At 73.8% G+C, this 56,717-nt stretch carries 54 protein-coding genes (2 of these 54 cut by a window edge); 25 read left to right on the top strand and 29 right to left on the bottom strand.

What is annotated here, in order from left to right; translation table 11 throughout:
* A protein-coding gene (locus O2V61_RS20120; protein WP_269185039.1) for a VanW family protein crosses the window boundary here: on the top strand, positions 1–741 show its 3' end. 1,362 nt of this gene lie to the left of the window's left edge; only the last 741 of its 2,103 coding nucleotides appear in the window; its start codon lies beyond the left edge, outside the window; the stop codon is at positions 739–741.
* 54 nt (positions 742–795) lie between these two features.
* A complete protein-coding gene (locus O2V61_RS20125; RefSeq protein WP_269185040.1) occupies positions 796–1,869 on the top strand; it encodes a YihY/virulence factor BrkB family protein in 1,074 nt (357 codons plus the stop codon).
* A gap of 30 nt (positions 1,870–1,899) precedes the next feature.
* On the opposite strand, the gene O2V61_RS20130 is transcribed toward O2V61_RS20125, so the two are convergent.
* Positions 1,900–2,127, bottom strand: coding sequence for a DUF3039 domain-containing protein (locus O2V61_RS20130; protein ID WP_269185041.1), 228 nt, complete (start codon positions 2,125–2,127; stop codon positions 1,900–1,902).
* A gap of 71 nt (positions 2,128–2,198) precedes the next feature.
* On the opposite strand from O2V61_RS20130, the gene O2V61_RS20135 reads away from it, so the two are divergent.
* Complete coding sequence (locus O2V61_RS20135; protein ID WP_269185042.1) at positions 2,199–3,128, top strand: pseudouridine-5'-phosphate glycosidase; 930 nt, start codon at positions 2,199–2,201, stop codon at positions 3,126–3,128.
* A gap of 8 nt (positions 3,129–3,136) precedes the next feature.
* On the top strand, positions 3,137–4,021 hold the full coding sequence (locus O2V61_RS20140) for a carbohydrate kinase family protein (protein WP_269185043.1): 885 nt from the start codon (positions 3,137–3,139) through the stop codon (positions 4,019–4,021).
* Position 4,022: 1 nt separating this feature from the next.
* Here the strand turns inward: O2V61_RS20140 and O2V61_RS20145 are convergent, their stop codons facing one another.
* Together O2V61_RS20145 and O2V61_RS20150 are read right to left on the bottom strand one after the other, a co-directional pair.
* Positions 4,023–4,358, bottom strand: coding sequence for a DUF3099 domain-containing protein (locus tag O2V61_RS20145; protein ID WP_269185044.1), 336 nt, complete (start codon positions 4,356–4,358; stop codon positions 4,023–4,025).
* A 161-nt stretch (positions 4,359–4,519) separates the two neighbouring features.
* Positions 4,520–5,119 (bottom strand): HhH-GPD-type base excision DNA repair protein, encoded by a 600-nt coding sequence (locus O2V61_RS20150; RefSeq protein ID WP_269185045.1) that lies wholly within the window; start codon positions 5,117–5,119, stop codon positions 4,520–4,522.
* Positions 5,120–5,469: 350 nt separating this feature from the next.
* Here O2V61_RS20150 and O2V61_RS20155 point away from each other — a divergent pair, with 350 nt between their 5' ends.
* On the top strand, positions 5,470–6,567 hold the full coding sequence (locus O2V61_RS20155) for an alpha/beta fold hydrolase (protein WP_269185046.1): 1,098 nt from the start codon (positions 5,470–5,472) through the stop codon (positions 6,565–6,567).
* A gap of 539 nt (positions 6,568–7,106) precedes the next feature.
* Here O2V61_RS20155 and O2V61_RS20160 read toward each other — a convergent pair.
* From O2V61_RS20160 to O2V61_RS20190, 7 genes are all read right to left on the bottom strand, one after another.
* Entirely contained in the window at positions 7,107–8,321 is a 1,215-nt protein-coding gene (locus O2V61_RS20160; protein WP_269185047.1) for a flavin-containing monooxygenase, read from the bottom strand.
* A complete protein-coding gene (locus O2V61_RS20165) occupies positions 8,318–9,172 on the bottom strand; it encodes an alpha/beta fold hydrolase (protein WP_269185048.1) in 855 nt (284 codons plus the stop codon). The genes O2V61_RS20160 and O2V61_RS20165 overlap by 4 nt, the downstream gene beginning before the upstream one ends.
* Complete coding sequence (locus O2V61_RS20170) at positions 9,169–9,504, bottom strand: hypothetical protein (protein WP_269185049.1); 336 nt, start codon at positions 9,502–9,504, stop codon at positions 9,169–9,171. Before O2V61_RS20170 ends, O2V61_RS20165 begins: the two co-directional genes overlap by 4 nt.
* Positions 9,505–9,572: 68 nt before the next feature.
* Complete coding sequence (locus tag O2V61_RS20175; RefSeq protein ID WP_269185050.1) at positions 9,573–10,970, bottom strand: FAD-binding oxidoreductase; 1,398 nt, start codon at positions 10,968–10,970, stop codon at positions 9,573–9,575.
* A 36-nt stretch (positions 10,971–11,006) separates the two neighbouring features.
* Positions 11,007–11,786, bottom strand: a complete 780-nt coding sequence (locus O2V61_RS20180) for a methyltransferase domain-containing protein (protein WP_269185051.1) — start codon at positions 11,784–11,786, stop codon at positions 11,007–11,009.
* A gap of 45 nt (positions 11,787–11,831) precedes the next feature.
* The gene (locus tag O2V61_RS20185; protein WP_269185052.1) at positions 11,832–12,395 is read right to left on the bottom strand and encodes an OsmC family protein; all 564 of its coding nucleotides are present in this window, start codon (positions 12,393–12,395) and stop codon (positions 11,832–11,834) included.
* 137 nt (positions 12,396–12,532) lie between these two features.
* Complete coding sequence (locus O2V61_RS20190; RefSeq protein WP_269185053.1) at positions 12,533–15,112, bottom strand: ATP-binding protein; 2,580 nt, start codon at positions 15,110–15,112, stop codon at positions 12,533–12,535.
* Positions 15,113–15,287: 175 nt separating this feature from the next.
* Between O2V61_RS20190 and O2V61_RS20195 the strand changes: the two genes are divergently transcribed.
* The 3 genes from O2V61_RS20195 to O2V61_RS20205 all read left to right on the top strand — a co-directional run bounded on the left by O2V61_RS20195 (position 15,288) and on the right by O2V61_RS20205 (position 16,924).
* On the top strand, positions 15,288–15,545 hold the full coding sequence (locus O2V61_RS20195; protein ID WP_269185054.1) for a hypothetical protein: 258 nt from the start codon (positions 15,288–15,290) through the stop codon (positions 15,543–15,545).
* Positions 15,546–15,801: 256 nt separating this feature from the next.
* Positions 15,802–16,524, top strand: a complete 723-nt coding sequence (locus tag O2V61_RS20200; RefSeq protein ID WP_269185055.1) for a hypothetical protein — start codon at positions 15,802–15,804, stop codon at positions 16,522–16,524.
* A gap of 25 nt (positions 16,525–16,549) precedes the next feature.
* Entirely contained in the window at positions 16,550–16,924 is a 375-nt protein-coding gene (locus tag O2V61_RS20205; protein WP_269185056.1) for a hypothetical protein, read from the top strand.
* Between the two features lie 145 nt (positions 16,925–17,069).
* Here the strand turns inward: O2V61_RS20205 and O2V61_RS20210 are convergent, their stop codons facing one another.
* Positions 17,070–17,675, bottom strand: coding sequence for a class I SAM-dependent methyltransferase (locus O2V61_RS20210; protein ID WP_269185057.1), 606 nt, complete (start codon positions 17,673–17,675; stop codon positions 17,070–17,072).
* A gap of 62 nt (positions 17,676–17,737) precedes the next feature.
* On the opposite strand from O2V61_RS20210, the gene O2V61_RS20215 reads away from it, so the two are divergent.
* A complete protein-coding gene (locus O2V61_RS20215) occupies positions 17,738–18,385 on the top strand; it encodes a TetR/AcrR family transcriptional regulator (protein WP_269185058.1) in 648 nt (215 codons plus the stop codon).
* Between the two features lie 30 nt (positions 18,386–18,415).
* Here O2V61_RS20215 and O2V61_RS20220 read toward each other — a convergent pair whose 3' ends face one another.
* Positions 18,416–19,285, bottom strand: a complete 870-nt coding sequence (locus O2V61_RS20220) for a DUF368 domain-containing protein (protein WP_269185059.1) — start codon at positions 19,283–19,285, stop codon at positions 18,416–18,418.
* A 121-nt stretch (positions 19,286–19,406) separates the two neighbouring features.
* Positions 19,407–19,562, bottom strand: a complete 156-nt coding sequence (locus O2V61_RS20225) for a hypothetical protein (protein WP_036337003.1) — start codon at positions 19,560–19,562, stop codon at positions 19,407–19,409.
* Positions 19,563–19,737: 175 nt separating this feature from the next.
* Here O2V61_RS20225 and O2V61_RS20230 point away from each other — a divergent pair, with 175 nt between their 5' ends.
* Together O2V61_RS20230 and katG are read left to right on the top strand one after the other, a co-directional pair.
* The gene (locus tag O2V61_RS20230) at positions 19,738–20,214 is read left to right on the top strand and encodes a Fur family transcriptional regulator (RefSeq protein ID WP_269185060.1); all 477 of its coding nucleotides are present in this window, start codon (positions 19,738–19,740) and stop codon (positions 20,212–20,214) included.
* On the top strand, positions 20,211–22,472 hold the full coding sequence (gene katG, locus O2V61_RS20235; RefSeq protein ID WP_269185061.1) for a catalase/peroxidase HPI: 2,262 nt from the start codon (positions 20,211–20,213) through the stop codon (positions 22,470–22,472). The genes O2V61_RS20230 and katG overlap by 4 nt, the downstream gene beginning before the upstream one ends.
* A gap of 85 nt (positions 22,473–22,557) precedes the next feature.
* On the opposite strand, the gene O2V61_RS20240 is transcribed toward katG, so the two are convergent.
* The 3 genes from O2V61_RS20240 to O2V61_RS20250 form a co-directional block, all read right to left on the bottom strand.
* Positions 22,558–23,457, bottom strand: coding sequence for a F510_1955 family glycosylhydrolase (locus O2V61_RS20240; RefSeq protein ID WP_269185062.1), 900 nt, complete (start codon positions 23,455–23,457; stop codon positions 22,558–22,560).
* Between the two features lie 38 nt (positions 23,458–23,495).
* Entirely contained in the window at positions 23,496–24,137 is a 642-nt protein-coding gene (locus O2V61_RS20245; protein WP_269185063.1) for a DUF305 domain-containing protein, read from the bottom strand.
* An 87-nt stretch (positions 24,138–24,224) separates the two neighbouring features.
* Positions 24,225–24,665: a hypothetical protein gene (locus O2V61_RS20250; RefSeq protein WP_269185064.1), complete on the bottom strand. Its 441-nt coding sequence runs from the start codon at positions 24,663–24,665 to the stop codon at positions 24,225–24,227.
* Between the two features lie 195 nt (positions 24,666–24,860).
* On the opposite strand from O2V61_RS20250, the gene O2V61_RS20255 reads away from it, so the two are divergent.
* Positions 24,861–25,457 (top strand): DUF305 domain-containing protein, encoded by a 597-nt coding sequence (locus O2V61_RS20255; protein WP_269185065.1) that lies wholly within the window; start codon positions 24,861–24,863, stop codon positions 25,455–25,457.
* Positions 25,458–25,499: 42 nt separating this feature from the next.
* Here O2V61_RS20255 and O2V61_RS20260 read toward each other — a convergent pair whose 3' ends face one another.
* The 3 genes from O2V61_RS20260 to O2V61_RS20270 all read right to left on the bottom strand — a co-directional run bounded on the left by O2V61_RS20260 (position 25,500) and on the right by O2V61_RS20270 (position 28,683).
* On the bottom strand, positions 25,500–26,252 hold the full coding sequence (locus O2V61_RS20260; RefSeq protein WP_269185066.1) for a hypothetical protein: 753 nt from the start codon (positions 26,250–26,252) through the stop codon (positions 25,500–25,502).
* Between the two features lie 181 nt (positions 26,253–26,433).
* Positions 26,434–27,519 carry a polysaccharide deacetylase family protein gene (locus O2V61_RS20265; protein ID WP_269185067.1) on the bottom strand — a complete coding sequence of 362 codons (1,086 nt, stop codon included), beginning with the start codon at positions 27,517–27,519 and terminating at the stop codon, positions 26,434–26,436.
* Positions 27,520–27,729: 210 nt separating this feature from the next.
* Positions 27,730–28,683, bottom strand: a complete 954-nt coding sequence (locus tag O2V61_RS20270) for a DUF808 domain-containing protein (protein ID WP_269185068.1) — start codon at positions 28,681–28,683, stop codon at positions 27,730–27,732.
* A gap of 190 nt (positions 28,684–28,873) precedes the next feature.
* Between O2V61_RS20270 and dtd the strand changes: the two genes are divergently transcribed.
* Entirely contained in the window at positions 28,874–29,305 is a 432-nt protein-coding gene (dtd, locus tag O2V61_RS20275) for a D-aminoacyl-tRNA deacylase (RefSeq protein WP_269185069.1), read from the top strand.
* Positions 29,306–29,553: 248 nt separating this feature from the next.
* Positions 29,554–30,537, top strand: a complete 984-nt coding sequence (gene sigB, locus O2V61_RS20280; protein ID WP_269185070.1) for an RNA polymerase sigma factor SigB — start codon at positions 29,554–29,556, stop codon at positions 30,535–30,537.
* Between the two features lie 57 nt (positions 30,538–30,594).
* On the opposite strand, the gene O2V61_RS20285 is transcribed toward sigB, so the two are convergent.
* Together O2V61_RS20285 and O2V61_RS20290 are read right to left on the bottom strand one after the other, a co-directional pair.
* Complete coding sequence (locus O2V61_RS20285; protein ID WP_269185071.1) at positions 30,595–33,282, bottom strand: bifunctional acetate--CoA ligase family protein/GNAT family N-acetyltransferase; 2,688 nt, start codon at positions 33,280–33,282, stop codon at positions 30,595–30,597.
* Positions 33,275–34,459, bottom strand: a complete 1,185-nt coding sequence (locus O2V61_RS20290) for an acetoin utilization protein AcuC (protein WP_269185072.1) — start codon at positions 34,457–34,459, stop codon at positions 33,275–33,277. Before O2V61_RS20290 ends, O2V61_RS20285 begins: the two co-directional genes overlap by 8 nt.
* Positions 34,460–34,652: 193 nt before the next feature.
* Between O2V61_RS20290 and O2V61_RS20295 the strand changes: the two genes are divergently transcribed.
* Both O2V61_RS20295 and O2V61_RS20300 read left to right on the top strand, forming a co-directional pair.
* Positions 34,653–35,378, top strand: a complete 726-nt coding sequence (locus O2V61_RS20295; RefSeq protein ID WP_269185073.1) for a metal-dependent transcriptional regulator — start codon at positions 34,653–34,655, stop codon at positions 35,376–35,378.
* 165 nt (positions 35,379–35,543) lie between these two features.
* Entirely contained in the window at positions 35,544–37,640 is a 2,097-nt protein-coding gene (locus O2V61_RS20300) for a S9 family peptidase (RefSeq protein WP_269185074.1), read from the top strand.
* A 23-nt stretch (positions 37,641–37,663) separates the two neighbouring features.
* Here the strand turns inward: O2V61_RS20300 and O2V61_RS20305 are convergent, their stop codons facing one another.
* Entirely contained in the window at positions 37,664–38,758 is a 1,095-nt protein-coding gene (locus tag O2V61_RS20305) for a DUF4192 domain-containing protein (RefSeq protein WP_269185075.1), read from the bottom strand.
* A 152-nt stretch (positions 38,759–38,910) separates the two neighbouring features.
* On the bottom strand, positions 38,911–39,204 hold the full coding sequence (locus tag O2V61_RS20310) for a Dabb family protein (protein WP_269185076.1): 294 nt from the start codon (positions 39,202–39,204) through the stop codon (positions 38,911–38,913).
* A 64-nt stretch (positions 39,205–39,268) separates the two neighbouring features.
* Between O2V61_RS20310 and O2V61_RS20315 the strand changes: the two genes are divergently transcribed.
* Genes O2V61_RS20315 through O2V61_RS20335 form a run of 5 tightly spaced genes read left to right on the top strand, consistent with a single transcriptional unit; the run spans position 39,269 to position 44,153 of the window.
* The gene (locus tag O2V61_RS20315) at positions 39,269–40,540 is read left to right on the top strand and encodes a glycosyltransferase family 4 protein (protein WP_269185077.1); all 1,272 of its coding nucleotides are present in this window, start codon (positions 39,269–39,271) and stop codon (positions 40,538–40,540) included.
* The gene (locus O2V61_RS20320; RefSeq protein ID WP_269185078.1) at positions 40,534–41,292 is read left to right on the top strand and encodes a class I SAM-dependent methyltransferase; all 759 of its coding nucleotides are present in this window, start codon (positions 40,534–40,536) and stop codon (positions 41,290–41,292) included. Before O2V61_RS20315 ends, O2V61_RS20320 begins: the two co-directional genes overlap by 7 nt.
* Positions 41,285–42,343 (top strand): prenyltransferase, encoded by a 1,059-nt coding sequence (locus tag O2V61_RS20325; RefSeq protein WP_269185079.1) that lies wholly within the window; start codon positions 41,285–41,287, stop codon positions 42,341–42,343. The genes O2V61_RS20320 and O2V61_RS20325 overlap by 8 nt, the downstream gene beginning before the upstream one ends.
* Positions 42,344–42,372: 29 nt before the next feature.
* Entirely contained in the window at positions 42,373–43,230 is an 858-nt protein-coding gene (locus O2V61_RS20330; RefSeq protein ID WP_269185080.1) for a glycosyltransferase family 2 protein, read from the top strand.
* Positions 43,227–44,153: a glycosyltransferase family 2 protein gene (locus O2V61_RS20335; protein ID WP_269185081.1), complete on the top strand. Its 927-nt coding sequence runs from the start codon at positions 43,227–43,229 to the stop codon at positions 44,151–44,153. The genes O2V61_RS20330 and O2V61_RS20335 overlap by 4 nt, the downstream gene beginning before the upstream one ends.
* A 16-nt stretch (positions 44,154–44,169) precedes the next feature.
* On the opposite strand, the gene O2V61_RS20340 is transcribed toward O2V61_RS20335, so the two are convergent.
* Together O2V61_RS20340 and O2V61_RS20345 are read right to left on the bottom strand one after the other, a co-directional pair.
* Complete coding sequence (locus tag O2V61_RS20340) at positions 44,170–44,760, bottom strand: TPM domain-containing protein (RefSeq protein WP_269185082.1); 591 nt, start codon at positions 44,758–44,760, stop codon at positions 44,170–44,172.
* A gap of 270 nt (positions 44,761–45,030) precedes the next feature.
* Positions 45,031–45,750, bottom strand: a complete 720-nt coding sequence (locus O2V61_RS20345; RefSeq protein WP_269185083.1) for a 4'-phosphopantetheinyl transferase family protein — start codon at positions 45,748–45,750, stop codon at positions 45,031–45,033.
* A 245-nt stretch (positions 45,751–45,995) separates the two neighbouring features.
* On the opposite strand from O2V61_RS20345, the gene O2V61_RS20350 reads away from it, so the two are divergent.
* Genes O2V61_RS20350 through O2V61_RS20360 form a run of 3 tightly spaced genes read left to right on the top strand, consistent with a single transcriptional unit; the run spans position 45,996 to position 52,215 of the window.
* A complete protein-coding gene (locus O2V61_RS20350) occupies positions 45,996–50,165 on the top strand; it encodes a Pls/PosA family non-ribosomal peptide synthetase (RefSeq protein WP_269185084.1) in 4,170 nt (1,389 codons plus the stop codon).
* Entirely contained in the window at positions 50,162–51,508 is a 1,347-nt protein-coding gene (locus tag O2V61_RS20355) for a heparan-alpha-glucosaminide N-acetyltransferase domain-containing protein (protein WP_269185085.1), read from the top strand. Before O2V61_RS20350 ends, O2V61_RS20355 begins: the two co-directional genes overlap by 4 nt.
* Positions 51,509–51,510: 2 nt before the next feature.
* Positions 51,511–52,215: a BPL-N domain-containing protein gene (locus tag O2V61_RS20360; protein ID WP_269185086.1), complete on the top strand. Its 705-nt coding sequence runs from the start codon at positions 51,511–51,513 to the stop codon at positions 52,213–52,215.
* 73 nt (positions 52,216–52,288) lie between these two features.
* Here O2V61_RS20360 and O2V61_RS20365 read toward each other — a convergent pair whose 3' ends face one another.
* Positions 52,289–53,470 (bottom strand): hypothetical protein, encoded by a 1,182-nt coding sequence (locus tag O2V61_RS20365; RefSeq protein WP_269185087.1) that lies wholly within the window; start codon positions 53,468–53,470, stop codon positions 52,289–52,291.
* 263 nt (positions 53,471–53,733) lie between these two features.
* Here O2V61_RS20365 and O2V61_RS20370 point away from each other — a divergent pair, with 263 nt between their 5' ends.
* The gene (locus tag O2V61_RS20370) at positions 53,734–55,173 is read left to right on the top strand and encodes a M1 family aminopeptidase (protein ID WP_269185088.1); all 1,440 of its coding nucleotides are present in this window, start codon (positions 53,734–53,736) and stop codon (positions 55,171–55,173) included.
* 7 nt (positions 55,174–55,180) lie between these two features.
* Here the strand turns inward: O2V61_RS20370 and O2V61_RS20375 are convergent, their stop codons facing one another.
* The 3 genes in view from O2V61_RS20375 to O2V61_RS20385 are tightly spaced (at most 34 nt apart) and all read right to left on the bottom strand, a layout consistent with a single transcriptional unit that may run on beyond the window.
* Positions 55,181–55,513, bottom strand: a complete 333-nt coding sequence (locus O2V61_RS20375) for a TraR/DksA family transcriptional regulator (protein WP_269185089.1) — start codon at positions 55,511–55,513, stop codon at positions 55,181–55,183.
* A gap of 29 nt (positions 55,514–55,542) precedes the next feature.
* Positions 55,543–56,166 carry a class I SAM-dependent methyltransferase gene (locus O2V61_RS20380; protein WP_269185090.1) on the bottom strand — a complete coding sequence of 208 codons (624 nt, stop codon included), beginning with the start codon at positions 56,164–56,166 and terminating at the stop codon, positions 55,543–55,545.
* A 34-nt stretch (positions 56,167–56,200) separates the two neighbouring features.
* On the bottom strand, positions 56,201–56,717 hold the 3' end of the coding sequence (locus tag O2V61_RS20385) for a YibE/F family protein (protein ID WP_269185091.1). The gene runs 758 nt beyond the window's last position; 517 of the gene's 1,275 nt are visible here — the last part of the coding sequence; its start codon lies off the right edge, out of view — the gene reads right to left on this strand; it ends in the stop codon at positions 56,201–56,203.

Here is a 56,717-nt window from a genome sequence, read left to right on the forward strand (position 1 = left end):
GTCAGCTCCTTCACCACCGAGTTCACCAACCAGGCCAGTGGCACGAACATCCGGGTCGTGGCAGCAGAGGTCGACGGCGCCCTCGTCCGACCGGGCGAGACCTTCAGCCTCAACGGCTACACCGGTCCCCGCGGCACGGCGCAGGGCTACGTCCCGGCGGCGGTGATCAGCGGCGGAGAGCTGTCGCAGGCGGTGGGCGGTGGGATCAGCCAGTTCGCGACCACGATGTTCAACTCGGTGTTCTTCGCCGGGTTGGAGGACGTCTACCACAAACCGCACAGCTTCTACATCAGCCGCTACCCGGCCGGGCGCGAGGCCACGGTCTACGAGGGCCAGATCGACCTCAAGTGGCGCAACGACACCGACACCGGCATCTACGTCCAGACCGAGTGGACCCCCAGCTCGCTGACGGTCACCTTCTGGGGCACGAAGTACTACGACATCGAGTCGATCAGCAGCGCGCGCCGCAACATCCGGGAACCCGCCGTCCAGGAGAAGGTGGACGACGGCAACTGCATCCCCCAGTCGGGGGCGCGCGGCTTCGACATCACCGTGACCCGGGTCTTCCGGGACCTCACCAGCAACGCCGAGCTGCGCCGCGAGGAGTTCGACACCCGCTACGCGGCCGAGGCGATCATCACCTGCGTGGCCCCGCCCGAGCCGCCCGCAGACCCGGCCGCCGACGCCGCAGCTGTGCCGACCACCCCGCCGAGCACCCCGCCGCCCGCCCCGGCCGGCTGACGGCGGGACGGACGCCGACGGATCCGGGTCATCTCGGCCGTGCACACTGGACCCGTGGCCTCCGTCGTCCGTCGCAGCTCACCCGAGCGCGCCGGTGACCTGGCGGACGATGCCGCCGACCCGGCACCGGCCCCCGAGCAGGAGACCGGGACGGCTGCGCAACCACCTCGCCGCGGGCCGGTCGGCCGGCTGCCGACGCCCCTGCGGATCCCGCTGCAGGTGCTCGGCCGCACACTGACCAAGGCCTGGAACGACCGCATCCTGGGGCTGTCGGCGGAGGCGGCCTTCTGGCAGATCCTCTCGGTCCCCCCGCTGCTCATCGGGCTGCTGGGCTCCCTGGGCTACCTCAGCTCCTGGATCGGCACCGCCCCGGTGGCCCAGATCGAGGCCGAGCTGCTCAGCGCCTCCACCGAGGCGCTGACCCCGCGGGTGGTGGCCGAGCTGGTCGAGCCGACGCTCAACGACATCCTCGGGTCAGGCCGGCTGGAGGTGGTCAGCCTGGGCTTCGTGATCTCGTTGTGGGCCGGTTCCTCGGCCACCGCGACGTTCCTGAACACCGTCGTCATCGCCTACGACCAGCGCGACGTGCGGGGCCCGATCAGGACCCGGCTGATGGCGCTGTGGCTCTTCGTCATCGGCCTGGTGCTCGCCGTGCTGACCCTGCCGCTGCTGGTGCTGGGGCGCGGCACCCTGGTGCAGCTCATGCCCACCGAGTGGCAGGACACCGCCACGCTGCTGGTCAACGCCGTCTACTGGCCGTTGGTGATCATCGCCCTGGTCCTGGGGCTCACCAGCTTCTACCACGTGATCCTGCCGCGGCGGCTGCCCTGGACCCGACACCTGCTCGGCGGGTGCTTCGCGGTCGCCTTCTTCATGGGTGCAGCGGTGCTGCTGCGCAGCTACGTGGCCGACATCCTCACCGTGGCCCTGCCCTACGGTGCGCTGGCCGCGCCGATCGCCGCGCTGCTGTTCTGCTTCCTGCTCGGGATGTCCCTGCTCCTGGGCGCCGAGCTGAACGCCACCATCGAGGCGTGGTGGCCGGCTCCGCGCCCCCGGCACGACCAGCGTCGGCAGCGCCGGCGGGCGGCGAAGATCGAGCTCGAGGCGCAGAAGCTCGGCCTGCGGTAGCAGGTCGGTCCGCGCAGCACGGCCCTCCTGCTACTTCTTGAGCTGGTTGTAGACCTCCTTGCAGGCCGGGCACACCGGGCTGCCGGGCTTGGGGGTCTTGGTCACCGGGAAGACCTCGCCGCACAGCGCCTCGACCATCGACCCCATGACCGCACTCTCGGCGATCTTGTTCTTCTTGACGTAGTGGAAGACCTCGTTGGCGTTGCCGGTGTCGGACTCGCGGACGTCCGGACGCTCGAGGATGTCGGCGCTGCTCATGGGCTGCTCCCTCAGTTCTCGGTTTCGGGCCGGGATCCGGTCCGTGACGGGCTGCCCACCATGATGGCAGGGTGCCCATCGCCTCCCCCATCAGTCCGTCCGCCCTCTCCCCCGAGGTGGCCGACGCGCTCGCCACCGGCCGGCCGGTGGTGGCGCTGGAGAGCACCCTGCTGGCGCACGGCCTGCCCCGCCCGGAGAACCGAGCTGCGGCCGACCGGATCGAGGACGCCGTCCGCACCGGTGGCGCCGTCCCGGCCACCATCGCCGTGCTGGACGGCGTGCCCCACGTCGGGCTGACCGCGGCGGAGGCCGACCGCGTGTGCGCCGACCCGGAGCTCGCCAAGCTCGGGGTCCGTGACCTGCCGGTCGCCATGGCGCTGGGGCGCAGCGGCGCCACCACGGTCTCGAGCACCGCCCTGCTCGCCGCCCGGGCCGGGATCGGCGTCTTCGCCACCGGCGGGCTCGGCGGGGTGCACCGGCACGCCGCGGACACCTTCGACGAGTCCGCGGACCTGGTGGCGCTGGCCCGCACCTCGCTCGTCGTGGTCTGCGCCGGGGTCAAGTCGATCCTCGACGTCCCGGCGACGCTGGAGCGACTGGAGTCCCTGTCGGTCACCGTCGTCGGCTGGCGCACCGACCGGTTCCCCGGGTTCTACGTCGCCGACTCGGGCTCCCCGGTCGACTGGTCGGTGGCCTCCGCCGCCGAGGCGGCCCGGGTGTTCGCCGCCCGGCGCGAGCTGGTGCCCGGCGCGGTGGTGGTGGCCAACCCGCTCCCGGTCGACGAACAGCTGGACGCCGAGCTGCACGACCGGGTGATCGCCGACGCGCTGGCCGCGGCGGACGCCGCCGGGGCTCGTGGCAAGGACGTGACGCCGTTCGTCCTGGCGCACCTGCACGAGGCGAGCGGCGGCGCGAGCCTGGAGGTCAACGTGCGGCTGGTGCTGCGCAACGCCGAGCTGGCCGGGCAGATCGCGGCCGAGCTCGCCGCGCTCGCCGGCTGAACCCGGCCGTGACCGCTCGTCCGGTGGTCGTCGTGGGCGATGTCTGCACCGACGTCGTCGTCCTGCTGGCCGGTGCACCGGCACCCGGATCGGACCGGCCGGCGTCGATCAGCACGCGGGGCGGCGGTGCCGGGGCCAACGTGGCCGCGCACCTGGCGGCGCTCGACACCCCGGTGCTGCTCGCCGGCTGCGTGGGTGCGGACGTCGTCGGGGAGTCACTGTGCCGTGAGCTGGCGGCCGCGGGGGTGGACCTCGCGGTGCGCGCGGTGGACGCGGCATCGACCGGGACGGTCATCAGCCTGGTGGAGCCGGGCGGCGAGCGGAGCATGCTGGCCGATCGCGGCGCCAACCTGGCGCTGCGGCCCGCCGACGTGCCGGCCCCTGCACCGGGCGGGCACCTGCACCTGTCGGGGTACACGCTGCTGGACCCCGCGCCGCGAGCCGCCGGGCTGGCGGCACTCGCGGCGGCGCAGCAGGCGGGCTGCACCACCTCGGTCGACCCGGCCTCGACCGGCCCGCTGACCGGCTACGGGGTCGACCGGTGGCTCGCCGACACCGCCGCGGTGACGCTGCTGCTGCCCAACGCCGCGGAGGCCCAGCTGCTGACCGGGTGCACCGACCCGGGATCGGCCGCCCGAGAGCTGGCGGGCCGGTACCCGGTGGTGGTGGTCAGCCTGGGCGCCGACGGCGCGCTGTGGGCGGCCGGCGAGCTGCTGCTGCACCGGCCGGCGCACGCGGTGAGGGTCGTGGACACCACGGGCGCCGGCGACGCGCTCACCGCGGGGGTGCTCGCGGCGTGGGCGGCCGCAGGCGGGGCGCCCGACCCGGCAGCTGCCCTGGAGGCCGGTCTGGCCCGGGCTGCCACCGTGGTGGGACGTCCCGGCGCCCGCTGACTCACATGTCGATGACGCGGGCCTTGCTGCTGCCGGACTCCAGGATTCGATCGGGTGCCGGCGGCCGGTAGCGGTTCATGTCGATCTTCTTCTTCGGCGGCCGGTCGTTGGCCATGACCACGGCGACCCACGGCAGCACCGTGCCGAGGACGGCGAAGACCGCCATCAACCAGATGGAGTAGGTGTAGGTCATCGCCGCGAGGACGAGGCTGATGCCACGGATCGCCATGGTGATCGCGTAGCGCTTCTTGCGTGCGGCGTGCTGGTCGACCTGGCTGGGCTCGGCCTCGGTGATGAGGACCGGCTCGTTGCGGCTGCTGGACTGGCTGGAGGCCACGGACGCCCTTCCCTGGACCGGCCGGGGGAAGGGCGGCGGTGGTCGGCTGGATCGCGCGTCTGGGTGGTTCGACCGGCCCCCGGAGCCCCCGGCTCCTGGGACCCATGGTGCCACTCGATCGTGCACCATGCAGCGGTCCGGCGAGCCGTCCGCGCGGTGCCTCAGTCGCTGCTCGGCTTCGCGCCGCGCGCCTCCTTGGCGGCCTGCTTGGCGGCCTGCTTGACGCTGCGCACCTCGGCCAGCGACTCCGGGTCGGTGATGTCGGCGACCGACCGGCGCGACCCCTGCTGGCCGTAGTCGCCGGCGGCCTCCCGCCAGCCCGGCGGGGTGACGCCGCACTGCTTGCCCAGCAGCGCCAGGAAGATCGCCGCCTTCTGGGCGCCGAAGCCGGGCAGCTCCCGCAACCGGCGGAGCAGGGTGGCGCCGTCCGGGACGTCGGCCCAGACGGCGTCGGCGCGGCCGTCGTACCGCTCGACCAGCGCGCGGGCGAGCTCCTGGGTGCGGCCGGCCATCGACCCGGGGTACCGGTGCACGGCCGGCGGGCCGGCGAAGTGCTGCCGCAGCACCTCGGGGTCGCACTCGGCGATCTCCACTGCGGACAGCGTCCGCACACCCATCCGGTCGGCCAGCAGCCGCGGCCCGGCGAAGGCCCGTTCCATCGGGAACTGCTGGTCCAGCAGCATGCCGACCAGCAGCGCGAGCGGGTCGCGGCTGAGCAGCTCGTCGGCGGCGTCGTCCTGGGCGATGCGGAGTGTCGGCACGCCGGAGATGGTGCCGTACAGAACCCGCGGCGCAATCGTCGCCGGCAGGGCCATCGACCCGCAGCGCCTCGACGCCGCCGACGACGAGGTCGTCCAGCTGTGGCGCTGGAGATCATCCGGACAGGGAGCCTGACGACACCCCGTGATCCGCCGCCGGCGCCTTCCCGGGCACTCCAGCGGTCAGGCGGTGCGGCCCCCGTGGATCCACTCGTCCACAGGTCGGGTGCAGGCCGCCGCCCCACGGCAGCGAAGAAGACCAGAGCGAGCCAGCCCGGGGCGTCGAGGCCCCGGTGCCCTCGACGAGGGTGGCCCCGGTCCGCAGGTGGTCGCCATCGCGAGAGGATCGGCAGATGCGGCGTTCTCCAGCTCTCCGGGCCGTGCTGGCCGCGGGGCTGGTGATCACCGTGCTCGCCATCGCGGGGCTCGTGTGCCATCCGGCCGTGCGCGCGAGCGCGAAGTCCGTGTTCGTGCTCGACGCCGCACTCGACGGGCCGCTCCCCCGGCCGTGGGCGCCGTCGGTCGCGCGCAGTGAGCAGGAGATGGGTGACGTGCTCGTCGACCGCTACTCCCCCGCTGCTGACGCGCCGCCGGTCCTCGTGGTGCCCGGTGCGGCTCCCGCCGGACGGGACGACGAGCGTGTCGTGTCGCTGGCATCGTCGCTGGCCGCCGCGGGACGGGAGGTGGTGGTCCCCGAGCTGAGCCTCTACGAGGAGGTGCTGGATGTCGATGACGTCGCCCGGGTCGTGGAGGTGGCCGCCGAGCTCTGCCGCGGTGGCGACGACCTGGTGCTCCTCGGGTTCTCCTTCGGCGGGTCTCTCGCCCTGGTCGCGGCCGCGGACGAACGCGTGGCCGGTTGCATCGACACGGTCGCCACCTTCGGCGCCTACGCCGACCTGGTCGGGATGCTCCAGGCGGCGGTGACCGGGGTGTCCGTGGTGGACGGTGAGGTGCACCCGTGGCGGGCCGCCGACGAGTCCGTCGTCCGCACGGTGCTACGGGACGCCGCCACGCAGCTGGTGCCCGAGGACCAGCGCGAGCCGCTGCGCCGCGCGCTCGAGCAGCGGGAGCCGAGCGATCTCCCCGCGGCCGCGCGCCACGTCTACCGCATGGCGACGACCGACGATCCGGCGCTGGTCGCCGACCTCGCCCGGGACCTCCCCCCGCCCGGGGACGCCCTCGTCGAGACGTTCTCCCCGGTGGACGTGGCCGACGAGGTCGAGGCCGACGTGCTGGCCGTGCACGCCCTCGACGACCCCGCCGTGCCGGTCGCGGAGCTCCTCCGCCTCCAGCGGGCCTTCCCGGAGGCGGAGGTGGGGGTCGTCCGCTCGTTCGACCACGTCGACCTGACCACGGACACCGACCTCGGCGCGCTGCTCGGCGATCTGCTGACCGCCTGGGCGTTCATGCGGGGTGCGCTCCGGCCGCAGGAGGACTGGCCGTGGCAGTAGGAGTCTGCTGAACGACCAGGGCAGCGGGCCGCCGTCGGGGGCCGCCGTACGGCGAGCTCCAGCGACTCCCCGCCGGCGTCGGGCAACGCCCACAGCCACATCTCGTCGTCCAACGAGGTGCAGGTGCGTCGTGCAGTTGCGGCGCTGGGAGCGCGCTGAACAGGGCTGCGGCAGACGGTCATCGGGCCGGACCGCCGCACCGCATGGTGCGATGGCGGAGGGGGCACGGACGTGGAGAGTCGTTCCTGCGGCTGATCAGCTGCTTCCTTGACGCACGTGCTGGTCCAGCAGCAGGCCGATCAGCAGCGCGAGCGGAGCGCGGCCGAGCAGCTCGTCGGCGGCGTCGTCCTGGGCGATGCGGATCGTCGGCACACCGGCCGGGCTGCCCCCACTCGACCAAGCCCCGAGCGCAGCTCACCCTGGCCCGTGTGCCGCACCGGTCGGTGCGGTTCCGGGACGACGAGGAGGGAGCGGCCGAGGTCCGGGCGCGGCACGAGGAGGCCCTCGGCGCGGCGCGCCCCCTGCCCCGCCCGCGGCCGTCACGCCCACCCCGGCCGGTGCACGAACCACCGTGTCGGCTCTTCCTCCTCGTCCCGTTCCCGGTACTCGCCGGCGATCGCCGCCGCCGTGCGCCGGGCGCGCTGACCGGCGGCGGCGAGCAGCCCGGGCCGCATCCCGAAGTTGACGAACCGGAGCCCTGGCAGTGCGGGCTCCTCGTCCTGGGCCACCGGCAGGCCGTCCTCGTCGAGCACGTCGAGGTCGCCCAGCAGCGACTCCAGCTCCGGGCGCAGACCCGTTGCGGCGATCACGGCGTCGACCCGCAGGCTGCTGCCGTCGGCCAGGTGCACGTGGTCCCCGTCCAGCCGGTGGACCGCTGCCACCACCCGAATCCGACCGGCCCGCAGGTCGTCCACGACCTCGCGGTCGACGATGGCCGGGCCGGCGTCGTGCGGCCGGCGCTGGCGGGTGAACGGGCCCTCGTCCGGCGTGGGCAGGTCGACGTCGGTGAGGTCGCCGATGGTGAGCCGCTGCAGCGGCCGCACGGCCGCGTCGGCCACCTGCGGAGGCAGCCGGCGCAGCAGGTTGATCGCCGGGTCGCCGGGCATCCCGGCCACCGCCCGGGGCAGGATGTTCGGTGGCGTGCGCACCGACAACCAGACGGTGCGGGCTCCGCCGGACACCAGGTCGTGCGCGATCTCGAACCCCGACGAGCCTGCCCCTGCCACGAGCACGTCGGACCCGGTGAACAGGGCCGCATCGGTGTAGTCGATGGAGTGCAGGACTCGGACCGAGGACCGGTCCGAGCCCCACTCCGACGGCACGGTGCCGCGGGCCAGCAGCCCGGTGGCGACGACGACCTCCCCGGTGCGCCAGTCCCCGTGGTCGGTGGCGACCCGCCACTGCCCTCGGTCGTCGGTCACCTGCCGCACGTGCACGCCCGTGTGGACGTCGAGCCCGGCGGCGGCGCAGTAGGACTCGAGGTAGGCGACCACGGCGTCCCGGCCCGGGAAGGTGCCGGCCTCGCGGGGCATCGGCATCTCCGGCAGCGCGGAGAAGGCCCGGCCGCTGTTCAGCCGGAGACCGCGGTAGCGACCGCGCCAGGCAGCGCCGACGCCGTCCCCCTCCTCGAGGACGACGGCCGGCACCCCGCGGCGGCCGAGGGCGGCGGCGGTGGCCAGGCCGGTCGGCCCGGCCCCGATCACCACGACCGGCAGCGTCTGCTCTGACCCGGTTCGTGCTGTGTCGTTCGTCATCGTGGACTCCTTCCGTCGGTTTCGCCGACTCCCCTGGTCGGACCAACGGCGGCCTCGCGCACCGCGTCGACCACTGCTCCCGGGCGGTCGAGGACGGCGAAGTGACCGGCCCGCTCGATCCGGACGGTGCGCATCCTCGGGATGCGCCGCTGCATGTCGGCGTGCAGCTGCTCGTACCAGGGGCCGCTGTCCTCGCCCAGCAGCCAGTGGAGTGGCACCGGGCAGACCGCGACGTCGCCGGCCTTTACGTGGTGCATCAGGACTCCGGCGGGATGCGGGTCGAGTTCGGCGAGCATGGCGTCCGCGCAGTCGAGCAGCTCCTCCTGAACCTCCGCCGGTGCGTCATCGAAGGAGCTCCCGCCGGATCTCCGGACACCAGCCCAGCGGAAGAAGTGCGCCGCCGCCTCGCGGCGTCGACCCCGCACCTGGAGGGTCTTGGCGCCGAGCAGCGCCGGGATCAGCCCGTTCCGCGGCCTCCGCAGCCCGTGGAACGGGGGCTCCAGGACCACGACGGAGGAGACGAGATCCGGCCGACGGGTGGCCAGGGCCAGTGCGACGTTCCCACCACTGCTCCAGCCGAAGACCGTCGCCGGGGCGCGTGCCACGCCTTCGAGCACCGCGGCCAGGTCTGCCACGTGGCGTCGGGCATCAGCGGTGGGAGTGCCTTCGGACCGGGGGAAACCGCGGCGGTCGTACCGGATGACGCGGTGGTCCTCGGCGAGCATCGCGGGCACGGCTCCCCACACCGCCGACCCGGTCCCCGCACCGTGCACGAGGACGACCGGGTCGCCGGCCCCGTCCTCGTCACAGGCCAGACGAGCACCGTCGAGCGGGAGCATCAGCGTGTTCATCGCGGATCCACCCCGAACGCGACCAGCGTGTCCTCGCCCACCGTCCAGGCGTCGTGCCCCGGGGGGATCCGGACAGCGTCCCCGGGGCCGCTCTCCAGTTCCTCGCCGCTGTCCATCCGGATCCCCATCCGTCCGGCCACGACGAAGAGCATGTGGTCCTCGCGGCAGGTCTCGATGCCCTCGAGCGGCCCGAGGTGGAGGGAGTAGCGCCAGCCCGGTCCGGCGGTCAGCCGCCAGGCCGTGTACTCGCCGACGGCACCCCAGGCGAGGTGGCCGTGCTCGAACTCCTGCACGGATTCGACGCGGGTGTCCAGGTTCGTGTGTTCCAGCATGATCGTGCCTCCGGGACTACGGGAACGCTTCCTACGTCCGGCGGCCGGTCCATCCGGCCGGTCCGGGATCAGCCGGGCGGGATGTTGTGGTTGACGTGGAAGAGGTTGCGGGGGTCGTAGCGCCGCTTGACCTCGACCAGCCGCTCGTACGTGGCCGGGCCGAAGACGGTGCGCGGGTCGACGGCCCGATGGCCGGCGGCCTCGCGACCCTGGAAGTTCAGGTACTGGCCGCCGGTGGCGAACTCGTCCATGTCCCCGGACAGTCCCCGGACGAAGGCGACCCGGTCGTCGTCGGCCGCGGCGTCGTCCCAGAAGCCGTAGACGTTGATCCAGAAGCGGGCCGAGCGGTTCGGGAAGGCCGTGGTGTCCTCGGGCACCCGGCCGAAGGCGCCACCGAGGTGGTGGACGTCGAAGGCCGTGCCGACCCAGGTCTGCTCGCGGCCACGCCGGGTCAGGACGTCGATCACCTCGTCGTCGAGCCGGTCGAAGGAGGCGTTGCGCCAGTAGGCACGCACGCCCTTCGGGACCAGCCCGTCGAGGACCGACTGCCATTCCACCCATCGGTTGTCGCCGACCTGCTCGACGTCCGGTGGCGCGGCCTCGCGCAACCGGCCGACGACGGCTTCACCAGCTGCGCGATCGGGCGAGGCCCAGGCGAACCCGACGACCAGGAGCGGATCGCTCCCCATCTCCATGGCCGGTGGTGGCGTCAGGGTCGTGGTGATCATGGTCATCTCGTCGGGCAGGTCCCGGGTCCACCGCTCCAACGCTGCCCACGCCTCGGGCCAGCGGTCCTGGCCGTACACCAGGTTGCCGCTGAACACCTCCGGCCCGTGCCGGTGGGCCCGGAAGGTGAAGGCGGTGACGACGCCGAAGTTGCCACCGCCCCCGCGAAGACCCCAGAAGAGGTCGGCGTGCTCGTCGGGTCCCGCGGTCAGCCGCTCGCCGTCGGCGGTGACGACCTCGGCGGACAGCAGGTTGTCGGCGGTCAGCCCGTAGGGCCGGGTCAACCAGCCGACGCCGCCGCCGAGGGTGAGGCCGCCGACGCCGGTGGCGGACACCACGCCGAGCGGCACCGCCAGCCCGTACGGCTGGGTGGCGGCGTCCACGTCGGCCAGGGTCGCACCCCCCTCGACGCGGACCGTGGCGTTGTCCGGGTCGACCGTCACCCCGTTCAGGTCCCCCAGGTCGAGCACGATCCCGTCGTCGACGGTGCCGTTGCCGGCCACGTTGTGCCCGCCGGCCCGGATCGCCAGGTCGAGCCCGTGGTCCCGCGCCGCGGCGATCGTCGAGACGACGTCGTCGACATCGGCCGCACGGACCACGGCGGACGGACGCCGGTCGATCATCGCGTTCCAGACCGTGCGGGCCTCGTCGTACTCCGGGTCCCCCGGCGCGGTCACGGCGCCGTCCACCCGCCGGCGGAGCTGATCCAGTTGGTCCTGCACGAGGTGCGGAGCAGACATGGTCGAGTTCTCCTTCGGTGTCGGTCGGAGCCCGGGTCAGCGCGTGGGCTTCCGCGCGAGGACGGAGACGCTGCGGACGCCGTAGGTGCCGCTGGCCGCGCGCGCCTGCTCGGACAGGAACTGGTAGTCGTTGGGCCGCACCTCCTCGACCTGCAGGCCGGCGCGCGCCATGGCGTCCCGGTAGTCCTGCTGCCTGGGCGCGCCGCCGATGCAGGAGGCCCACAGGTCGACGTCGGAGACGATCGCATCGGTGAGCGCGGTGTCGGTGACGATGTCGGCGATGGCCAGCCGGCCACCGGGCCGCAGCACCCGCACCACCTCGCGCAACACCCCGTCCTTGTCGGGGATCAGGTTGATCACCCCGTTGGAGATGACGACGTCGACGCTCGCGTCGTCGACCGGCAACTGCTCGATCCGCCCGGACCGGAACGTGACGTGCTCGAGGCCGTGCTGGGCGCGGAGCCGATCCGCCTTCTCCAGTTGCGCGTCGGTCATGTCGATCCCGACAACACGTCCGGTCGGGCCGACCCACAGCGCGGCGAAGAAGGCGTCCATCCCCGATCCCGACCCGAGGTCCAGGACCGTGTCGCCCTCGCGCGGGTCGGCCAGGTCGAAGAACCAGCCCACGCCCGCGAAGGACTCGATGGCCTCGGCCGGGATGCGGTCGAGCTCGGCCGGCGGGTAGCCCAGCCGCTCGGCCAACGCCCGGCCGGTCTCGAAGTGGAACTCCTGCTGCGGCATCCGGGCCACTGCCCGGTACATCTCCTGCACCTTGGCGGTGAGCACGTCGGTGTCGATGGCGGTGGTGTGTGTCATGACGATCTCCCTCTGGGCGGCCTCCCTCTGGGCGGCGCGGCCCTGTCAGACGACCTCGAGCGTGGTCTCGACCGGCACCGCGTTGGCCAGCGAGTCGCGCACGGGTGAGGTGTCCTGGACGTACCGGCACAGCTCCTCGAGCTGTTCGGGGGTGGCGTTCGGGCTGCTGACGCGGCCGTGGGCCCGGATCACCGTGAGGCCCGGCCGGGGACCGTCCAGGCCGAGGAACGGCCGCACGTCGACGTCCCCCTCCACCTCGTAGTCCATCCGGGTGATCTCGATGCCGCGGGCCGCGGCGTTGGCCACGAAGCCCACCGCGTAGCAGAACCCGAGCGCCTGGAGCAGCAGCTCGACGGCGTTCGGTCCCCGGTTGGCACCCAGCAGCACGGGCGGCTCGTCACCGTGCAGGGTGAAGGCGGCCGCACGGCTGCGGTCCTCGCTGCCGCCCTGGCGGAACGCCTGGATCTCTCCCGTGTTGTACGTCCCTTCCTGCCACCTGCTGCGGGCCCGGAACGTGAACGAACCCGAGCTCGGGTCCTCCTCGATGGCCGCGACGGTCTCGGTCAGCGCTTGGACGTCGATCCCGTTGGGGATCGTGGTGGTGGGCACGGTGTCCTCCCTGGGGCTTCGTCCGGCGGCCCGGGATGGACCGCCTGCCACCAACGTAGGAAGGACGCCGGACGGTCACATCGGTGTCTGCACGGGTATCGGGCAGCCCACGCACGGGCCTCGGCGGCCTCGGGTACCTAGACCAGATCGAGCTCGGCGCTGCGCGCGACCGCCTCCGCGCGGTTGGCCACCCCGAGCTTGGTGAAGATGCCGGCCACGTGGTGTTCGACGGTCCGCGGTGACAGGTGCAGCACGGCGGCGATGTCGGCGTTGCTCCGGCCCTCCCGCACCAGGGCCAGTACCTCGAGCTGGCGGTCGGTCAGGTGGGCGGGGTTGGTCCGGGTCGACGGGAGCGGCCCTCGCGGAACGGTCAGCCCGGCCTCCCGCATGCGGTGGCAGCCGCGTTCCTCCAGGGGGCGGGCTCCCAGCGTCCGGGCGATCTCGACGGACTCGGCCAGGGACTCCGCGGAGTCGGTCAACGAGAGCAGGAGGGCGCGGTCGTGCTGCCACCCCACGGCGCCGAACGCCTCGGCCGCCGCCTGCCAGTCCTGCTCCAGCATGGCGGCGTACGGCTCCGGAGCCGGCCCCTCGAAGTCGTGGGACGCGCCGCACACGGTGGCCCAGGCAGCCAGCCGGGCGCCCGCGGCACCGCAGCGCAACGGCTGCGGGCCGACTCTCCGGGAGATGTCCTCCAGCCGGGGCACCGGCAGCGGGTCGCCGCAGGTGAGAGCCCGCTCGACCTGCAGCTCGAGCACCGGGACGATCCGCTTGAGCTCTCCGGTGCGGTCGGCGTCGACGGCCACGGCGGCCAACCGTGCGTCGGCGTTCTCGTCCCCCCGCCGGACCGCCCGCTCGGCGAGGACGGTGCGGGCGACGAGGCCGGCGACCGTGCTCTCGGGAGCAGTCGTGCGGGTCACGATCTCCCGGGCCAGGACGGCGGCGTCCTCCGCGCCGCCCCGCCGCAGGACCAACCAGGCACGGACCGCCTCCAGGTAGCCGACCATCGTGTCGACCTCGTGCTCGCGGGCGTACGCCACGCCGTCCTCGAGATGGGCGAGCGCATCATCCGGTCGGACCCACAGCAGGCTGCAGAAGGCCAGAGCGGTGGAGGCCAGCAGGGCCTGCTGGTGCTGGCCTGTCGTGCGGGCGGCGTGCTGGGCGTCGTGGAGCAGGCCACTGTCGTCGGGGTCGAGCTGCATCCGCGTCGCCCCGACAGCGGCGAGCGCCCGGGCGCGGACGTCGCCGTCGTCGGCAGCCAGTTCCACCGCCCGCGCGCCCCAGCGGAGCGCGTCCTCCGTCCGGCTGGCCAGCATGGCCAGCTCCGCGCAGCCGACGTACCCGCGGGCTACCTCGGCGGAGCGCCCACTGCGGATCAGCGCCCGCAGCGCGGTGCACGCGTCGCGCCACGCCGACTCCCCGTCCCCGGCGAACCAGTGCAGCTGGGACCGCAGCCGTGTGCAGCGCACCGTCGCCTCGGCGTCGCCCAGCGCTCCGGCCAGGCCGATCGCCGCGTCGGCCGCCCCGATGGCCTCGGCACTGTGTCCGACCAGGTGCGCGGTCTCCGCCAGCTCCTCCCAGAGGCGGACCCGCTCCGGAGGAGCGAACCGGTCGCTGTGGCCCGCCGCGCGGCGGAAGTGGGCCAGGGCCTCCCGATGGGACTCCAGTGCCCGGGCCTGTCGAGCTGCCGGCAGGGCCTGCTCGGCGACCACGTCCGGCACCCCGGCGGCCTCGGCATGGTGCACCAGCTCGGCCGGCTCGGCCCCGACGTCCTGCAGTGCCCGCAGGAGCGTCCGGTGCAGCTGCCGGCGGCGACCAGGCGGCACGCTGGACCGGACGGCGGCCCTGGTCAGCTCGTGCCGGAAGCGGACGTGCTCGGGGTCGCTGGTCAGCAGCTGTCGGCGCTCGGCCGGCTCCGCCGCGAGAGCCCAGTCGGGCTCGAGGACGTCGAGCAGTCGGGTGGGCATCCGGGACGGCACCATCGACACCAGCTCCAGCAGCTGGCGGGGGCGGTCGGGCAGTCGCGCGACGCGGCTCAGGACCGCATTGGCCAGCGAGGGAGGGGGTGGCCCGCCGCCTGATGCCAGGAGCTCGGCGACGAAGAAGGGGTTGCCCTTGCTGAGCGCGTAGATGCGGTCGGTGTCCGCACCCGCGAGGGCGGCCACCGCCGGACGGGACAGCGGCGTGAGGGCGATGGTGACCGTGGACGCCCGCTGCAGCGCGTCGATCGCCGACCACAGCGGATGACCGGGGTCCACCTCGCCCAGGCGGAGGGTCAGCACCAGCAGGACCGGCACGTCGGCGAGCCGCCGCCCCAGCACGGTGAGGGCGTCGATGGTCGCCTGGTCGGCCCAGTGGACGTCTTCGACGACGAGCACGGTGGGCGCCCGCCCCCGACAGAGCTCGTCGAGCAGCATCCGGTGGACCGAGGCCACGCCCGTCGTGGGCTCGCGGCGCAGCAACTCGTCCAGGGCACGGGAGAGCTGGTCGGACAGGTCGCGGAAGGGCCCCAGCGGCCGAGGCGTGGCCAGGTCGTCGCACAGCCCCACGAGCATCCTGGCGTCGGTCCGGTGACGGTCGGCGAAGTACGTCACCAGCGCCGTCTTCCCGATGCCGGCCTCGCCGGTCACCAGGACGACCGACCCGCGTCCCTCCGCCGCGGTGTGCAGTGCGGCCTCGAGCGCGTCCAGTGCTGCGCTGCGTTCCACGAGGTCGGGCATCTGCACACCACCGGTCCCTGCCGCCCGGAACCGATCCGGGCCTTGCAGTCACCGTCGCGCGGTCCTGTGCTGGGTCCGCTGATTCCACGGTAGGTCGACCGGTCGGTGTCCGGCACCCCTCCGTCGGATCGGTCATCTGATCGTCAACAACGCATCGGACGGTGGATCGGGCGGGATGGCGCCGAAGTCCTGGGCGATCGCCCACCCCGAGACCGCCGCCAAGCTGGTGTCGCCCCCGGGGCGGGGCTACATCGCGATCGTCCGCCCCGTTCTCCTGGGCATCAACGCCCTGGCCAACGAGCTCGTCGCGGCCAGCGGCGTGACGGCGGTCGACGTCGGAGCCACGATCGGTGACGTGCAGGACGCCTCGCTGCGCAGCGGCCACCTCCGCATGCCGTCGTCACCACCGACGGGCACGTGGTCGGCGTCCTGAGCGTCTCCGACATCCTGCGCCGCATCCTGCCCAGCGCAGGCCGGACACGGGCGCGGAGCTGAACCGAGCAGGTTCCCGGCGGGCAGCGGCACGACGGGATCGGGAGGTCCATGCATCGCGGTGCGGGTCGGCGGGCACGTACCGGACGTGTCAGTCGCGACGTCCGTCTCCTGTCCGCCAGGCGGCGGCCTCGCGGCACCGAGTCGGGCCCGGGCGAGGACCGCGCGGGCCCGCCACGAGGACGACAGGAGCCGACATGCGAGCCCCAGCTCTGGCGACCGCCGCGGTGATCGGCCTGACGGCGTGCGGCCGAGGACCGGACGGTGGCCAGTCCGCCGCTGACGAGGAGGGCACCGAGCAGCAGCCCGCTGCCACGAGCACGGCGGACCCGTTCGCGTCACCGCGGACCGGCGAAGACCGCGAGCCGGCCGGGCCGGCGCCGGAGCAGCCCGAGTGGTCCGGGCCTCCGGAGGACGAGATCGGCTCCGTGGCGGACATCGACCCCGTCGTGTTCGAGGGGGACGACGCCGTCGTCGCCGTGACCGCGATGACGGTCTACAGCACCGGCACGGAGATCGACGTCGTGGTCCGCACCCGCCCGGGTGCAGAGGAGGGGCTGTCCGGCGAGGACCCCATGGGTGGGATGGGACAGCCGCCCTCGGACGAGACGGGCGGAGAGCCGCCGGACGACCTGCTGCGCATCGGCGTCGTCCAGCCCGACGGCGGGTCCGCCAGCACGCTGGACGACTGGGCAGGTGCCGACGAGGAACCCACCGGCCCGTTGCTCACCCGGACGATGAGCCAGGGCAGCGACACCTCGTTCGAGTACGAGATGTGGCTGTGGCCGCTCCCCGACGCCGGCGGCGAGTCGCTGGAGGTCGCCGTCCAGTGGCCGGAGCGGGGCATCGACGAGCGCGAGGCGATCGACCCGGAACGCCTCGAGAGCGCTGCCCACGACGTCGTGCAGCTGTGGCGGTAGGGGTCGGTCGAGGAGGCGATCCGGCATGTCTGCGGAGCTGCAGCCGGTTCGAGCGGTCGTGGCCACGGTCCTGGGCGGCCTGGTCGGTGGTCTGGGCCTGGCCGCCCTGGTCGGCCACGGGGCCCAGGCGCTGGCGGAGCCGGGGGCGGGAGGGGGCCTGGAAGCCCTGCTCTACGCCTTCGTCGGGTTCGTGGTCGGTGCGACGCTGGGCGCGGCCGGAGCCCTGGCCTGGGCCTTCCGCGGGGAGCGGACCCGCGGACGTGGCGTGACGGTCCTGACCGTCCTCGCGGGCGGTCTGTTCTGGGCCGTCGCCTGGTGGCTGGAACCGGTGCTGATCTGGGCCGGCATCGTCGTGCTGCCGGCGGCCGCGCTGGTGGGGCGCGCGATCGCCACCCGCTAGCTCTCGGTCGCGAGGAGACCTGCCGAGCTGGGGACGACGTGGAGAGCCGTTCCCGCCCGTCGCGACCACCCGCAGCCTCAGCTGCCCGGCGCTCCTCGCTGCCGTCGACGACTCCGAGCGCCGGCAGCGCGGCCGGCGCGACTCGTCAGGCTCGCCGCAGGCGGTACCAGCGCGGCGCGGTGCGCTTGAGCGGGCCGGGCATCCCGGTCACGTCGGCGGGCTCCTCGTCCGTGAGGGTCCAGCCGGGGAAGGCCGTCTCGACGTCGCCCCGCCCGGCGCCGCGTGGCAGGAGCGGACGCCGTCCGGGCCGGAAGGCCAGCAGCAGCAGCGTCGCGTCGCGGGAGGCGGCGGCGGTCACCCCCTCCCCCATCGCCGTCCGCTGGCCGTCCGTCAAGCCGTGGAAGCACCCGACGTCGAGGAAGAAGGCGACCTCGCCCACCTCGTCCAGGCGGAGGTCGGTGACGTCGCCCTCGAGGAACCTGACGTCCAGGCCGATCTCCGCAGCCGTGGCCCGGGCATGCCGGACCGCGGCACCCACCGCATCGATCCCGGTCACGCGCCACCCCCGCCGGGCGAGCTGGAGAGAGTGGGCCCCGGTCCCGCAGCCGAGGTCCAGCGCCGGCCCGTACGGCGGGGTCCGCTCCGCCTCCTCGCGGTGCACCAGCGCGGCGAACTGAGCTGCGGCGCCCCGTCCCGCGCGTTCCCAGGGGGTGATGCCGAGGCGGTAGGCGAGGGCGTATCCGGTGCTCATGCGGCACCTCTCATCAGTTCGGTCCTAGTTGGACTAGGACGAATACGGGTAGCGTGCTCGCCATGCCGCAGCCTGTCAACCGGCGCTCCTACAGCTCTCCGTTGCGGGCCGAGCGGGCGAGGGGGACCCGTCGCCGGGTGATCGCGGCGGGCATCGAGCTCTTCCTCGCCCGGGGCTACGCCGGGACGACCCTGGCCGCGGTGGCCGCCGGGGCCCAGGTCTCGGTCGACACGGTCTTCCACCTGTTCGGGAGCAAGCGCGGGCTGCTGCAGGCGGCGATGGACACCGTGATCGGGGGTGATGACGCCGACGTCCCGCTGCTGGAGCGACCCGATCCCCAGACGATGCGGGCGGAGACCGATCCACGCCGGCAGATCGCACTGTTCGCCCACGGCATCCTCAGCCAGCTCGAACGGATCGCCCCGGTCGACGCCATGCTGCGCAGCGCTGCGGCCGTCGACGCCGACGTCGCCGCACTGCGGGAGGACCTGCACCATCGCCAGCGGCGCCAGGCCATGACGACCGTCGCGGGCTGGATCGCGTCGAACAGCCCCCTGCGGGACGCGATGCCGGTCGAGGAGGCAGCCGCCATCCTGTGGACGCTCACCAGCCCCGAGCTGCACCACATGTTCCGGGTCGACTGCGGCTGGCCTCCGGACCGGTACGAACGCTGGCTGCGCACCACGCTGGAAGACGGCCTGCTGCCCTGACGGGCCGAGAGCCGACCCAGACCCGGGCAATCAGCGATCGGTGTGGCTGGGGGCCGCTCGGAGTGCAGCCGCGGCGCGGCGCTCGACGCGCGCCTGGACCAGCAGCGCCCCGGTGACCGCCATCCCGGCTCCGACGGCGAGGGCCAGCATCGGCAGCACGCCGTCATCGGGGGCCAGCAGGCTGCGGTCCTCCTCCTGCCACGGCCACAACGCGCGGAGCGACCCCGCCATGAGCCCGGTCATCAGCGCCAGGGTCAGGGCGTGGTGCCGACGCAGCGCGACCTGCAGCGCCTTGACGAACAGTCCCAGTCCCAACGCCGCCCCGAGGGCGAAGGCACCCAGGTAGCCGACGTCGCGGTCGTTGACCGCCGCCAGGGTCGGTTGGTACAACCCGACGGTCAGCAGGAGGAAGGAGCCGGACACCCCGGGCAGCACCAGCGCGCAGATGGCCACCGCGGCAGCGGGGACGACCAGCGTGAGCGGCGGATCGACGTCGCCTCCGGGTGGCAGCCCGGTCAGCAGGAACGCCACGACGGCGCCCAGCACAGCGATGGCGACGTCCCGCCCGGCCCAGCGGCCCACCATCCGCGCGGGGACGACGATCGAGAACAGCACCAGCCCGAAGAAGACCGCCCGCGCCCCGACCGGGTGGTCCTCGACCAGCGGCTCGAGGAGCCGGGCCGCGACCAGGACGGCGACGACCATGCCGACCAGCACCGGGACGATCGTGCTCCAGTGCGCCCGGTTCAGCTCCGTGCGGGCCGCCGCCCACCGCCCGGTGAGCGCCAGTCGCAACGCCGTCACGACGTGCCCGGCACCGTCTATGAGCCGTCCGTACACCCCGACGACGAGCGCGACCGTGCCCCCGCTGACCCCCGGGACGACTTCGGCGGCGCCCATCGCCATCCCTCGGAGGACGTGGCCGGGACCGTGTGCGAGCCCCGCTCCCGGGGCCGGTGGACGGGAACTGCCGTGCTCCGCTGGGTGCATCGCCGGAAAGCTACCGCCTGCACTGATCCGGTCAGACCTTGGTGTTGCGCTTCACCCAGCCGAAGGCAGCGGTCGCGACGAAGAGCACGGCGCCGATCACGAGCAGCCAGAACAAGCCCTCCACGACCGCACCGATGACCACGAACGCCAGCCACAGGACCAGCAGCAGTGCGATGAACCCGAGCATGAGGATCCCCTCTCCGTTGTCCCCGAGGATCTGCCCGCCCCCCTCCCCTCGGACACCCGTTGGGCGCGATCGTCACCTGATCGCCACGATGGCGACGGGGCGTGACGGGGCGTGACGGGGCGTGACGGGCCGGTCGTTTCTTGACTGCTTCAAGGAAACGGGCCACGATGACCCCGTGACCGACCCTGCGGAGCTGGAGCGCGACCTGCGGTCCGCGGGCCTGCGCGTCACCCGCCCCCGCCTGGCAGTGCTCGACGCCGTCCACGCCCACCCGCACCTCGACACCGAGGCCCTCATCGGCGCGGCACGCACCCGCCTGGACGCGGTCTCCCACCAGGCGGTCTACGACGTGCTGCGGGTGCTCACCGACACCGGTCTCGTGCGGCGCATCCAGCCGCAGGGATCGGTCGCCCGCTACGAGGCGCGTGTCGGCGACAACCACCACCACCTGGTCTGCCGATCCTGCGGCGCCATCAGCGACGTCGACTGCGCCACCGGTGCAGCGCCGTGCCTGACGCCGTCCGGCGACGCCCCGCCCGACTTCGTCGTCGACGAGGCCGAGGTCATCTACTGGGGCCGGTGCCGCTCCTGCGCCACCGCACCGGCCGCCCCGTCCACCACCGACCGTCCCGCAGAGAGAGGCAACCCGTGACCGAACACGACAAGTCCCAGGTCAGCACGGCCGACTACGACAAGACCGAGGTCGCCAAGACGCAGTCGGAGAGCACCAGCGAGAGCGAGAACCCGGCGATCAAGGCGCCGGAGCCGGTCACCAACGGGCGCCCCCGCACCGCCCGCGACTGGTGGCCCAACCAGGTCGACGTCCAGGTGCTGAACAAGACCTCCAAGGACTCCGACCCGCTCGGCGTGGACTTCGACTACAAGGCCGCCGTGGCCACGCTGGACGTCGAGGCGGTCAAGCGCGACGTCGTCGAGGTCATGCGCACCTCGCAGGACTGGTGGCCGGCGGACTGGGGCCACTACGGCCCGCTGTTCATCCGGATGTCCTGGCACGCCGCGGGCACCTACCGCATCGCCGACGGCCGCGGTGGCGGTGGCGAGGGCGGGCAGCGCTTCGCCCCGCTGAACAGCTGGCCGGACAACGCGAACCTGGACAAGGCCCGCCGGCTGCTGCTGCCGGTCAAGCAGAAGTACGGCCGCAAGCTCTCCTGGGCCGACCTGCTGGTGCTCGCCGGCAACGTCGCACACGACGACATGGGCCTGAAGACCTTCGGCTTCGCCTTCGGCCGCGCCGACAACTGGCAGCCCGGTGAGGTCTTCTGGGGCCCGGAGGACACCTGGCTCGGCGACGAGCGCTACGCCGACGACGCCCCGCTGGACCTGGACGACGGCCACCTCGCCGCCGTCACCATGGGCCTGATCTACGTCAACCCGGAGGGTCCGCAGGGCAAGCCGGACCCGCTGGCGTCCGCGCACGACATCCGCGTCACCTTCAGCCGGATGGGCATGAACGACGAGGAGACCGTCGCGCTGATCGCCGGCGGCCACACCTTCGGCAAGACGCACGGCGCGGGCAACCCCGAGCTGGTCGGCCCGGAGCCCGAGGGCTGCCCGGTGCACGGCAACGGCATCGGCTGGGTCAGCCAGTACGGCACCGGCAAGGGCGCCGACACCATCACCAGCGGCCTCGAGGGCGCGTGGACCCCGACGCCGACGACGTGGGACAACACCTACTTCGAGATGCTGTTCAGCTACGACTGGGAGCTCACCGAGAGCCCGGCCGGCGCCAAGCAGTGGAAGCCGAAGAACCCCGAGGCGCAGGAGCTCGTCCCCGACGCGCACATCGAGGGCAAGAAGAACGCCCCGATGATGGCGACCACCGACCTCGCCCTGATGGCCGACCCTGGCTTCAAGGAGATCTCCGAGCGGTTCTACAACGACCCGGAGTACTTCGCCGACTCCTACGCCCGGGCCTGGTTCAAGCTGCTGCACCGCGACATGGGCCCGAAGAGCCGCTACGTCGGCCCGGACGTGCCGGCCGAGGAGCTCATCTGGCAGGACCCGGTCCCGGCCGTCGACCACGAGCTGGTGGGCGAGGCGGAGATCGCCGACCTCAAGGCCCGCCTGCTCGCCTCGGGGCTGACGGTGTCGCAGCTGGTGCACACCTCCTGGTCGGCGGCGGCGTCCTACCGCGGCACCGACAAGCGCGGTGGCGCCAACGGCGCTCGGCTCCGGCTGGAGCCGCAGCGCAACTGGGCAGCCAACCAGGGCGTCACCGACGCGCTGCCGGTGCTGGAGCAGGTGAAGAGCGACTTCGAGTCCCAGACCGGCAAGCGGGTGTCGCTGGCCGACCTGATCGTGCTCGGTGGCACCGCGGCGGTGGAGAAGGCCGCGGCCGACGCCGGCGTGCAGCTCACCGTGCCGTTCTCCCCCGGCCGCACCGACGCCAGCCAGGAGCAGACCGACGTCGAGAACTTCCGCTGGCTCGAGCCGCGCGCCGACGGCTTCCGCAACTACCTCCAGCCGGGCAGCAAGCTCGAGCCGGAGACGCTGCTGATCGACCGCGCCTACATGCTCGAGCTGACCGCGCGGGAGATGGTCGTGCTCCTCGGCGGCCTGCGGGTGCTCGGGGCCAACACCGGCGGCGTGCAGCACGGCGTGTTCACCGACCGGCCCGGCGTCCTGTCGCAGGACTTCTTCCGCAACCTGCTGGACCTGGGCGTCCAGTGGCGCACCTCGGTGCAGGACGAGGACGTCTACGAGGGCCTGGACGCCGACGGCAACGTCGTCCGCACGGCGACCGCGGTGGACCTGGTGCTCAACTCCAACTCCATCCTGCGCGGCATCGTCGAGGTCTACTCCGGCGACGACATGCACGAGAGGTTCGCTCAGGACTTCGCCGCCGCCTGGGTCAAGGTGATGGAGCTCGACCGCTACGACCTGCGGTAACCCACCCCCACCCGGACGCCCCGGCCCGCCTCGTGCGGGCCGGGGCGTCCGTGCGTTCACGGGCAGCTGCCCGCGGGGCCGCTCCTCACCACTCCAGGACGACGTCGAAGGTCTGCCCCCCGTCGTCGGACTCGACGAGGGCCTCGGCGGTGGCGACGACGAGCCGGGTCACGCCGTCCCCGATGCCCGCCAGCGCCAGCGCCTGCGGAGCGGACCCCAGCCGAGCTCCCTGACGCCAGGTGACACCGCCGTCGGTGCTGGTCCAGACGACGCCGGAGGGGGCCACCCCGGCGACCTCCCCGTCCGTCTCGGCCCAGTCCACCACCTGGAGGAGCGGGGCACCCTCCACCAGGGTCCAGGTCCCGCCGCCGTCAGTGGAACGGAGGAGCCCCTCGGCCGTCGTGGCCAGCACCCGTTCCCCGGTCGGGGACGCGGTGAGCGTGTGGGGCTCGGCCGGGATGGCGACCTCCTCCCAGGTCGTGCCGTCGCTGCTGCGCACGAGCGTGCCGTCGTACCCCAGGACGCCGGCGGCGCTGGCGGTCAGGGCGTGGAAGTCCGACCGGCCCTGCCGGGACACCGGGCTCCAGGTCCGGCCGGCGTCGGTCGACTCGATCAGCCCCATGGGCTCGGGCAGGTCGGCGTGCAGACCGGGATGGCCGGAGGCGAGGAGGCGATCGGGCCCGGCGATCGTGAACCCCATCAGGTCCATGACCGGGCTGACCAGCGCGGCCGCTCCCCCGTCGGTCACCTCGAACAGGCCCTCGTGCGTGGCGAGGAACAGGGCGTCGCCGGCCGGGTCGATCCCCACTCCGTGCACGTGGCTGATCGCCGCGGAGGACGTGGCGGGGGTCGGCGGAGCAGCGACCGACTGCGGTGCGCCCGACGTACAGCCGGCCAGCAGGGCCGCGACGGGCAGCAGGCCGACGGCCGCGCTCCGCCGTCGACGGAGGCCCGGGACCGGACGCGGCTGGGCGGGTGGTGTCACGGAGGTGCTCCTTCGTCGTGGGACACGGTGGGATCGGATCAGCCCAGCTCGGTGAGCAGCTGCTCCATCTCCTCGATCTCCCGTTCCTGCGTCTGACTGATGGCGCGGGCGAGGTCGATGACCTCCGGGTCGCGGCCGTTCTCGACCTCCGCCTGCGCCATCTCGACGGCGCCCTCGTGGTGCTCGACCATGGCCTCGAGCCACCTGCGGTCGAAGTCCGGACCGGCGGCGGGCATCTGCTCCATCCCCATGCCGCCGCCCATGGACCCGGACCCGTGGTCCATGCCGCCCATGCCGCCCATGCCGCCCATGTGGCCGGACTCCGGGAGGGGTACGCCCCATTCCTCGAGCCAGCCGGTCATGAGGTCGATCTCCGGGCCCTGCCCTGCCTCGATGCGCTCGGCCAGGGCGACGACCCGGGAGTCGGCGGCGCGGTCGATCGCGACCTCGGACATCATCAGCGCGCCCTCGTGGTGCGGGATCATCTCCCGGACGAAGGCGACGTCGGCGTCGTTGTACGCCCCGTCTGCGTCGAGAGGGCTCTCTGCCGTCGAGCTGCCGTCGACGCCGGCCGGGTCGGTGGCGGCCGGGTCGGTGGCGGCCGAGCAGCCGGCGAGGACGACGGCGGCGGCCGCCAGCCCACCGGCGAGGCGGGCGAGTCGAGCGTTGGTGCGGGTCATGCTGGGTCTCCTGTCCTGCGGGGATGTGGGCATGCGTGCGAGACCCCGGCGCAGCGTGGGCTGTCGGGGTGGGCGCAGCAGTTCGGCCTAGATCCGCAGGAGGCAGAGTGCGGCGAGGTCGGGCGGTCGAGGCTGCCGCGACCACCCGGTGGTGCAGTGCGGCGAGGTGGGCCTGCCGCCGGCGAGCCGGACCGCCAGGCCGCGGAGCCGGCTCGACGCGCCCATGACCGTGAGCCCCGCCAGGAGGGCGGCGAGACAGAAGGCCAGGACGTGCCCGTCGTGCCAGGGGGCGAGCGACCCGGGGTCCCCCGCTCCACCAGTCCCCGGCAGGGCCGCGTGCTGGTGGCCGCGCATCGCAGCGGCGACGACGATCGGGCCCGCGGCCGCTGCTGCCGGGACGTCGACGGAGGCAGTCGGAGCGACCGTGACGGACTCGTGCCCCAGGGTCGGGTCGGGCATCGTGCACTGGACCCCGTGCACGCCGAAGACCGCTGCGAGCAGCAGCAGCGCCGTCCAGACCCGTGGCACCCGGACCACCTCCCCACCTGACGGTACGACGGCAGGCCGGACGTGCTGATCAGGCCTCCGGATGGTCACACGGGGCGGGTCGCCGTCTCCCGGGAGCGTCGCCGGCGGCTCGTTTGGCCGGACGTACGTACGGGCACGCGGGCAACGAGCACGCGCACGGACCCCTTCCATCGACGACAGGGCGGAGACCCGGACATGGCGACACAGAAGGACGTCGAGGGCACCGAGCAGGAGAAGAGCGGCGGCATGTCGCACCAGACGAAGATGTACCTGCGCTTCGCCGCCATGATCACCACGTCCATGGTCGTCATGTACTGGACCATGTTTGCCGGCACGTGGGAGTGGAGCCACGTCCGGTGGAGCGAGAGCCGCCTGTTCATGGCGCTCACCATGGGCGGCACCATGGGGTTGATCATGCTCGCGTGGATGCTCAACATGTACAAGAACATGAAGGGCAACATCGCCATCGTGGCGGTCAGCCTGCTGCTGCTGGGCGGCGGGATCGCGCTGGACCGCAGCCAGACCACCGTGCAGGACTCCGCCTGGATGAGCGCGATGATCCCGCACCACTCGCTGGCGATCACCCGCTCCGAGCGCGCCGAGATCACCGACGTCCGGGTCTGCCAGCTCGCCGTGGAGATCATCCAGGCCCAGGAGCGGGAGATCAGCGAGATGGAGTGGCTGATCGAGGACATCGAGGAGAACGGCGAGGCCGAGACGCTCGAGGAGGCGCTGGCCCGGCCCGTCCCCGAGTTCGACGCGTCCGCTCTCCGCGACTGCCCGGAAGCCTGATCCCCTCCGCGAACTGACCAGGCCGCGTGGCCGGAACCTGCCTCAGATCGCGACCAGCAGCGCGCTGAAGACGACGCAAGCGCCCCCGAGCAGAGGGAAGTGCGCCCGTCCCGCCCCGGGCAGCTGCTGCGTGAGACTGGTCAGGACGATCGATCCGGCCAGCAGCGCGGAGAACACGCGCACGGCCTCGTCGCCCAGATCGACGGTGGCGCCGAGCCCCCACCCCACCAGGACGGCCGCGGCCAGGACCCACCGCCCCAGCCGGTCGTAGGCCCGCGGGTCCTGGTCGCGCAGCGCGATCTCCCCGGTGAGGTACCGGGCGGACAGGGCGACCGTGTAGAGGGCCAGCTCGGCCGGCCCGGGACGCACCTGGTGCACCAGCAGGTAGCCGACGAAGAGGTTGAACACCAGGTACAGCGCGCCGCTCGCCCAGAACGGCCATGGGGTCGGCACACCGCCCCGCTGCTGCTCCTCCCGGGCGTCCCGGTCCTGTGCCCAGTCGAGCACGGCGTAGTACAGCAGCAGACCGACCAGGGCGATGAGGAACGGGCGATCGACCAGCAGCCCGAGGGACCCCCGGGACGCACCGGAAGCGGGCTGCGCCAGGTCGGGGAGCAACCGGACGAAGACGTAGGCGATCGCCAGTCCATCGGCGATCGACTGGAATCGGGCCGAACGGGGCGACACGCGCCGGCACAGCCTGGGCACGAGGACCTGCACGAGCACCAACGCGCCGGCGGCCGCGAGGGCGGCGAGCGGCACGCCGCTCCCGGTCACCTGGGCAGCGGTCAGCATCGGGTGCGGCTCGGTCCCGCATCGGGACGGACCGCGCCCGGCACGGACGCCGCCGGGACAGTTCCCGCCGGGGCGGCACGTGCGTCCGGCATCCGGGCAGTGTCCCGCACGGCGACGAGCGCCTCGCACGCCGATCGGCGTGCGAGGCGGCGACCGGCCGCAGCCGGCTCCGGGGGCCGGCTCAGCCGGCGGGGATGGTCAGCTGCTGGCCGACCTGGAGCAGGTTCGGGTCCGGGCCGATGGTGGCGCGGTTGGCCTGGTAGATCTCCTGCCACGTCGCGCTGTAGCCGGACGCGATCGAGCCCAGGGTGTCCCCCGGCTGCACGACGTAGGTCGTCGTCCCGCCGGCGGGCGGCGTCGGCGTACCACCGCCACCACCACCGCCGCCGGCACCGGGGATGGTGAGCCGCTGGCCGACCTGCAGCATGTTCGGGTCCGGGCCGATGGTGGCGCGGTTGGCCTGGTAGATCTCCTGCCACGTCGCGCTGTACCCCGCCGCGATCGAGCCCAGGGTGTCCCCCGGCTGCACCACGTACGTGCCCCCCTGTCCCGACCCGGAGGAGAACGCGCGGCCCGCCGGGTCGGTGAAGGTGTAGCCGCGGGAGGCGTAGTAGGAGATGACGTCGTCCAGCGCGGCCACGGTGTTCTGCCGGTAGCCGCCCCCGTCGTGCATGAGCACGATCGGGTGCGCACTGCGCGGCGACGTGGCGCGCTCGATGATCTGCTGCTGGAACGACGGGCTCCAGCTCGCCGGGGTGGACCAGTCGCGGGTGTCCAGCGACCAGTCCACGACGGTCATCCCCCGGTCCCAGGCCAGGCCGGCGATCGCCGGATCGTCGTGGTCGCCGAACGGTCCGCGGAAGAAGCACGGTTCCGTCCCGGCGGCGTTCACGATCGTCTGGGTGGTCCGCTCGATCTCGGCGATCCGGGCCGCCGGGGCGATCTGGCTGAGGTAGGGGTGCGACCAGGTGTGGTTCCCGATCGCGTGACCCTCGGCGACGATCCGCCGCACCAGGTCCGGGTGCGCGGCGGCCTGGTCTCCGCGCACGAAGAAGGTGGCCTGGACGCCGCTGGACCGCAGCACGTCCAGCACGTCGGGCGTGTTCTCCGGCCACGGACCGTCGTCGAACGTCAGCGCGACGGTGCGGGCGGCAGTGGCCGGTGTGGTGTCCAGGACGGTACGGATCGGAGCCGGGCACTCGGCCGCCTGCGCGGCGTGCCCGCTGAGCGCCTGCCCGGTGCAGATCAGCGCCGCTGCCGCGACCACCCCTGCCAGCCGGGCTCCCCATCGCCGTCCGTCAGTCCTCGTCGCTCCCATGGCGTCCACGTCGGTGCCCCCTCGTGATCGTCGTCGTCCCAGGCTGGCAGGGGCGTTCCCGAGGTCAAGGGCAGCGGATCGGGATCGGGCGCATCGTCACGAGACCGTCATCGCCGCCTGTGCCGGGCGCCGTCGGCCACCGGCACAGGCAGGCCCGCGCTAGTGCGCACCGCTCTCGCTGGCGGGTTGCTCGCGGCGGTGCAGCGTGAGGGCCAGGACGGCCACCACCAGGGCGCCGACGACGAGCCCGAGGAGGGCGCTGCCGAGGGTGTTGACCAGCCACCCCACGACCGACCCGAGGGCCCCGGTCGCCTCCGCAGCCGCCTCCTCCAGGTGGTGCACGGCCTCGTAGAGGAACGTCAGGCCCAGCTCGTCGGTGCCGACGAGCAGGATGTGCCCGCCGACCCACAGCATCGCGGCGGTCCCGACCACGGTGAGCGCGCTGAGCAGCTTCGGCATCCCCTTGACCAGCGCGCGGCCGAACCGGGCCACGCCCGTGCTGGAGCGCTGAGCCAGGTGCAGCCCCACGTCGTCCATCTTCACGATCAGGCCGACGACGCCGTACACCAGCACGGTGATCCCCAGCGCGACGACCGCCAGGATGACCGCCCGGGACCAGAAGCCCTGGTCGACCACCTCGTTCAGCGAGATGACCATGATCTCGGCGGACAGGATGAAGTCGGTGCGGACGGCCCCGGACACGATGGTCTTCTCGTCCGGCAGCGCGTCCTCCACCGTGGCGTGGCTCTCCTCGTGCGGCCTCAGCCGGTGCCAGATCTTCTCCGCCCCCTCGTAGCAGAGGTAGGCCCCTCCGATCATCAGGATCGGGGTCAGGAGGAAGGGCAGGAACTCACTCAGCAGCAGCACCGCGGGCAGGATGATCAGCAGCTTGTTGCGCAGCGACCCGAAGGCGATCTTCCGGATGATCGGCAGCTCGCGGTCGGCGTTCAGCCCGTGCACGTACTGCGGCGTGACCGCGGTGTCGTCGACGACGACGCCGGCGGCCTTCATGCTGGCGCGCCCGGCTGCCGCCCCGATGTCGTCGATCGAGGCGGCCGCGGCGCGCGCCAGCACGGCCACGTCGTCGAGGAGAGCTACGAGTCCACCCGCCACGGGAGGTCCTTCCGGTCGGTCAGCACACGTGTGCCGTCTGGGTCGTCATGGTGGCTGGTCCGGTCGCACCGTGCACGGGTGCCGGTGCTCCGGGCCGCAAGGAGTGTGGGGCACGCGCCCCCGGCAGCCCAGCCGACGCTCGGCACACCCCGGACCCGGCGGGGGCGGGCCGTCGGTCAGGATCGTGCCCGTGCGTGCAGTGGTGACCAGGGTCAGCGAGGCGTCGGTGACGGTGGACGGCGAGGTCGTCGGTGCCATCGGCGCAGGCCTGCTGGCCCTCGTCGGGGTCGGCCGGGACGACGACGCAGACCGGGCACGTGCGCTGGCCAGGAAGCTGTACGAGCTCCGGGTGTTCCCCACCGACGACGGCGCCCGCTCGGTCGGCGACCTGGGCCTGCCGGTGCTCGTGGTGAGTCAGTTCACCCTCTACGCCGACACCCGCAAGGGCCGCCGTCCGTCGTGGGCGGACGCCGCCCCGGGCGAGCTGGCCGAGCCGCTGGTGGAGGCGGTGGTGGCCGACCTGCGCCGGCGCGGCACGGAGGTCGCCACCGGGCGCTTCGGGGCGCGGATGGCGGTCGCCTCGGTGAACGAGGGCCCGATGACCTTGCAGCTGGACGTCTAGGCCCCCAGCTCGTCGGGTACCACATCGTCGTCACCCGCTCGCGGAGCGCCGCACCTGGACGTTGCCTGTGAGTTGGTCCGCCTCGGAACACCGACCCACCCGGGTCCGTTGCACACGATGTACCACACGGACAGAACGGCTGGAGAGCCACCCGGTGACCCCGGGCCGACGCTCCGACCTCGACCGGGGTGCACCGCACATCGACGACGCGGCGCATCCGGACCCCGAAGCAAGGACGAAGACTCATCGTGACCGTGCTGCAGTCCTCCCCCACCGACACCCTCGAGGTGCGCTCCCCGCGCCGTGCCCCGGACACCAGCGGCCTGGTGTCGACGGACCTGGTGCGCGTCTACCTCAACACCATCGGCAAGACCGCGCTGCTGACCGCCGAGCAGGAGGTCGAGCTGGCCAAGCGGATCGAGGCCGGCCTCTACGCCGACCGCCTGCTGACCGAGCGCCAGCTGACGCCCGCGCTCAAGCGGGACTACAAGCTGCTGGCCGCGGACGGCAAGGCGGCCAAGGCCCACCTGCTCGAGGCCAACCTGCGCCTGGTCGTCTCGGTGGCCAAGCGCTACACCGGCCACGGCATGACGTTCCTGGACCTGATCCAGGAGGGCAACGTCGGGCTGATCCGGGCCGTCGAGAAGTTCGACTACACCAAGGGCTTCAAGTTCTCGACCTACGCCACGTGGTGGATCCGCCAGGCCATCACCCGGGCCATGGCCGACTCCGGCCGGACGATCCGGCTGCCCGTCCACCTGGCCGAGCAGGTCAACAAGGTCGTGCGCACCCGCCGCCGCATCCACCAGGAGCTGGAGCGGGAGCCCACCGCCGAGGAGCTCGGCCTCGAGCTCGACCTGACGCCCGAGCGGATCACCGAGTTGCTGGAGTACTCCCGCGACCTGGTCTCCCTCGACCAGACCGTCGGCGCCGACGAGGAGTCCCGGCTCGGTGACTTCATCGAGGACGCCGACGCCGCGGTCGCCGAGGACGCGGTCGCCTTCCAGATGATGAAGGGCGACGTGCGCAACGTCCTGCAGACCCTGGAGGACCGTGAGCGGGACGTCGTCATCATGCGGTTCGGCCTGGACGGCGAGCAGCCGCGGACCCTGGAGCAGATCGGCAAGCGCTTCGGGCTCTCCCGCGAGCGGGTGCGCCAGATCGAGCGCGAGACGATGACCAAGCTGCGCGCCCCCCAGCGCGCCGACGCCCTCCGGGACTACCTGGGCTGACGTCCCGACCGAACGGCTGAGAGCCCGCCACCCCCTCGGGGTGGCGGGCTCTCGTCCTCACACGCCGGGCCGGAACATGCGGCGCGGGCCGGCGTCGATGCGTGCCGTCGGCTGGCCGATCCGGATCGTGGCACCGGCGACCACCAACGACCGGCCGCCGTGCCAGGCGTCCGCGGGGCCGACGATCACCGGCTCCAGGGTCAGGGACAGCACCTCGGGCAGGTCGTCGCCGAGCCGGGCGACCCGCAACAGCAGGTCCTCCAGCGCGGCGGTGTCGACCGGGGTGCTCCCCCGGTAGCCGTTCAGCAGCGGCCAGGCCCGGGGTCCACGGACCAGCTCGGCGGCGTCCAGGTCGGTCAGCGGCAGCGTGCGGTAGGCCCGGTCGCCGAGCAGGTCGGTGGCGACGCCGCCCACCCCGAAGCTCACCAGTGCGCCGAAGGACGGGTCGTCGACGATGTCCACCACGGTGGCCACCCCCGGCGCCGCCTGCTCCTGGACGATCACCGGGTCGCCGGCCGGGATGGCGGCGAACGCGCTGCGCACGTCGTCGGCGTCGGCCAGGTCGAACCGCATGCCGCCGAGGTCCCGGCGGTCCCGCAGCCACGGCGCCGTCGACTTCAGCACGACGGGGTAGCCGATCTCCTCGGCAGCGGCGACGGCCGCCTCGGCGTCCTCGACCCGGCGGGTGCCGAGCATCGGCACCCCGTAGGCGCCCAGCAGCGCCATCGTCTCCTCGTCGGAGAGGGCGCGGCCCTCCGGCGTCGCGGCGAGCGTGGCGTCCACCACCTCCCGGGCGGCCGCCTCGTCGATCCCACCGAGCTCCGGCACGACGCCGAGGGGGCGCCGCCGCCAGCGGGCGTACTCGCTGATCTTCGCCAGCGCCATGACGGCGCGTTCCGGGGTGGAGAACGACGGCACCGAACCGCGGCCCGGCATGCCGTGCTCGTCCCGGACGACCAGCTCGGCGGGGATGCCCTCGGTGGACAGGAAGTTCGCCACCAGCGGCTTCTCCGCCGTGCGGGAGACCTCGCGGAGCACCCGGCCGAAGGGCTGCTCCCCCTGCAGCAGCGGTGGCAGGAAGACCGCGACCACCGAGTCCACGCCCTCGTCGTCCAGCGCGGCCTGCAGCGCAGTCCGGAAGTCCTCCGGCGCGGCCTGGGTGCCGATGTCCACCGGCCGCTCGTGGGCCAGCTCCAGCCCCTGCTCCAGGACGGCGTCGGCGACGAGCACCCCCATCGCGGTGGAGTTGCCGACGATGGCGACCCGGTCACCGGCCGGCAGCGGCTGGTGCGCCAACAGGGTGCCGACGTCGAAGAGCTGGGCGAGCGTCTCGACGCGGATGACGCCGGCGGAGGCGAACAGCGCGGCCACCGACTGCTCCGGGACGGCGACGCTGGTGCCGGCCAGCCCGGCGGTCATGCTCACGTGCCGGCCGCTCTTGACCGCCACCACGGGCTTGGTCCGGCCGACCCCACGCGCGAGCCGGGCGAACTTGCGGGGGTTCCCGAAGCTCTCCAGGTGCAGCAGCACGACCTCGGTGCCGGGGTCGCTGGCCCAGTACTGGAGCATGTCGTTGCCGCTGACGTCGGCCCGGTTCCCCGCGGACACGAAGCTGGACAGCCCGATCCCCCGGGCCCGGGCGCGTTCCAGCAGCGCGACGCCGAGTGCACCGGACTGCGCGAAGAAGCCCACCCGTCCCCGGCCGGGGACGTCGGGGGCCAGGCTGGCGTTGAGCCGCACGGCCGGGTCGGTGTTCACGATGCCCAGGCAGTTGGGGCCGACCACCCGCATCCCGGATGCCCGGGCCGAGGCGACCAGGGCCCGTTCGGCGGCCCGCCCCTCGGGACCGGTCTCCCCGAAGCCACCGGAGATGACCACCAGCCCACGCACGTTCTTGCGCCGGCAGGCCTCCACCACCGCGGCCACCTCGTCGGCCGGCACGGCCAGGACGGCGAGGTCGACGTCGTCGGGGATGGCCTCGATCGAGGCGTGCGCCGGCACGCCGCGGACGTGCCGCACCGCCGGGTTGACCGGGTAGATCGGCCCGTCGAACCCGTACTCGAGCAGGTTGTGCAGCACCGCGTGCCCGACCTTGGCCGGGTCGTTGCTGGCGCCCACGACGGCCACCGAGCCCGGGTTGAGCAGCCGGCCGATGGACCGGGACTCGCTGCGCTGCTCACGTTCGTGCGCCACGGCGAGGGACTGCTCGGTGGGCGCGATCGGGAAGGTCAGGTGCACCACGCCGTCCTCGTAGGACCGCTTGGCGGAGTACCCGGCGTCGAGGAAGACCCGCACCATCTGGCTGTTCTGGCTGAGCACCTCGGCGACGAACCGCTTGATCCCCCGCTCCCGGGCGGCCGCGGCCAGGTGCTCCAGCAGCACCGACCCCAGCCCGCGCCGCTGGTGGGCGTCCTCGATCAGGAAGGCGACCTCGGCGTCGTCGGTGCCCGGGTAGCGGTCGTACCGACCGACGCCGATCAGCCGGTCGCCCAGCAGCACGACGAACGCCACCCGGGCGTCGTGGTCGACGTGGGTGAAGCGGTGCAGGTCCTTGTCCGACAGCCGTCGCATCGGCCCGAAGAACCGGTAGTAGCGGGTCTGGTCGGAGCTGCGGTCCATCAGCCCGACGATCCCGTCGGCGTCGGAGGGGGTGATCGGGCGCAGGTGCACGGTGCCGCCGTCGGCGGCCACCACGTCTGCCTCCCAGTGCGGTGGCGGTGGCGGCACGGTCAGTTCCTCAGTCACGGGGGTCGTCCGGGTCGAGTCCGAAGTAGGGGAAGGAGGCGGTGCGGGTGCGCAGGACGGCGCGATCGACCCGGTTCTCGGTGAACGGGTCCCAGCGGTGGAAGCCGACGTAGCCGCCCTCGGTCATCGAGCCCGGGGGCGGCGTGCGCAGGCCCCGTCGCCGGACGTCGTCCTGCCAGCTCTGCGGGATCTCGGTGTCCGGCGCCAGCCGGTCGCCGCCGGCCTCGGCGAGGAGGTGGGTCCAGGCCCGCGGCACGCAGCGCACCAGGCCGTAGCCCCCGCCGCCCAGGGCGATCCAGCGGCCGTCGCACACCTCGTGCGCCAGGTCGTGCACGGCGCGGTAGGAGGCCCGCTGCCCGTCGACGGTCAGCCCGAGATCGGCCAGCGGGTCCTCGTGGTGGGCGTCGCAGCCGCACTGGGTGATCAGGATCTGCGGCTGGAACGCCCGCACCACGCTGGGCACGACTGCGGTGAATGCCCGCAGCCACCCCGAGTCGTCGGTGCCGTTGGGCAGCGCCAGGTTCACCGCACTGCCCAGCGCCTTCTTCGGGTCGCCGGTCTCCTCCGGGAAGCCGGTGCCCGGGAAGATGGTGAGCGGGGTCTGGTGGATGCTGACGGTGAGCACCCGGGGGTCGTCGTAGAAGGCGGCCTGGACGCCGTCGCCGTGGTGCACGTCCAGGTCGACGTAGGCGATCCGCTCCCAGCCCTGCCCCAGCAGCCAGGCGATCGCCACCGCGGCGTCGTTGAAGACGCAGAAGCCCGAGGCCTGACCGCGCATCGCGTGGTGGAGCCCCCCGGCGATGTTGACCGCGTGCTGGGCCCGGCCGCTGGAGACCAGCTCGGCGGCGAGCACGGTGCCGCCGGTGATCAGGGCAGCCGCCTCGTACATGCCGGGGAACACCGGGTTGTCCGGGGTGCCCAGGCCGTGGCCGGCGCCGTAGGGGTCGTCCGGGGCCCGGCGGACGGCCTCGAGGTAGGCCGGGTCGTGCACGAGCGTGAGCAGCTCCGCACCGGCCGGCTCCGGCTGGACCACCTCGATCCGCGGGGAGGTGAGGACGCCGAGGGAGTCGGCCAGCCGCATGGTGAGGTCCAGCCGCACCGGGTGCATGGGGTGGTCGCCGCCCATGGTGTAGCCGAGCAGGGCGTCGTCCCAGACCACGGTCACGGCGTCGCTCACGGACGCGCCTCCGGGTGCGCCCGGCCGGGGCGCGGCGCGGCGGTGCTCCTCGTCGAGCGGGCGAGCTCCATCACCGGCCCGACGCTACCGCTGCGGCCCGGGCAGCGCGCCCGCCGGACCCGTCCCGGCGCAGATCCACCCGTCGAGTGGCTCCCGCCTCGTAAGATCGGTCGAACCTGACGGAGGAGTGGACGTGAACGACCTCATCGACACCACGGAGATGTACCTCCGGACCATCTTCGAGCTGGAGGAAGAGGGGATCGTCCCGCTGCGGGCCCGGATCGCCGAGCGCCTGCACCAGAGCGGACCGACCGTGAGCCAGACGGTGGCCCGGATGGAGCGGGACGGGCTCCTCTCGGTCCAGGGCGACCGGCACCTCCAGCTCTCCGACGAAGGCCGTGAGCTCGCCACGGCCGTGATGCGCAAGCACCGGCTGGCCGAGTGCCTGCTCGTGGACGTGATCGGCCTGGACTACGCCGACGTCCACGAGGAGGCCTGCCGCTGGGAGCACGTGATGAGCGAGGCGGTGGAGCGCAAGCTGCTCAGCCTGCTCGGCAACCCCACGGTCTCGCCGTTCGGCAACCCGATCCCCGGCCTGGACGCACTGGGTGGCGACACCTCGGCGGTCCTGGACGCGCTGACCCTGCTCTCGAGCAGTGCGACCCCCGAGGGCCGGCAGGTCGTCGTGCGGCGGATCAGCGAGCAGCTGCAGGAGGACGCACCGCTGCTGCGCTCGCTGGCGGACCTGGGCGTGCGGCCAGGCTCCACGGTCACCGCCACGCTGGCCAACGGCACCGTGCTGGTCGACGGGGTCGCCCTGCAGCCCGGTGTCGCCCAGCACGTGTTCGTCAGCGCGGTGGAGGAGGAGCTGTCCCCGGCCGAGGCAGCCGAGGTCACCGAGGCCACCGCCGGCGTCTGACCTCACTGCCCCACCGCGCGCTCGTGAGCCGCGGCCCCGTCCCGGGGTCGCGGCTCTCGTCGTCCCGGGCTCGGCACGGGGTCCTTCGCCGGGCTCAGGACCTCGCGCGGGCAGCTCACTAGGCTGCGGTGCGCCCCGTCCGGACGCGCAGAGAGAAGGCCCCCGGTGAGCGACACCGCAGCTCCCGTCGAGCAGAGCGACGACACCCCGCCCAGCCCGTTCCACCGGATCGCGGACTTCATCGCCCTCCCCCGGCTCAGCGGCCTGGCCCTCTCCCCCGACGGCCGCCGGCTGGTCACCTCGGTGGCCACGCTGGACGCCGAGGGCAAGAAGTGGCAGTCCGCGCTCTGGGAGGTCGACCCCGCCGGGCAGCGGGTCGCCCACCGGCTGACCCGCGGCGCGACCGGTGAGTCCGGGCCGGTGTTCACCCCCGCCGGCGACCTGCTGTTCACCTCGACCCGGCAAGACCCTGCCGCGACCGAGGGCGGCGGCGACCCGAAGCCGGCGCTGTGGGCGCTGCCGGCCGACGGTGGCGAGGCCCGGCTGGTCCTGAAGCGGAGCTCCGGCGTGTCCGGCGTCGCCGTGGCCGCGGACACCGGGGACGTGGTCGTCGTCGCCAGCACGATGCCCGGTGCCGCGGACGCCGAGGCCGACGAGGAGCTCCGCACGCGACGCAAGGACGCCGGGGTCAGCGCGCTGCTGCACGAGAGCTACCCGGTGCGCTACTGGGACCACGACCTGGGTCCTGCGGTGCCGCACGTGTTCTGGATCGGCGCGCTGCCGGCGGACGACCCCGCGGGCGCGTCGGCGAGCACACCGCAGTGGCGGGACCTGACCCCGGACGCCGGACCGCCGCTGGGCTCGGGCACCGACCTGGCCGTCTCCCCCGACGGCCGGTTCGTGGCGCGCAGCGAGGAGGTGCCCGACGGCCCGGCCGGACGGCGGTCGCGGCTGCTGCTCATCGAGGTGGCGACCGGGGAGACCCGGGTCCTCGTCGACGACCCGCAGGCCGACGTCTCCGCGCCCCGGTTCTCCCCCGACTCCGGGCGGGTGGTCTGCGCGCGCGAGTCCGCCTCCACCTACGCCGAGCCGCCGGACCACACGCTGCTGCTGGTCGACGTCGCCACCGCCGAGACCCGCGAGCTGACCTCCGGGTTCGACCGCTGGCCGAGCGCGCCGCAGTTCTCCGCCGACGGCACGGCCGTGTACTTCCTGGCCGACGACGACGGCCGGCACGCCGTCTTCCGGGTGGCGCTGGACGGCAACGAGCCGGAGGAGAACGCCCCGGTGCGACTGACCGACCAGGGCGCCTACAGCGACCTGCAGGTCGCCCGGGACGGCAGCGCGCTGTACGCGCTGCGCTCCGGGTACGACACCCCGCCGGTGCCGGTGCGCCTGGACCCGCAGGCGCCCGGGCAGGACCCGGCTGCGTTGCCCAACCCCGGCACGATCAGCAGCTTCCCCGGGACGCTGCGCGAAGTGGACGCCACCGCCTCCGACGGCACCCGGGTCCAGTCCTGGTTGGTGCTCCCCGAGGGCGCCGATGCGGCCAGCCCGGCGCCGCTGGTGCTGTGGGTGCACGGCGGACCGCTGATGAGCTGGAACTCCTGGTCCTGGCGCTGGACGCCGTGGGTGCTGGCCGCCCGGGGGTACGCCGTGCTGCTGCCCAACCCGGCGTTGTCGCAGGGGTTCGGCCAGGACTTCGTCCGCCGCGGCTGGGGTGAGTGGGGCGACGCCCCCTACACCGACCTGATGGCGGCGGTGGACGCCGCGGAGGCGCTCCCGGAGGTCGACGGGACCCGGACGGCGGCGATGGGCGGCTCGTTCGGCGGCTACATGGCCAACTGGATCGCCACCCAGACCGACCGCTTCCGGGCGATCGTCACCCACGCCAGCCTGTGGCACCTCGACGCGTTCACGGGGGCGACCGACGCCTCGTACTACTGGGAGAAGGAGTTCGGTGACCCGCTGACCGAGCCGAAGCGGTACGAGCAGAACTCCCCGCACCGCTACGCCGACGCGATCCGGACGCCGATGCTGGTCATCCACGGCGACAAGGACTACCGGGTGCCGATCGGCGAGGGGCTGCGGCTCTGGTACGACCTGCAGAAGCGTGGGGTCCCGTCGAAGTTCCTGTACTTCCCGGACGAGAACCACTGGGTGCTCACGCCGGGGAACGCGGCGGTCTGGTACGAGACCGTGCTCGCCTTCCTGGCCGAGCACGTGCTGGGCGAGGAGTGGCGGCGCCCCGAGCTGGTCTGAGGCCGCTCGACCGGTCCGCCGCGTCACCACCGGGCGTCGAGCGAGCCGGTCGCCTGCCGGATCAGCCGGCGCATCTCCGTCGGGCTCAGGCAGGCGTCCAGGGCCGAGCGCAGCAGCCCGGCGAAGGTGTAGCTCGGCTCGCTGTGCAGGGCTCGTTCCAGGGCGACGTTGGCCAGCGCCCCGTCCCCGCGCACCCACGCGCTGACCGCCAGCAGGGTCGCCGGCGCCGCGTCCAGCGGCGCCGGTGACCGACGGGTCAACTCGGTCCACACCACCTCGGCGGCGGCTGCCGACTCCCCCAGCGCGAGGGTGAGGGCCCGGTCCCGCAGGTCGTGGTCGCGCAGGCCCCACGCCAACCGGGCCACCTCCCGATCGGACAGCCGCCCACCCCCGGCCTCGGGGCCGGTGGCCTCGACCGCCGCCCGCACCGCCGCCCAGCCCTCCTCGACCAGGACGTCCCAGCCCAGCTCCGCCGTGCGCCGGGCCAGCGCGTCGCCCACCTCGTCGCAGGCCCGGGCCATCGCCTCCGCCGCCAGGAAGCCGACCGGTGCGATCCGCCGGGCCAGCGCGGCGCGCTCGTCCTCCACCACCTGCCCGTCGACCACGCTCGCCGCAGCCAGCTCACTCGTCCCGGCCGGCAACGGGGTGCCCGCCTCCGGTGCGCAGCACGCGGCAGTGCAGTCGTAGGACCACCAGCGGTCCCGGCGGACCAGGAGCGCCTCCCGGAGGGGTACCCCCACGGCGTCCAGCGCGAGCACCACCTCGTGCGTGAGGTCCCGGTGGGCCAGGTCCAGCTGCGCGGCGTCCAGGGGCGGGGTGTCGGGTGCGCCGATCGGCACGGCGGGCTCGTCCGCGGCCTCGGAGACGACCACCAGCAACGCCGCCTCCGGCCCGTCGGTGAGCAGCGAGCGCACCAGGCCGGAGACGACCTGCCTGCGGTGCTCGGGCGCCGGCAGGTCGACGCGGGCGGTGAGCCCCAGTCGCCTGCCCCGCGGCCCGCGCAGGCTCACCAGGACCAGCGACTCACGCGGCCGGAAGCCGAGCAGGTGCGGCAGCGCCGCGACCACCTCCCCGGGCTCGGAGAGGCGGACGGTCAGGGGCTGCTGTTGGTCGGCCATGGGCTCGACCCTGGGGGGCCCGGCCCCGGTCGAGAGCCGCGGGACCGAGGTTGTGGACGACGGTGGTCGCTGTGGACGGCGACCGGCCGGACGTGCACCCTCCGCGGCACCCTCCGGGCATGCAGCGCACCCGGATGGCTCGCCCGCAGGGCTCAGACCTCGTACTGGACCGCCGACCGGCTGGCCAGGTTCGGCCTCACGTGCTCGGCGATGACCGCGAGGTGCCGGGGGTCGGCGGCGTACGCGCGGAACGCCTCCACGTCGGGGAAGTCGGCCACCAGGGCGGCGTGGGCGTTGCCATCGACCAGCCCGGCGTCCGGGCCCACGGCGAACGACGTCATGCCGCCGACCTCCTGCGGCAGGCGACGCAGGGCGGCCAGGGTCGCCTCCCGGGTCTGCGGAGAGGTGTCCTCGGTCCAGGTGAACAGCACGACGTGGCGCAGCATGAGCGCACCCTGCCAGGCTGGTCCGGGCAGCGGCCAGCCCAGGGGCCCTCGTTAGAGTCCGGTCATGGGACGGTCGTTGCGGGTTGCACTGCTGTCCTACCGCAGCAAGCCGCACAGCGGCGGCCAGGGCGTCTACGTCCGGGCCCTGTCCCGGGAGCTGCACGAGCTCGGGCACCGGGTCGAGGTGCTCAGCGGGCAGCCCTATCCCGAGCTGACCGACGGCGTGCCGCTGACCCGGGTGCCCAGCCTGGACCTCTACCGGGAACCCGACCCCTTCCGGACGCCCCGGCCCAGCGAGTTCACCAGCCCGATCGACGTGGCCGAGTGGCTGGCCATGTGCACCGCGGGCTTCCCCGAGCCGCTGACCTTCAGCCTGCGTGCCGCGCGGCTCCTGGGACGCCGCGCCACGGAGTTCGACCTGGTGCACGACAACCAGTCGCTGGGCTACGGGCTGCTCCAGCTGCGCCGCCGGGGGCTGCCCACCGTCGCCACGGTGCACCACCCGGTCGCCATCGACCGCGACCTCGAGCTCGCCGCGGCGACCGGGCTGCGCCGCCGGCTGACGCTGCGTCGCTGGTACGGCTTCACCAGCATGCAGGCCCGGGTCGCGCAGCGGCTCGACGGCCTGACCACGGTCTCCGACAGCTCCCGCCGGGACATCACCCGGCACATGGGCGTCCCGGCTGCCGGCGTCGAGGTCATCCCGGTCGGCATCGACCCGGAGGTGTTCCGGCCGCCGGCGGAGCCGACCGCCCGGGAGACGGCCCGGATCGTGGTGACGACCAGCGCCGACGTCCCGCTGAAGGGCCTGGTCCACCTGCTGGAGGCGCTGGCCAAGCTCCGCACGGAACAGGACGTGCGGCTCACCGTGGTGGGCACGGCCCGGCCCGGGGGTCCCGCGGCCGAGGCGATGGACCGGCTGAGCCTGGCCGACGCCGTCCACTTCACCGGCTCGATCCCGACCGAGGAGCTGGTCAGGCTGCTGCAGACCGCCACCGTGGTCGCCGTCCCGTCGCTGTACGAGGGGTTCTCGCTCCCGGCGGTGGAGGCGATGGCCTGCGGCACGCCGCTGGTCACGACCGACGCGGGTGCGCTGCCGGAGGTCGTCGGCTCGCACGCCGGGGTGCAGGTGCCCGCGGGAGACGTCGGCCGCCTGGCCGAGGCGCTGCGGCTGGTCCTGGACCACCCGTCGCTGCGGGACCAGCTGGGCCGGGCGGGGCGGGCCCGGGTGCTCGGCTCCTACACCTGGCGACGCACCGCCGAGCGCACGGCCGAGTGGTACGGCGAGGTGCTGGACCGACGGGCGGCCACCGACAAGGGGAGCGGCCGGTGCTGACGGTCGACTACGACCTGCTCGACGTCCGGCCGGGCATGCGGGTCCTGGACCTGGGGTGCGGCGAGGGCCGGCACGCGTTCGAGGCCTACCGGCGAGGGGCCTCGGTGCTCGCGGTCGACTGGGGGCAGCAGGAGGTGGCCACCACCGCCGAGTGGCTGGGTGCGATCGCCGCCGCCGGCGAGGCACCGGCGGGTGCGTCGGCCGGTGTGGCCCGCGGTGACCTCCGTGCCCTGCCGGTGCCCGATGCGAGCGTCGACCGCGTGATCGCCTCCGAGGTGCTCGAGCACATCGTCGACGACCGCACCGCCCTGGCCGAGATCGCCCGGGTGCTCAAGCCCGGCGGTCGGGTGGCGGTCAGCGTGCCCCGGTACGGCCCCGAGCGGATCTGCTGGGCGCTCTCGGACAGCTATCACGCCAACGAGGGCGGTCACATCCGCATCTACCGGGGTGACCAGCTGTGGGAACGGCTCGCCGCGGCCGGGCTGCGACCGACCGACACCCACCACGCCCACGCCCTGCACGCCCCGTTCTGGTGGCTCAAGTGCGCGGTCGGCGTCGACCGGGACACCGCGCTCGTCCGCGCCTACCACCGGCTGCTCGTCTGGGACCTGGTGCACCGCCCGTGGCTGACCCGCACCGCCGAGCGGCTGCTGGACCCCCTGCTCGGCAAGAGCCTGGTCCTCTACGCCGACAAGCCGGCGCCCACCGCCGGTGGGACGGCCGCCGCCGACGGGGCGCTCGCGAGTGCCTGAGTCCGCACTGGCGCTGCCCGAGGTCCCCGGCGTGCTCACCGCCGACCAGCTGCGCCAGACCGTCGCGGCGATCGCCGCCGAGCAGTCCGCCGACGGCGCCCTGCCCTGGTTCCGCGGTGGCCAGCTGGACGCCTGGGACTCGGTCGAGGCGGCGATGGCGCTGGACGTCGGCGGGGAGCACGACCGCGCGGTCGCCGCCTACGCCTGGCTGGCCGGGCGGCAGCGCACCGACGGCTCCTGGGCCGTGGAGTACCGGGACGGCGCCGCCACGGCCCCGGGGACGGAGAGCAACCACGCCGGCTACCTCGCGGTGGGCGTCTGGCACAGCTGGCTGAGCACCGGCGACGCCGGGCTGGTCGACCGGCTGTGGCCCACCGTGCGCCGGGCGCTGGACCTCGTGACGACGATGCAGCTGGCCGGCGGGGCGATCGGCTGGGCGCTGCGTCCGGACGGCACGCCCGACGACACAGCGCTGGTCACCGGGAACGCGAGCCTGTTCCAGGCGCTGCGTGCCGGGATCGCCCTGGCCGACCTGGTCGGTTCGGCCCAGCCGGACTGGGAGCTGGCCGCCGCCGATCTCGGCCGGGCGCTGCGCGACCGGCCCGAGGCCTTCGCGGACCGGTCGCGGTACTCGATGGACTGGTACTACCCGGTGCTGGCCGGTGCGCTCACCGGTGCGGCGGCCGAGGTGCGACTGGCCGCAGGCTGGGACACCTTCGTCGTCCCCGGGCTGGGGGTGCGGTGCGTCGCCGACCGGCCGTGGGTGACCGGCGCGGAGACCTGCGAGCTGGCGCTGGCGCTCGCCGCGGCCGGCCGGCCGGATGACGCGATCGAGCAGCTGGCCGCCATGCAGCACCTACGGGCCGAGGACGGCTCGTACTGGACCGGCCTGGTGTACGCCGACGACGCCCGCTGGCCGGTCGAGCGAACCACCTGGACGGCGGCGGCCGTGGTGCTGGCTGCGGACGCCGTCGCCGGCACCGGCCCGGCCGCCGCGCTGTTCGCCGACCCGGCTGCGCTGGACCGGTCCGTGACGGAGGCGCTGGGTTGACGCCCCGCCCGGTCGGGCACGATCACCGGGTGCCCACAGACCTCAGCAGCGATGCCTCCGCGGTGACCTGCGTGGTGGCCAGCCGCAACCGCCGCGACGACCTGCTGGCCAGCCTCCCCCGACACGAGGCCCCGGTGGTGCTGGTCGACAACGCCTCCACCGACGACACGGTGGCCGCGGTCCGGGCCGCCCACCCGGAGGTCACCGTCGTCGCCCTGGACCGCAACACCGGCGCCGTCGCCCGCACCGTCGGCGTCGCCCGCGCGGGCACGCCGTTCGTGGCGTTCACCGACGACGACTCCTGGTGGGCGCCGGGCGACCTGGCGCGCGGGGTGGAGATCATGCGTGCGCACCCGCGGCTGGGGCTGCTGGCCGCCCGGATCCTGGTGGGCTCCGCCGAGGAGCTCGACCCCGTCTGCACCGAGATGGCCGACAGCCCGCTGGGCACCGAGCCCGACCTGCCGGGCCCGTCGCTGCTCGGGTTCGTCGCCTGCGCCGCGCTGGTGCGCACCGAGGCGTTCACCGCCGTCGGCGGCTTCGACCGGGTCGTGCGCTTCCCCGGCGAGGAGGAGCGGCTGGCCCTGGACCTGGCGGCGGCCGGCTGGGGCCTGGCCTACGTCGACGAGGTCACCGTGCACCACCACCCCTCCCCCCACCGGGAGCCCAGCAGCGCCCGGCAGGCGGGCATCTGGCGCAGTCGCGTGCTCACCGCGCTGATGCGCTACCCGCTGCGCGACGTCGCCGGCCAGCTGGTCCGGGTCGTGCGCGCCGGGCGCCCGGGCTGGCGCGGGCTCGCCGGGGCGGTCCCCCGGGTCCCCGCCGCCCTGCGGAACCGGCGCGTGCTCCCCCGGCACGTGATGGCCGGGGTCCGGGAGCTCGCGGCATGACGAGCGGATCTGCTGCCGGAGCCGGTGGTCCCGACCCCCGCGTCGCCGTCGTCGTCATCACCCACGACCGCCGGGACGAGCTGCTGCTGGCGCTGTCCCGGCTGCGGGAGCTGCCCGAGCAGCCGCGGGTGGTCGTCGTGGACAACGGCTCGGCCGACGGCACCGCCGAGGCGGTCCGCACCCGGCACCCGTGGGTCGACCTGATCGCCAGCCCGGAGAACCTGGGCGCGGTCGGCCGCAACCTGGGCGTGGCCCGGCTGGACACCCCCTACGTCGCCTTCTGCGACGACGACACCTGGTGGGACCCGGGTTCACTGCGCACCGCCGCCGACGCGCTCGACGCCCACCCCCGGCTGGCCGTCGTCACCGCCCGGATCCTGGTCGAGCCCGGCGGCGTCGAGGACCCGATCGTCGCCGAGCTGCGTGACTCCCCGGTCGTCGGCGCCGACTGGCTGCCCGGGCCGGCGCTGGGCAGCTTCCTGGCCGGTGCCAGCGTGCTGCGGCGGGAGGCGTTCACCGAGGTCGGCGGCTTCTCCGAGCGGCTGTGGCTGGGTGGGGAGGAGGAGCTGATGGCCGGCGACCTGGCCGCGGCCGGCTGGGAGCTCTGCTACCTGCCCACGATCAGCATCCACCACCAGGCCAGCACGGCCCGGGACCCGCACAAGCGGAGGCAGGACGGCATCCGCAACACCTTGTGGACGACGTGGCTGCGCCGCCCCCTCCGGCCCGCGCTGCGACGCACCGTGCACCTGCTGCGCACCGTCCCGCGCGATCGGGTCACCGCCCGGGGGCTGCTCGCCGCCGCCCGCGGGCTGCCCTGGGTGCTGCGCGAGCGACGGGTGCTCCCCCCGCACGCGGAGGCGCGGTTCGCCGCCCTGGAGCGCGCCCAGCGCAGCTCCACCGCCCGCCGCTACGTGAGCTGAGCGACGACCCGACCGGTCAGCGCTGCCGGGCCGGTGTGGCGTCGGACTCCTGGTCCTCCGGGGAGCCGCGCCGGGAGACGAGGTAGAAGGCGGTCAGCACGCCGACGAGGACGACCACGACCACGGCCGTCCTCGTCGACGACCACGACGGCATGGCCGGGTCGACGACATCGGTGGACTGGAGGCCGTCGGCCAGCGCCACCACCGCGCCGGACCAGTCCCCCTCGACGATCGCCGGTTCCACGTCCTCGCTCATCAGGGTCCGGACAGCGTCCGGCTGCAGCGTCGACTCGTCCCCGACCCACCACTCGTACTCGGCTGCGTCCGTCGCGACGGCCAGCAGCACCTCCTCGGCCCCGAGCTCGGACTCCGTCGCGGTCAGCTCGGCCCAGTCGGCGTCGTCCTCCTCGCCGTCGAAGGAGGGGACGAAGACGGTGGACAGGACGATGCCGGTCTGGGACCGCAGTTCGGCCACGGCGTCCTCGGCCGCGGCTGCGCCCGCCCCGAGCACACCGGCCTCGTCGGTGATCGGCGCGTCGACGGCGACCGGCTGCTCCGCCATCGCGATCCCGGTGGGCAGCGCCCCGGTGATCAGGAGGGCCAACAAGGCGATTCGCCTGCGCACACACACTTCCTCTGGGTAGATGACCGGACGTCGTAGATGACCGGACGTCGTCGGTGGGGCGGCGGCTCGGGCGCGGCGCAGGCGCCGGGCGGCCGAACAGATCACGGACCTCTGAACGATCATGTTGGCTCACGGACTGCGCCGCACCGGGAGACGGGCCATTCTGTCGACACGCGGACTGTCCGCGCAATTGCGTCAGGGACCACTCACAGATGGTGAGCGAAATGGTCGGAGAATTGTGTTCCTGTTCACTCAGCGCCCGACCGGGGCTCCAGCGGCGGCCACGTCGGCCAGCGCGCGGACGACAGGTGCAGCCGCACCGGCGACCGCGACCAGCACCTCTCGCGCCGGGTCGCACCAGTCGGTGAGGTACAGCCCGCGGTACCGGCTCACCGCCCGCCCGGCCCGGTCGCGGCGCTCGGTCAGCCGGGACAGGTCGACCCGTCCCATCCCGGCCAGCGTCGTCGTCCCGGTCTTCACCAGGCACTCCTTGCGCGCCCAGTGCCGGAGGGCGAGCAGCGGCGCGTCCACCGCCGACCGCACCTGTTGCTGCTCGGCCGGGGCCAGCCCGGGGAACCGTCCGGCTGCCTGACCCTCCGCCGGGAACTCCTCGACGTCCACGCCCACCGGGCGCCAGGCGGCGGCGGCGACCACCGCACCCCGACTGTGGGACCAGCTGACGTGCACGTCGGGGAGGTCGACCAGGGACGGGCGCCCGTGCCCCGCCGTCCTGCAGTCGGTGCACCACTGGTGCACCGCCAGGTCGGTGAGGGGCCGTCCGGTCAGCGCCGCAGCGCACCGGCGCACGAGCAGGTGCGCGGCGACGTAGGCGGCCCGGTCCGCGGGGTCCTGCAGCGCGGCGCTGCGCGCCCGTTCGGCCGCGCCGAGCAGGCCGACGTCGGCGCCGGCGAGCACCTCGTCCGGGCTGGCCACCACGACCAACGGCGCTCGACGCAGGCCCGTGCGCACCATCCCAGCCTCCGATCCCCCCGCCAGCGCTGCCCGCACAACCCCTCACTCACCGGAGTCGGTCGACCGCAAAAGGAATTTGTTTGCGCCTTCGCGTTTGAGCATTCCTCGACGGAGCGCATCTATTCGAACACGTTGCGTGAAAGTTGAACAAAGAACTGTGAGTTCACCCAGAACGGGTGGCATGACCTCTTGTTTCTCCTTAGCGTCGGTCGTGATTCCGGATTGTCAACTGTGAGAGCGAGTTCATGTCGACGGAGAGCGAGAGCCAGGACTTCATCCCGGGCTTCACCACCCCCAGGAACGCGGGAGTCGACTCCGCCGCCCGACGCTTCTCGTTCTCCCAGAACGTCGCGGGCACTCCGCCTCGACCGCAGCAGGAGACCACCCGGCTGTCCCAGTACTTCGAGCGGACGTGCGACGAGCACCCCTCGGCGACGGCGCTCGAGTGCGACGGCGAGCGGCTGAGCTACACCGACCTCGACCAGCGGGCCAACCGCCTGGCCCACCACCTGCTGGGGCTCGGCATCCGGGCCGGGGCCCGGGTCGGGATCCTGCTGGACCGCTCGGTGAACACCTACGTCGCCCTGCTCGCGGTGACGAAGACGGAGGCGACCTTCGTCCCGATCGACCCGTCGGCCCCGGCGGACCGCGTGCAGTACCAGGCCGAGGACTCCGACCTCGCGCTGGTGGTCACCACCACCTCGTTCGCCGCGACCTGCAGCGGGCTCCCCTGCCCGCCGCTCTTCCTGGACGAGCTGGGCGGCGACCTCGCGGCCGCCCCGAGCTGGCGCCCTGAGCTGGAGACCGGCGGCGACCCGGTCTGCTACATCATCTACACCTCGGGCTCCAGTGGCCGCCCCAAGGGCGTGGAGATCGCCCAGTCGAGCATCTGCAACTTCATCGGCATCGTGCCGGTCCTGTACGGCGTCGAGTCGACCGACCGGGTCTACCAGGGCATGACGATCGCCTTCGACTTCTCCATCGAGGAGATCTGGCCGACCTGGGCCGTGGGCGCGACCCTCGTCGCCGGTCCCACGGACGGGCGTCGGGTGGGCTCGGGGCTGGCCGACTTCCTGGCCGAGCAGGAGATCACGATGATCTACTGCGTCCCCACCGTGCTCGCCACGCTGGACCGCACCCTCCCGCTGATCCGCACGGTGAACGTCGGCGGCGAGGCCTGCCCGCGGGAGCTCGTCGACCGTTGGGGCCCCGGTCGCCGCATCCTGAACACCTACGGCCCGACGGAGACCACCGTCACCTGCACGATGGCCGAGCTCTACCCCGGCAAGCCGGTGACGATCGGGCGGCCGCTGCCGACCTACCGCGTCACCCTGCTGGACGACGAGCGTCGGCCGGTCGGCAACGGTGAGATCGGCGAGATCTGCGTCGGCGGCCCGGGGGTCGCCCTCGGGTACGTCAACCGCCCCGACCTCACGGCCGACCGCTTCCTCCCCGACCCGCACGGCTACCCCGGTGAGCGGCTGTACCGCACCGGCGACCTGGGGCGCTTCCTCCCCGACGGCGAGCTGGAGTACCTCGGCCGCGCCGACAGCGAGGTGAAGGTCCGCGGCCACCGTGTCGACCTCCAGGAGATCGAGGGCATGCTCCTGCAGCACGACCGGGTCACGGCCGCGGTCGTCACGCTGCTGCCCGCGCCGGAGAGCGGTGGAGAGCTCGCCGCCTACGTCATCCCCCGCCCCGGGGACGACGCCACGGACCTCGTGTCCGAGCTGCACGACCTGCTCCTGGAGCAGCTGCCGCCCTACATGGTCCCGGCCTTCCTCGACGTCGTCTCCACCATCCCCATGCTGCCCAGCGGAAAGGCCGACCGGAAGGCGCTGCCCGACCCGCAGGGCCCGCGCCTGATGCGGGACACCGGGGCCTACGTGCCGCCGGACACCCCCGTCGAGGCCTGGGTGGCCGGGATCTGGGAGGAGGCGTTCGGCCTGCCCGGCGAGTCGGTGTCGGTCGAGGCCAACTTCTTCGACGCGCTGGGTGGCCACTCGCTGCTCGCCGCACGGATCATCTCCACGATGCGCTCCAGCGACCTGGGTGCCGGGTTGTCCATCCTCGAGCTCTACCGGCACCCGACGGTCCGGTCCCTCGCCGCGCACCTGGAGGACGACGCCCGGTCCGGGGACGCAGCCGCCGAGCCGCACCTGCGCCGCCCGGTGCAGTCCTCCCGCCGCCGGGTGACCGCCTTCGGGTCGGCCCAGTTCGCCACCTTCTACGGCATCGTCCTGCTGTTCCTGTTCCCGGCCGCGCTGGTCTACGCGCTGAACGACGGGGAGCCCTCGACCGCCCTGGTCGTCCAGCTGGCCTTCGCCCTGCCGGCGTTCTTCCTCGTCGTCCGCTGGGTGCTCCCGGTGGTCGGCTCGCGGCTGCTGTCCCGGGGACTGCAGCCCGGTGACCACCCGCTGTGGGGCTGGACCCACCTGCGGGTCTGGACCGTGCAGAAGCTGATGGTGATCTCCCCGCTGACGGTCCTGAGCGGATCCCCGTGGGCGGCCACCTACCTGCGCCTGGCCGGCGCACGGATCGACGACGACTGCCACATCGGCACGTCGGAGATCAGCCTCCCGGCGATGCTGGACATCGGCCCGGGCGCGACCCTCGGCTACGGCACCCAGCTGCACGGCCACCGGGTCGCCGACGGCGTCCTCTCCCTCGGCGTCGTCTCCGTGGGTGCTCGCGCGACCCTCGGCTCGCAGTCGCTGCTGGAGGCCGGCTCGGCGGTCGAGGACGGGGGCGTCCTGCGTGAGCAGTCGCTGCTGCCCGCCGGTGAGATCGTCCCCGCCGGTGCGACCTGGGCCGGTTCGCCGGCCCGCGCCTCGACCGAGCCGGCCGACCCGGTCCTCGGGTTGATGACCAGCTGCTCCGCTGCACCCACCACCTGGACCCGTCAGCTGCGGACCGGCTTCGCCGCCGGCATCACACTGCTGGAGCTGCTGCCCTTCTTCGTGCTGCTCCCCGTGGTCGCGCTCGTCTGGTGGGTGCTGCTGACCTTCGGGCTGGTCCCCGCCATCATCGCCACCGCGCTCTCCGGCCCGGTCTTCGTGGCTGCCTCGTGCGCGCTCATCCTGGGCTGCCGCCGGCTGGCCCTCACGGAGACGCCGCCGGGCGTCCACCACGTGCGCTCCAAGCTCGGGCTGGAGAAGTGGCTGGGCGACAAGCTGCTGGAGATGAGCCTGATGCTCAACAACAGCATGTACGCGACGCTGTACACCTCCATCTGGCTGCGGGCCATGGGGACCAAGGTCGGCCGTGGCGCCGAGGTCTCCACCATCGCGAACATCGACCCCGACCTGCTCACCCTCGGCGAGGGCAGCTTCGTGGCGGACATGGCCAGCGTCGGCAGCGCCACCTACGCCAACGGGCACGTGGCCTTCCAGGTCACCGAGGTCGGTGCCCGCGCCTTCGTCGGGAACGCCGCCTACATCCCGTCGGGTTCGCACCTGGGCGACGGCTCGCTGATCGGCGTCCGGAGCGTGCCGCCGACCGGAGGCGTGCCGGCGGACAGCTCGTGGCTCGGCTCCCCGCCGATCAACCTGCCGCGCCGGGAGATGTACGAGGAGTACACGGAGGCGGAGACCTTCACGCCCAGCCGCCGCCGGGTGCGCGCCCGCTATGCCATCGAGTTCCTGCGCATCGTGCTGCCCAGCTCGATCCTGGCCCTGGCGATGTTCGGCACGCTGTACGGCGCCTCGGTGCTCGCGGCGAACCAGGGCGTGCTCGTCACCGTCGTGGTGGCGCCGCTGATCGCACTGCTCTCCAGCCTCGCCGTCGTGGTGGGGGTCGCGCTGCTCAAGTGGGTCCTCGTCGGCCGGTACAAGCCGCGGGTGGAGCCGCTGTGGAGCGGATTCGTGCGCCGCACCGAGTTCGTCACCGGCATCTACGAGGCGGCTGCCGTCCCGGCACTGCTGACCTGGCTCACCGGTACGCCGCTGCTCGGCCCGCTGCTGCGGCTGTACGGGGCGAAGATCGGCCGGCGGACGCTGATCGACACCACCTACCTCACCGAGTTCGACCTGGTGACCCTGGGCGACGACGTGTCCGTGGGCACCAACGCCTCGCTGCAGACCCACCTGTTCGAGGACCGCGTGATGAAGATGGACCACGTCATCATCCGGGACCGGGCCAGCGTCGGGGACAAGTCCGTCGTCCTCTACGGCTCCACCGTGGAGGAGGACGCCACCATCGCCGACCTCTCCCTGGTCATGAAGGGCGAGGTGCTGCCCGCCGGCACCGCGTGGAGCGGCATCCCGGCCCAGAAGGTGGGCCGCGCCCCGGCCAGCACGCTGCCGGTCCGGGACGACCCGGCGCTCGACACCACTGCCCGTGACAACCCGGCGGTCGACAACCCGACCACCGAGAGCCGGCAGCTCAGCACCGCATCGAACAGCCGGGAAGGGTGACCGTGTCCCAGACCAGCGAGCACCGCAACATCGTGGCCCCACTGCCCTCAGAGCCCGGTCCCACCGTGGCGGGGCTGCCGCACAGCTGCGCACCCGCACCGGCCGGCGACGTCGCCGGCACCCCGGCCGAGGGCGCCCCGGCGAAGGCAGCGCCCCCGCGCCCGCGCGCACGGCTGATCGGGATCGACGCCGCCCGCGGCGTCGCGCTCGTGGGCATGATGTCGGTGCACCTGATCCCCGCGGCCACCGACGCCGGCGACGTGTCCCTGGCGTGGTTGCTCTCCAACGGCAAGGCCTCCGCACTGTTCGCCCTGCTCGCCGGCGTCGGCATCGCCTTCTCCACGGGCCGGCGCCGCCCGCCCCGCGGTCTGGCCTGGCGGGCCGCCGCGCTGTCCCTGCTCACCCGGGCCGTGATCATCGCGGCGATCGGCCTCGCGCTCGGGTACGTCGTCGGGACCGGCGACGCCGCGGTGATCCTGGCCTACTACGGGGTGCTGTTCGCCCTGGCCATCCCGTTCCTGCGGCTGTCGACCCGCGGGCTGGTGGTCGCGGCGGCGATCGCAGCGCTCGTCATGCCGCTGGTCAGCTACGCGCTGCGGCTGGAACTGACGCCGGTTCCCGAGGCCAACCCGACGCTGACCGACCTGGTCACCGACCCCCTGGGGCTGCTGCTCCAGCTGACCCTCACCGGGGTGTTCCCCGCCCTGGTCTGGATCGCCTACCTGCTGGCCGGCATGGCCGTGGGCCGGGCGGTGCTCGCCTCGCGGCGGGTCGTCTCCCAGATCACGCTGATCGGCCTGGCGCTCGCCCTGGCGTCCAGCCTGCTGTCGATGCTGCTGCTGACCGTCGGTGGCCGGGGCGAGGCCCTGCGCCTCGACGCCGTGCAGAGCATGGACTTCGAGCTCTACCAGGACACCCTGACCTGGGGGCCGTCGGGAACGACGCCGACCAACAGCCCGTGGTGGCTGGTGGCCACCGCGCCGCACAGCGGCAGCCCGCTGGACCTCGCCTTCACCATCGGGGTGGCGCTGGCCGTGCTGGGCGCGTGCCTGCTGCTCGGCCGGGGCCTGCAGCCGCTGCTGCGCCCGCTGGCCGCCGGCGGCAGCATGACCCTGACCCTCTACAGCGTCCACCTGCTGCTGGTCGCCGCACCGTTCCCCCGCGGCGTGCTGAACCTGGTCGTGCAGGTGGCCGTGCTGCTGACCTTCGCCCTGGTCTGGAACCGGAGCCATCTGCGCGGTCCGCTGGAGGAGCTCGTCTGGCGGGCGACCGATGCCGTACGACGGAAGGTGCTGAGCTCCCCGGGAGCGCATCGGGCGCCGACCACCACGACCGGCAGCTGAGCGTGTTCGGGCGTGGCGGTGACCGGCGACTCGCGCTGGTCTACCGCGGGCCGGCCTCCACGGACGGGTGCCCGGAGGCGGTGGCCGAGGCGCTGGCGCGGAGCCGGTGGGACCTCGACGTCCGCTTCGTCGGGGCCAAGGAGCGGCTGGCCCTGGAGCCGGCGGTGCTCGCCTCCGCCGTGCTCTACGCCCAGCCCGGCGGCGGCGAGCTGAAGAAGGCCTGGCGCAAGCTCCGCAAGCAGGCCCCGGCGATCCAGGAGTACGTCGCCGGTGGCGGCCGCTACCTGGGCTTCTGTCTCGGCGGTTACCTCGCCGGCGAGACCCCCGGCTTCGGGCTCCTGCCCGGGGACACCGACCAGTTCGTCTCCTCGCCGGGAGCGTGGCCGACCCACACCGACGACGCGGTGGCCACGGTCGTCTGGGCCGGCGTCCGCCGCCAGGTGTTCTTCCAGGACGGCGCCTGGTTCGACCTCGACCCGGCCCGCGGGCCGGCCGAGGTGCTGGCCACCTACGAGAACGGGCTGCCCGCGGCCGTGGTCGCCCCCTTCGGCGCGGGCGCGGTCGGCGTCGTCGGCCCGCACCCCGAGGCGACCCCGGACTGGTTCACCGACGTCGGGCTGCCCGTGCCCGCGGACCTGCGGGCCGACCTCACCCAGGACCTCGTCGACCGGGTGATGCGGATCGGCCAGGTCTCCCGGACCCGCTGAACACCGCAGGCCGCCGTGCAGAGCCCACGCTCTGCACGGCGGCCTGCGGTGCTCCGACGGTCCCGCGGTCGGCTCAGCCCTCGTCGAGGAAGCCGGCCACGATCGTGCCGAACTGCCCGGACCGGTCGTGGCCCACCCCGGCCGGGGCGACGAGCCGGGTGTTGAGGCCCTGGGCCGAGTACCACTGCTGCCCGGCCTGCGCGCCCCAGGGCCCGGAGAGCGCGTTGAACCCACCGCCGGCGCCGGTGTCCTGGGCGCCGGTGTCCCAACGCAGGGCGACCTTCCCCTTGACGTCCGCGGGGATGCTGGCCCGCCCCGCCGGTGCGCCACCGCCACCGATCGCGATGACCCCGCCGCCGCCGGACCAGAGCGCCGGGTGGGCGGGGAAGACGAAGCGGGTCGCCGCCTGTGCGCCCGAGGAGTAGCCGGCGAACCAGAGCTCACCGGCGCCGTACTGGGCCTTCGCGTCGGCGATCAGCGCCGCGAGGTACGTCGCGTACCCGGCAGCGTCCCCCCGCTCCCAGCACTGGCAGGAGCGGTTCGGGCTGAACGGCGCAACGAGCACCATGTTGCGCGCCTTCGCCACGGCGGCCAGCCCCTTCGAGCCACCGATCGCGTACGACTGGGTCGGGTTCTCGACGCCGTACTCACCGGTGCCGTCGGCGTACACCAGCAGGCCGATCGGCTTGGCCGGGTCGATGCCCTCGGCGAAGACCCGGTAGTCCGCGGTGTAGCCGGCAGCGCTGAAGGACGTCGTCCGGTTGGTCAGGGCCCCCGTGGGCGCGGGGCGCGCCGGGGTGCTGGCGACCGGGGCCGGAGCGGGAGCGGGAGCGGCGACCGGCACGGGAGCCGGGGCCGGGGCCGGGGCCGGGGCCGGGGTGCTGGCGACCGGGGCTGGTGCCGGAGCCGGAGCGGGCGCCGGGGCCGGGGCCGGGGCGGGGGCCGGGGCCGGGGCGGGGGCCGGCGCCGCGGTCGAGCGAGCCGGCGCCTGGGTGCCCCGACGTGCCCGGTCGGCGGACCGCGCCGCCTTCTCGGCCCGGGCCGCCTCGAGCTGGACCGCGGTCTCCGCCTGCGGCTGCTCGCTGCTCGCCGGCGATGCGGCGGGCGAGGTGTCCGCGACGTTGGTGGCGCCGAACACGGCGCTCACGCACAGGAACGCGGCGGCCACGCCGGCGCGGGCACGCCGGCCCCGGCGGGTGGAGAGGGCGGACAGGAAGCGGCGGCCACGGCCGCTCCGGGTGTGACGTCTGGACAAGAAGAGACCCCTCCGAGCGTCCGCCACACGGGGTGCGGACGGTGTGCGGTGATTACGGAACTGATCGTTACACGCACTTTCTGCATCCGTAAGGTCACGCTCGGTCCACAGTTGGCTCATTCGTCACGCCCGTCACACCCGCCCCTGCCGACGGTGTGTCCGACCGCACCGGTTGCCGAGGACCGCGGGTTGGCACCCGTTGCGCACAACCGGGACGATGGACGGCGGCGGGAGGACCCGTCGTCCATCTCGGAGGGGCAGTGATGCGCGCGGGTCGTCGACGGGCCGCGGCCACTGCGCTCGTCGGGGCCGTGCTCCTCGCCGGCTGCACGACGGGCGGCTCCCCCGATCCGGAGCCCCCGCCCACCGCCGCTCCGGAGGCCGAGGGCTGGCCCGAGCCGTGGGCCGACCGGCCGGTGGTCGACCTGCGCTTCGACGTCGCCGAGGACCTGGAGACGGTCGCCGGCGAGGAACGGGTGGTCTTCACCCCCGACCTGAACACGTGCGTGCTGGTCTTCCGCTCCTGGCCCAACAAGCCGGCCACCGCGCGGGCGGGCAGCGGGCTGACCGTGTCCGAGGTGCGGGTCGACGGCGAGCCGGCCGAGGCGCGCGACGTGCCGGCCGGGGCACCCGAGAGCGCGCCCGCCGGCACGCTGCTGGAGGTGCCGCTGGCCGAGTGCGCCGAACCCGGCGACGAGATCACCGTCGACCTCGAGTTCGAGGTGGAGCTCGGTCCGGACGTCAACGAGCGGGTCGGCACCTCCACCGACGTGGACGCCGCCTGGTTCGCCACCGCCTTCCCGCTGCTGGCCTGGGAGCGCGGGCGGGGGTGGGACCGCGGCCCGGCCGTCGCCGTGGCCGGCGAGATGGCGGTGAGCGAGGACTTCGAGCTCGCCTCGCTGGAGGTGGTCGCGGACTCCCGGTACGAGGTGCTCGGCACCGGCGAGGCGGTCGGCACCTCCGACGGCCCCGGCGACACCACGGTCCACGAGTTCACCGCCCCCGCGGTCCGGGACGTCGCGGTCACCGTCGGGGAGCTCGACGTGCAGTCGGCCGAGATCGGCGGCGTCCGGGTCCACGTGGGCCTGGACGAGGGCGTGGCGGAGGCGACCACGGCGGAGTGGCTGGCCCAGCTCGAGTCGTCGATGGCGGCCCTGGTCGAGCTGCTGGGCCCCTTCCCCTACTCCGACCTCTGGGTCTCGGTGCTGTCCAGCCAGACCAGCGGCATCGAGTTCCCCGGCGCGATCCAGTTCGGTGACGTCGACCCGGAGTTCCGCCGCGCGCTGGTGACCCACGAGCTGGCGCACATGTGGCTCTACGGCCTGGTCGGCAACAACCAGGGCGTGCACCCCTGGCTGGACGAGTCGTTCGCGACCTTCGCGCAGATGGTCGTGCACGGCGAGGGCTCGGCCAGCATGGCCGACCTGCCCGGGTCCCGCCGGCACGGCGTGGGCGAGCCGATCCAGTACTGGGAGCAGTTCCGGCGGCCCAGCTCGGCCTACTACGACACCGTCTACATCGCCGGCGGGACGACCCTGGTCGACGCCCGGACCCAGGTGGGCGCCGAGGCGTTCGACGCGGCGCTGCGGGAGTACCTGCGCACGAACGCCTGGTCGATCGCCACGCCGGAGGACGTCCAGGAGGCCTTCGCCGAGCTGCCCGAGGTGCTCGACGAGCTGGAGGAGGTCGGCGCCCTGCCCTGACCGCCGGTCAGCGGGCGCAGGTGATGCAGGTGCGCGCGTGCGGCCGGGCGGCCAGCCGCTCCGGGGCGATCGGCTGCCCGCAGTCGGCGCACCGGCCGTGCTCCCCCGCCGCGGCGCGGACCAGCGCCGCGTCGACGTCGGCCAGCCGGCGGCGCGCCTGGTCCAGCAGCGCCGCCACCTGCTGACGCTCGAAGGCGATGGTCGCGCCCTCCGGGTCGTGCTCGTCGTCGGCGTTGGACGACCGGGAGGCAGCCACGACCTCGTCGAACTCCCGGGTCAGCGCGTCGATCTGCGCCAGCGTCTCGGTGCGGCTGCGGGTCAGGTCGTCGATCACCGTCATCCCGTCATCGTCCAGCACCGCCGGCCCGGTCAGGACGACGTGCGCCGCAACAGCCGCAGCGAACCGGTGCCGGGCAGTTCGGTGAACTCCCCCGACCCCAGCACCCGCTGGTAGACCCCGAACGGCGCCTGCCCGCCGTCCGCCGGGTCGGGGAAGACGTCGTGCACGGCCAGCGTGCCGCCCACGGCCAGCTTCGCCACCCAGGCGTCCTGGTCGCGGCGCGCGGACTCCTCGGTGTGGCTGCCGTCCAGGAACAGCAGCGCGAGCGGGGTCGACCACAGCGGCGCCAGCACCTCCGACCGGGTGACGACGGCGACCACGACGTCCTCCGCCCCGGCAGCGGCGATGGTGCGCCGGAAGCCGGGCAGGGTGTCGATCCGGCCGACGAGCGGGTCGACCAGTGCCGGGTCGTGGTACTCCCAGCCCGGCTGGTGCTCCTCCGAGCCGCGGTGGTGGTCGACGGTGACCACCTGCCGGCCGGTCTCGCGCGCGGCGGCGGCCAGGTACAGCGCCGACTTCCCCAGCCAGCTGCCGATCTCCAGCAGCGGCCCGGGCACCTGCACCGCCCGCGCGGCGGCGTAGAGCGCCCGTCCCTCGTGCGGTGGCATGAACCCGGGTGCGGAGGCCGCGGCGGCGAGCAGGTCGACGGTCACCGCTCGAGCATCCCGTCCCCCGGTCCTCCGCGGGTCATCGGGTCGCGCCGTCGGTGCGTTCGGCCGGCGGCGCCGCCGGTGCGGTGGTCGCCGACGTCGCCGCAGCCGCCACCAGGGCACCGATCAGCGTGGTCACCGGGACGGCGAGCACCAGCGCGATCCCGCCGACCAGCGTGCGGATGACCTCCTCACCGACGACCGAGCCGGTCAGCGTCGTCCAGAACGGGCGCTCGTAGATGTCGAAGAGGAGCAGCAGCGGCAACGAGGCGCCGGCGTAGGCGAAGACGATCGTGTAGATCGTCGAGGCGATGTGGTCGCGCCCGATCGCCATGCCGCGGCGGAAGAGCTGGACCCAGCCCATCTCCGGCGAGACCTCGTGCAACTGCCAGACCGCGGACGCCTGGGTGATGGTGACGTCGTTGAGGATGCCCAGCCCGGCGACGATGAGGGCGGCCAGCACCAGGCCGGAGAAGTCCAGGGTCGGGTCGAACTGGAGCAGCTGCACGGCCTCCTCGTTGGCCAGGCCGGTGAGGTGCGCGGCGGCCACGGCG

The organism is Modestobacter sp. VKM Ac-2985 (genome assembly GCF_026967925.1).
Lineage (GTDB): Bacteria > Actinomycetota > Actinomycetes > Mycobacteriales > Geodermatophilaceae > Modestobacter.

Coding starts and splice junctions, on each gene's coding strand:
- O2V61_RS20130 (WP_269185041.1), bottom strand. CDS start 2,127: ATGAGCAGCGCCGACATCCTCGAGCGTCCGGACGTCCGCGAGTCCGAC.
- O2V61_RS20155 (WP_269185046.1), top strand. CDS start 5,470: ATGCGGCGTTCTCCAGCTCTCCGGGCCGTGCTGGCCGCGGGGCTGGTG.
- O2V61_RS20160 (WP_269185047.1), bottom strand. CDS start 8,321: ATGACGAACGACACAGCACGAACCGGGTCAGAGCAGACGCTGCCGGTC.
- O2V61_RS20165 (WP_269185048.1), bottom strand. CDS start 9,172: ATGAACACGCTGATGCTCCCGCTCGACGGTGCTCGTCTGGCCTGTGAC.
- O2V61_RS20170 (WP_269185049.1), bottom strand. CDS start 9,504: ATGCTGGAACACACGAACCTGGACACCCGCGTCGAATCCGTGCAGGAG.
- O2V61_RS20175 (WP_269185050.1), bottom strand. CDS start 10,970: ATGTCTGCTCCGCACCTCGTGCAGGACCAACTGGATCAGCTCCGCCGG.
- O2V61_RS20180 (WP_269185051.1), bottom strand. CDS start 11,786: ATGACACACACCACCGCCATCGACACCGACGTGCTCACCGCCAAGGTG.
- O2V61_RS20190 (WP_269185053.1), bottom strand. CDS start 15,112: ATGCCCGACCTCGTGGAACGCAGCGCAGCACTGGACGCGCTCGAGGCC.
- O2V61_RS20195 (WP_269185054.1), top strand. CDS start 15,288: ATGGCGCCGAAGTCCTGGGCGATCGCCCACCCCGAGACCGCCGCCAAG.
- O2V61_RS20200 (WP_269185055.1), top strand. CDS start 15,802: ATGCGAGCCCCAGCTCTGGCGACCGCCGCGGTGATCGGCCTGACGGCG.
- O2V61_RS20205 (WP_269185056.1), top strand. CDS start 16,550: ATGTCTGCGGAGCTGCAGCCGGTTCGAGCGGTCGTGGCCACGGTCCTG.
- O2V61_RS20210 (WP_269185057.1), bottom strand. CDS start 17,675: ATGAGCACCGGATACGCCCTCGCCTACCGCCTCGGCATCACCCCCTGG.
- O2V61_RS20215 (WP_269185058.1), top strand. CDS start 17,738: ATGCCGCAGCCTGTCAACCGGCGCTCCTACAGCTCTCCGTTGCGGGCC.
- O2V61_RS20220 (WP_269185059.1), bottom strand. CDS start 19,285: ATGGGCGCCGCCGAAGTCGTCCCGGGGGTCAGCGGGGGCACGGTCGCG.
- O2V61_RS20225 (WP_036337003.1), bottom strand. CDS start 19,562: ATGCTCGGGTTCATCGCACTGCTGCTGGTCCTGTGGCTGGCGTTCGTG.
- O2V61_RS20245 (WP_269185063.1), bottom strand. CDS start 24,137: ATGACCCGCACCAACGCTCGACTCGCCCGCCTCGCCGGTGGGCTGGCG.
- O2V61_RS20255 (WP_269185065.1), top strand. CDS start 24,861: ATGGCGACACAGAAGGACGTCGAGGGCACCGAGCAGGAGAAGAGCGGC.
- O2V61_RS20260 (WP_269185066.1), bottom strand. CDS start 26,252: ATGCTGACCGCTGCCCAGGTGACCGGGAGCGGCGTGCCGCTCGCCGCC.
- O2V61_RS20305 (WP_269185075.1), bottom strand. CDS start 38,758: ATGGCCGACCAACAGCAGCCCCTGACCGTCCGCCTCTCCGAGCCCGGG.
- O2V61_RS20310 (WP_269185076.1), bottom strand. CDS start 39,204: ATGCTGCGCCACGTCGTGCTGTTCACCTGGACCGAGGACACCTCTCCG.
- O2V61_RS20315 (WP_269185077.1), top strand. CDS start 39,269: ATGGGACGGTCGTTGCGGGTTGCACTGCTGTCCTACCGCAGCAAGCCG.
- O2V61_RS20335 (WP_269185081.1), top strand. CDS start 43,227: ATGACGAGCGGATCTGCTGCCGGAGCCGGTGGTCCCGACCCCCGCGTC.
- O2V61_RS20345 (WP_269185083.1), bottom strand. CDS start 45,750: ATGGTGCGCACGGGCCTGCGTCGAGCGCCGTTGGTCGTGGTGGCCAGC.
- O2V61_RS20350 (WP_269185084.1), top strand. CDS start 45,996: ATGTCGACGGAGAGCGAGAGCCAGGACTTCATCCCGGGCTTCACCACC.
- O2V61_RS20370 (WP_269185088.1), top strand. CDS start 53,734: ATGCGCGCGGGTCGTCGACGGGCCGCGGCCACTGCGCTCGTCGGGGCC.
- O2V61_RS20375 (WP_269185089.1), bottom strand. CDS start 55,513: ATGACGGTGATCGACGACCTGACCCGCAGCCGCACCGAGACGCTGGCG.